The organism is Vibrio sp. 5S239 (assembly GCF_041439575.1).
Taxonomy (GTDB): Bacteria; Pseudomonadota; Gammaproteobacteria; order Enterobacterales; family Vibrionaceae; genus Vibrio; species Vibrio kanaloae.
The window spans coordinates 57672-98981 of sequence record NZ_JBGOOM010000017.1 but is presented as its reverse complement, the minus strand read 5'-3'; the positions used below and the strand labels follow the sequence as shown (position 1 = coordinate 98981).

The following is a 41310-nucleotide window of genomic DNA, read 5'->3' as shown; positions in this document are numbered from 1 at the left end:
TTAAGGGCATTGCTCAATAGATTAAACATAATCTGGTTCAGTCGAACTTGGTCAGTGTAGATCTCAATATCATCTACCAAGTGATTCACAATACTAAAAGCGACCGATTTATTTTCACAAAGCGGACGATAGATACTATCCACAGTATTGACCAACTCACCCAAGCGGAAATTTTTCTTTTGTATATTAAACTGACCTTGTTCTATTTTAGAGAAATCCAAGATATCGTTAAGTACTGCCAGTAAATGTTCGGCACTGTTACAAAGTACATCTACCCGATCTCGGTTGTCTTCATTCTGGATAGACCGTTTGAGCAGCTGAGATACACCTAAAATACCGTTTAACGGCGTACGAATCTCATGGCTCATTTTAGCTAAAAAGTCTGCACGAAGGTTTGCAAGCTGCTCAGCTTCTTCTCTAGCTCGATCTGCCTGTCTCTCCGCTTCAATGAGCTTGGTGATATCTTGCCCTTGTACGACAACACCCGTAATACCGTGCTCAACACTAATTGCAGACATGTTCCAGCGAAACACTTTAGCCCCAATTGGAACATTAATGCCCGTCAGCTTTGACCCTTGAACCACCATTTGAATATTAGGCAACATTCGTTGCTCAAACTCATCAGCCATCGCGCCATAGTTGTCATCATCATCAAATAATGCCATACGAGCTGCTGGGTTCATCTGAATCAGGTCACCTTTTTCAGACCAAACCAAAATAGGAGAATGGGCAAAATTGAAGAGATCTTGAAATTTTTGGTTCTGTTCAGATAAGCGGTCGAAGGTGTCTTCTAGTGTGCAGCCAATATGGTGGAACTCGAAAATATTAGAACCATCAAACTTACTGTATTCTTCGCCACCGCTTGCTGAACGAGTGAAGTCCATCAACTTGTCTAATTCTGCAGCCACTCTTTTTTGAATCCAAGCGCGGGCAAAGAAAGACATAAGTATAATCAACACCATCACAACAATGGTGGCTCGCTCATAGTTTTCTTCCAACGCGATAAAATTTGTGTTCTTTTGTACCGCACGAATAGTGAGGGGAGTTTCCACGGCATTTATCTTAATCGTCGCGATGGTAACGAAATGGCGAGGTAGTTGATCGTACATTTTATAATTAAGGATACTTGCTATCGTATAGCTTTCATCACCCTTGAATGTAGAAGCGACAGGCGTGCCATGCGCTTCAATAACGATATTCTCGCAATTACTGCCTCTCTGGATGGATTCCGCAAGAGAGAAGTTATTATCTAGTACAATCGCGATATACAACTGGCCAAGAACTTCTCCTGTCTTATCGTCGACAATAGGTGTTCGACGAGCCAACAAGTGACGGTTACCAATATCCGTCATAAGCTTTAAAAAGTGCCAATTACTACTGAACGCAACTTTATCAGAAATATGTTCTAAGCTGGTTGCATCCAAACCATAAAATTGACCATTACCATCCTCCCAAGCCAAACCATCATGAGTAGAGACAAAACGTAAATCAGGGGCATGGTTCGGCTCACGTTGATCAATACCAAAAAAAAAGTAACTCAGCGCTTTATCATTATGAGTATCAAAATACTCTCTTAAGTTTTCACTGTGTGAATTATTGTCTTGATGGATTTGCAGCACCGATAAACGATAATCAAACATGTTTTGGATCAGGCTTGAGGTCTGCTGAACAGTTCGGTTCGTCTCTTGTTTTACGATACTACTGCTACTTTCATAGTTGTGAATCAGCACACCAAGTGCCATCACCCCTATGACTAAAATAATAATACGGGTAATTAATTTGGCTAAGGTGTTCCTTGGTGTACAAGCGTAGCTTTTCTTCATTATTGACCTGAGTACCTAAATGCGCGCTTCTTAAGCTCAGAAATACGTTCTGGGGAATCTTCGCTGGTCACCACTTCAAACTCACCGGAGTAAACGGTAGGAACTTTCAAGCCACTGAGATCCCATTTGATTGCCTCTGCCATCGCAATCCCAGTATCGTCATTCATACGCATAACTGTCACATCTAGGTCCCCACTTTCGATTGCTTCGAGTTCTGCCGATCCGCCTCCCCAACCATTGACTAAGATATCCCTACCAGACTCACGAATCGCTTCAGCGGCTCCCAAAGCAACATCTGTTGAACATGCATAGATAAAGTCTAGGTTTTTATCGTTCTCTATGCTGATTTTAGCCGCTTGGTAACTGCTCTCTTTATCAGACTTGGTGTAAAACGAAGACTTAAGTGCAAAATTTGTATCGGAGTTCACTTCACGAATAAAGGTATCTCCACGAGCATCACTTATATAACCTTCTGAACGATAAAGAACAGAGTACTGACTGTCTGGTTGACTCACTTCTTTAAAATAGTCCGCCAATTTCAAACTCCCTGTCGCATGATCAAAACCTACATACATAAACGGCTGTCTATCAGCCCACGCACGCACAGGAGTGGTAATATTTTGCAAGATCAGTTTGGTATCCGTATAACTCAGCACATGTTCAATAAATTTACGGTGTCGCGTCGTATCTAACGTAAAAATTAAATAATCAGTTTTATTTTCAACCGCTTCTTGTAGAGAAATACTCTGTTGATTGATATCAGCATTAACACGTGTAAAAACCTGATTGATCTGGTAGTTGATTCTCAATTTATCGAGGCGCTTTTCAAACGCTTGAATATTACGCACCCAGTAGTCAGAAATCTGTTGACCAGGGTACACGACTGAAATAGTAATAGGCCTATCTTGAACTAACCTCAATGGCACGGGGTGGTTTTGAACAGCTTCGACCATTTTATCGGTCAATATTTTTTGCTTTGGAAACTTAGAGAGGTAATCTTGATATTCCCAATATCCATTGAGAGCGTGGGAAAGAGCGGACGTAGAAAATACGGTAATTCCAAACAACATAAGTAAACGTTTCATATATTTCTCGTTTTCTATGAGCTACTTTGGCTCATTTTTAACCTAGCATGACACCATATCTTTGTATGGATAGAATATATTATGTAGTACAGCGGTAAGAAATGATAGCGTCCAAGCCTAATTAGAACGATATTCTAAATGAGCAATTCATTAATCTTGAAATAACATTGATATTGACGATTTATTGCCCATAAAAGGATCATAGAACCTATAATGGTTAACCTTTATATTCAATATGTTAAGTTGGTTTCATCAACAGTTATCGATCATGAAAGCTGATTACGAGTGGACATTTAAGCTATTAATTATGAAATTTTGATATATTGAATTTTCTCTTCTTCCCACTCAATGATTAGCTCGAGTGATACCAACTTTTCTTTGTGGGATTTGGGGAGTTGTTTGATTGCGTATTCGGTTTTTAATGCCTGGCTTTTTGAGTCGACATTAAAACTCCACACTAGTGACAGTGGCCCTTTTCCTTTCAGCGCTTTTGCCCCTTTACCTTGTTGATGCAGCTCAAAGCGACGTTCCAAATTATTAGTAACACCACAATAGAGCGCATTGTGTCTGTTACGGATCAGGTAGACTACCCAACCCGCATCTTTATTAAAAACTGACATCTATAACAGTGATTCAATTAACTCTTTTAACTCTGCAACTTCTGCGCGCAGGCTTGCAACCTCTAACTCGAGTTCTTCAAGCTTTTCGTTAGTCGCCGGTGGAGTAGCCGTGCCCACTGGTGCCGTCGCAAACGCATCAACATCCACTTCACCGCTTAACAAATGTTGATAGCGTGATTCACGCTTACCAGCTTCACGAGGTAGCTTAACGACTAACGCACCCGTTTCTCGTGCAGCTAGCTTCTCTAGAGTCGCTTCCACCTCTTTCACGTCAACGAAATTCGCTAGGCGACCAGTTCGAGTGCGAAGCTCACCCGGTGTCTGCGCGCCACGAAGCAGCATGCAACAAATGATCGCACGTTCTTGCTCTGTGAATTGCAAATCACCAAATTCGGTATTGCAGAAGCGATGTTGATACTTGTTTACGCGACTATTGAAGCTGCTTTCATCACTCACCATACGACGCGAGATCAAACCATCAACCGCATCCAAAACGTCTGATTCTGACATCGAAAGAACCGGATCACGGTTACTCTTTTGATTACAAGCCGTAGTTAAGCTATTCAACGTGAGTGGATAGTGATCAGGAGTCGTGACTTCTTTCTCGATCAAACACCCAATGATTCTTGCTTCAATTGGGGAAAGTACTGTGTTCATCGTTTTTCCTTTTTATTATTTTTGATAATTCCACCTCTACGTCTAACCATTCAGTCACTGAAGATTAGTGCTCAGACAGAATAGGTACTCTTTTCTTTCTACCTTGCTCATCAATCAATATGATTTTAGAACGGTTTAACTCTATTTCCACGACTTCCAAGTAAGTACGCTCTTGTACGTACGCATCACGAAGCTTGTTTTGCTCTGCTGAAAATTCAGTGACATTGTCATCCAAATCTTCGTTTTCCAATTGTTGTTGATTCATTTCACATTTCGTATCAATGCAGTGTCTACAGGGATACTAACTTGAACGGTGAGATAAAAACAATCACACATCAGCGAGAGTGTCGAATAATTATACAACCTTACTTTTGCTTTGATCTAAAGACTGTTACAACATCAATTGATATGCTTTAATCAGAACCAGACAATGTATTTGACGATTAGGAAAAGGAATCTATGAGCAGCGTATTTGAAATTGTTAACCAAGCACGACGTAAGAACAAACTTAAGCGTGAACTTTTAGACAACGAAAAGAAAGTTCGTGACAACCGCAAGCGTGTCGACCTTCTTGATAACCTACTTGATTACATCAAGCCAGAGATGACTCATGACGAAATCCTAGGCATTATCAAAAACATGAAAGCTGACTACGAAGACCGCGTTGATGACCACATCATTAAGAGCGCAGAAATTTCTAAAGCTCGTCGTGACATCAGTCGCCGTATCCGCGAACTAACAGAAGAAGATAAGCAAACTCAAGGTAAAAAGTAATTTAACCTAGTTAATGGATTTGCAATAATGTCAGTAACCCACTTAATACTCCGTATAAGTGGGTTTTTTGTACGTAAAGCACAAAATATGACATCGCTAGACGATATCTAAGCTACTGAAAAGGTCGTACAGTTGATGAGATTTATAAGGCTTCGCCAGATAAGCATTCATGCCGGCTTCAAAGCAGTCTTTAATGTCCTCTTCTAATACGCTAGCAGTTAAGGCAATAATTGGTAAAGGTATCGCTTCTTGGTCAACTTCCCACTCTCTAATCGCCTTGGTCGCTGTTATCCCATCCATGACGGGCATCATGCAATCCATTAAAATTGCATCAAACTGGGCACCTTGAGTTATCACATCTAACGCTTCTTGCCCATTGCTGGCAATCAAGTATTCATAGCCCGCTTGCTCAAGGAAGAAGCTCGCTATTTTCTGATTCATCAGGTTGTCTTCCACAATCAAAATGCGTCTATTCAAAGAACGAACTTCTTTATCGTTTGGTTCAACTTGCCGTACTTGTTCTCCACCGATATCAATAGATCGTAAACTGTTTAAGAATCGCTGACCCAAGAATGGTAATGTGTGAGTTGAGTGAACCGACTCTGTTATTAGGTTCGTTTTAAATAGATGGTGCTGACATACAATGACGCGAGTAAGAGGGTATAACGCTTTCAACTCTGCAAGATCATTCTCCATAGAGTGATACAACGTATGACAATAAAGGATAAAGTCGCTTTCTTTGAGGCTGTCATCAAGGGCCGACATGGATGAAACTACATTTGGGCGAATATTTAATCGTTCACACTCTTTGACAAGTTGATCTAGGTAATTGAAAGAGTTCGAGATAATAGTCGCGCAGCTTAAATTATCGAAGGTTTGAACGTGAGTATCGACAATATCGACATACAGACAAAAAGTGAACGTCGCCCCTTCTCCTTTAACTGAACGCGCAGTAATGTATCCGTCCATCAAATCAACAAGCTGTCGACAAATAGCAAGGCCCAGACCTGTGCCACCGAATTGTCGAGTAATACTGCCATCTTCTTGGGTGAACGGTTCAAAAATGGACTCCAGCTTCTCCGACTCAATCCCGACCCCTGTATCAGTTACACTGCATTCAACCTTTCCTCTATCCAAAGACACCTGTGTATAAACGATGTCCGTGGTGATCGTTCCCTTTGAAGTAAACTTGATGGCGTTAGACAACAAATTGGTCAGTACTTGCTTAACACGGTATTCATCAAAAAACAGTTTTGATGGAATGTGAGAATCAATATTGATGTCGAGTTCAATATCTTTACTTATCGCTTTCGACAAAACCACACTCACGGAGTCATAAACCGATTCTCGTAGATCTGCATTATGTGGCGACAACATTAAGTTGCCCGACTCTATTTTAGAGAGATCGAGAATCTCATTAAGTAGCACCAATAGTGAATGTGAAGACGACTCGATATCTCCTAACACTTCTTGCTGATTCGCATTCAACTGACTTTGAGATAAAATCTCAGTCATACCGATAATCCCGTTGAGCGGTGTACGTATTTCATGGGACATGTTCGCTAAGAATGCGCTTTTCGCTTTATTTGCTGAAATAGCATCTTCTTTTGCTTCTATCAATTCCTTGTTGTGTTGATAATTGCGTTCCATCACTCGATTTAAGGTTTCAGTGAACTGAGCTAATTCATCATTCCCTTCAATTTGAATAACCTTGGGCTTACCATAGCTATCAGCACACTCAGCTCCCCCTTTTAGGACAAGCGATAGGTTTTTACTTAAACGTATAGACGTCGCTATACCCAACCATAACAAAACACCTGAAACGACGAGAATCAAGGATGTCATGATCAGCGTTTGCCTTTGCTGCAGAGTAATATTTTTTGTTAGTTCAGATTGAAGTTGTTCAGTAAAAGCACCAACCGCTTTTGAAATGGTCTGCTCCTTTAACTCTAAACTTTTGATATGATCATATATTTCCGGCGAGGAGAAGGTTCCTTCCAGGATCCGTGCGGTGAAATTGTCCTGAACGTTCTCTTTGTAGAAAGCGTTCAACAATTTCTCAGTTTCCGTTGCATGACTCCCTGATCGAAAAAGTGTGTCTAATAACTGCTGCTGCCTTTCCAAAGTACCAACATAACTCAGAAAATATTGGCTTTTCTGATTTGGGGATCGATATAAGCGATAACTTAACCATGTTTCTTTCTGAACCCAAAACACGTAGTTAGTAAGATTGACAAACATCGCATCAGTATCACTGATCTTTTCATCCATTAAAGCGATACGATATTTAGAGAGATCCATTAACACGCCTTGCAGCAAGCTAAAGACACGCTCTGTCAGTAGTAACCTTTCTTCGTCACTTTGCTTTGCTCCTACTCCTACTCCTACTCCTACAAGGTTACCTAACGCACTCTTAAGTTCAATCAACTGAGGTTCGGCACTCCAATTGGTATCAAATCGTTGAAGTTGCTTTTCGTACTCAGCTAGCTGATCCAGTTCAGTGTTGAGCTTGTCGAGCAACTGGCCTTTTTCAGGAGTCTCATTAGACAAAACTATCCATTGATAAGCATCACCTGAAATAGCGTTAAAAGATCGGAGCGCCTCTACTCTCATACGTGTTGCTTCAAGATGAGCCACCGTCTTGTCGCTCTTTAACAGCTCATTAACTGCAAACCCAAACATGATGAATACAGAAACCGTAGAAAGAAAAATAAGACGCCATCTAATTGACATGTTTATCATTTATATAACTACTCCCTTCCCGAAAGTAATTTACCGGACCCAAGTTAAGAGTAGGACATTACTAGGAGTTATTGATCAAATTGGATACAAACAAACGATACTCTGACTCCATAATGGCAAATTATAGTCACCTAGCCCCCATAATAGGGCTTTAAAGTAGAAGGTTTTACGTTAAATAAAGAGGTCTAAAAAACAAAACGGTTGAAATAAATAAGGCCTAGGCACGAAAGAGCTACAAAAATGAGGTTTAAACAAGGGAGGCTTATCAAGTTATTATCACCCGAATAACAAGTGAGCAAACTAGCTTCTCAGCTCAACTAGGCTGTTAGTTATGACTCTATACACCAACAAAGCCGATGATTAGGTTAAATTTGTGACATCTAATAGTTCGTATTATGTACTTTTCATATTCAACGTCAGCTTATTCAAAGGTAGAACAAGAAAACTCGTTAATGACCTTATTTATCGTTTACTATTTGCGTGTAACTTGAGTCAATGATCACATGTTTAGTGAACAAGATAACCTTTATTACATAAATAATTTTGATTTGAGTATTTTTTGTCGAAAAATAAGTGCTACAGATTGTTAAAGTCAATAGTACGTCCTCTCGTAAAAGCCATGTTTATGGCTACATTTATATGAATTTACAGCCAATCTATCTGCATTTATTTTTCCTAGCAGAATAACCCGTCGTGACTTACAATCCTGCCACATAAAAATTACAAATACAGACAAGGTATATCAAGCATATTTAAGTGGCATTAAAAGACCACAGCCTGATGCCTCAATCCCCTATGCTGATTGGCCTCCCTACAACCGCCATGAATGCAGAAACTTAACGTGAAAGGTCCCGAGTAAAGATGAGTCCCGAAAAGCACCTCCTAGATTGGCAAACTAGTCAAACCATTGCTGAATCCATCGCTCCAACTTTAGGTCAGTTATACCGTCAAAAAGGCGTAGAAGTTATCCTCTTTGGTAAGACACTAGTTAACGCGACAACTATCGACATCATCAAAGCTCACCGCATCGCAAAACGTTACACTGGTTCTCCTCTTACAGCAGAACAAACTCAACCAATCATTCAACACCTTCTCTCTATGGACCTGTCTCCATGTCGTATTGATGTTGGTCGCCTTGCACATTCATTCTGGCAAGATCGCGAAGACACACAGGGATTGAATGATTTCCTACAAACTGCCCTTTTAGAATCGCTTGAAGGCGATGCGATGACAGAACCTCGCGACGTTGTACTTTATGGTTTTGGTCGTATCGGTCGCCTACTGACTCGCCTATTGATCGAGAAAAGCGGCCCGGGCTACCCACTACGTTTACGTGCTATTGTTGTTCGTGGCGGTAAAGATGGTGACCTAGAAAAACGCGCAAGCCTGTTACGTCGTGACTCTGTTCATGGCCAGTTCAACGGCAGTATCGTAGTTGACCAAGAACGCAAAGCGATCATCGTTAACGGTAACTTCATCCAAGTTATCTATGCAAACAAGCCTGAAGAAGTGGATTACACCGCTTACGGTATCGAGAATGCACTTGTTGTTGATAACACAGGTGTATGGCGTGACGCTGAAGGCCTAAGCCAACATGTAGCATGTAACGGTGCTAAGAAGGTTCTACTGACTGCGCCAGGTAAAGGCGACATCAAGAACGTCGTATTTGGTGTGAATGAAAATGTTATTCAACCAGAAGATACGATTATCTCTGCAGCAAGCTGTACCACCAACGCAATCACTCCAGTATTGAAAGCGGTTCACGATAAGTTTGGTGTTCTATCGGGTCACATCGAAACGGTGCACTCATTTACCAATGATCAAAACCTAATCGACAATTTCCACTCAGGTGATCGTCGTGGTCGTGCTGCTTCATTGAACATGGTACTGACATCAACAGGTGCAGCAAAAGCAGTATCAAAAGCGATGCCAGAAATGGAAGGTAAGTTAACAGGTAATGCGATTCGCGTACCGACACCAAACGTTTCAATGGCAGTCGCAAACCTAAACCTTGAGAAAGGCACGAACAAAGAAGAGTTGAACGAATACTTGCGTGAAATGGCGCTATCTTCTGTTTTGTCTGCACAAATTGATTACACAGATTCGACTGAGATTGTATCTACCGACTTGGTTGGTTCTCGTCACCCAGGTGTGGTTGACGGTGTGGCAACTATCGCGCAAGACAACCGCGCAGTTCTGTACATTTGGTACGACAACGAATTTGGCTACAGCTGCCAAGTTGTTCACTGTATGGAACAAATGATGGGAGTTCGCTACAAGACTTACCCTGAAGTTTAAACAACTTCGAGCTTGTAACTAATTCTGCGCAACCAGCTCCACAACATAATAACTATATCTGCGAGGCTTATTATGGGTTTCGCAACCCCTTTTGTTTTACTCCCCCGTATAAACAAGAGGGTTGCCACTTAGATCTGGTCTCTCTAACGATCTAAGTGGCCTTTTTATATCTGTCACACGTTATATCTGCCACATGGACAAAACCTCGTTCCAATCGTGTTTCATTATTGCCAGCATGAGATAGCTACAACTCAACCTCAACATCGGATTGAATCTTGCTGGAACACGCCAATACATACCCCTGCTCTATCTGCTCTGGCGTCAATGTCTCTTGACTGCTCGATTCCACAGAACCTTTGGTTACTTTGCATTTACACGAGCCACAAATACCACTGCGACACGCAATGATGATTGGAACGCCTGCTTTTTCTAATGAATCCGCCAATGGCGTGCCCACGTCGGCTTCCACTTCTTTACCAAATGCAGGAACAAACACCTTAACAGCACCATTTGAATCCGTAGACGCTTCTGCCTGTAATTCTTCTGATGAAGTGTTGTTCTGGATCGCTGGCGTGAAGCTTTCTTGATAGAAATTATCCATATTGAATTCAAGCTCTTTCAGGTAGTTTTCTATGTCTTGCATAAAACCAACAGGGCCACAAAGGTAGACGGTTCTGTCTAGGATGTCTGGGCTCAGTTTCACCAACCAGTTCTTATCTAATCGGCCTTGAGGCGCGGTTGTTCCTTGATTATCTTTCAACAGTAGTTTTAGGTTGAAATTAGCATAGGCTTTATCGAGCTGGTGAAGCTCTTCAAAATAGATAGTCTCAAGCTTGTTGCGCGCCATATGGACGAAATCTATCTCCATCTCACTATCTTGAGACAACCAATATTTCACCATTGCCATGACAGGTGTAATACCACAACCTGCGCTGACTAGCGTTACCTTCTTAGCCGCAGTAGGCATGCAATCAATACAGTTAAAGCCACCAGCAGGTTTTAAAACGGAAACCTCATCGCCTTCATCAAGCTCGTCGACAATAAAGTTAGACACCAAGCCACCTTCAACACGCTTAACTGTCAGCTTTAAACGATTATCTTCAGGACAAGAAGCCACCGAGTAAGCGCGATAATCGGTTTTTGTCGGCATATCCAAGCCCAAAGTGATGAACTGGCCCGGCTTAAAATTGAAATGTAGGTCTTGTGGAATACTGCCAAGCTCGACGCTGACCGTATCTGGCGTCTCGTGCCATTTCCTTAAACACACTAAATTGATTGAATCGCTATCCGACCATGCATACATAGTTCACATACCTTACTGATACTAAAGAATTAAATCAAAAAAGCCCCGTAGCTGCACGTTCAAAGGAAACAGCAACAACAGGGCTTGGGGGTGGGCTTACATTAAGCCGCTAAGATTGTTTTAAGATCTTGCTCTGGCGTTGAGATTGAACGCATATCGAACTCGTCTTGAATAATCTTTAGTAGGTTCTCTGTTAAGAAAGCCGGTGCTGTTGGGCCGGTGTAGATGCCTTTCACACCAAGAGCAAACAGAGTAAGCAGGATAACGATCGCTTTTTGCTCGAACCAAGAAAGAACAAGTGTTAGCGGTAGTTCGTTGATGCCACAATCAAACTCTTGAGACAGCGCAAGAGCAAGCTGAATCGCTGAGTAAGCATCGTTACATTGACCAACATCGAGCAGACGTGGAATACCGTTAATGTCGCCGAATTGGTTTTTGTTGAAACGGAATTTACCACACGCCAATGTCAGGATTACTGAATCTTCTGGTGCTTGAGCGGTGAAATCTGTGTAGTAGCTACGCTCAGATTTATCACCATCACAACCACCCACAAGGAAGAAGTGTTTGATGTTGCCTTCTTTCACTTGCTCAACAACCGCAGGTGCTGCTTCCATCAGTGCGTTACGACCAAATCCGACAGTGATCATTTGCTCGATCTCGTCATGCTTAAAGCCTTCTTGCGCAAGAGCACAATCGATCACTGCACTGAAATCGTCACCTTCAAGATGAGCAACACCCGGCCAGCCTACGATGCTACGCGTAAATAGGCGGTCAGCGTACGAGCCCACATCTGGGTTAAGCAAACAGTTAGATGTCATTACGATCGCACCTGGGAAGTTCGCAAATTCTTTTTGCTGGTTCTGCCAAGCACTACCGTAGTTACCCGCAAGGTGTGGATATTTGTTTAGTGCAGGGTAACCGTGTGCAGGTAGCATCTCACCATTGGTGTAAACGTTAATGCCCTTGCCTTCCGTTTGTTGAAGGATCTTTTCTAGATCATGCAGGTCATGACCAGAAACAAGGATGCAGTGACCTTTCTTCGTCTTCACATTCACAGTTGTAGGTTGAGGGTGACCGAAGGTATCTGTCTCGCCTTTATCCAGCATTTCCATGACTTTGTAGTTCATCAAGCCAATCTGCATAGACGTATCTAACAGTTGTTTTAGGTCTGATGGATCCGTACCCAAGAAAGCCATGATTTCATGGTATTCAGCAAAGATAGCATTGTCAGTTTGACCAAGAACACGTGCGTGCTCCATGTAGGCTGCCGCACCTTTTAGCCCGTAAAGACAAAGAAGGCGAAGACCAATCACATCTTCGTGTTGAGAGTCGTGACCACGGTTTACCGCCGCTTGAGGGGCTAGTGCCAATAACTCTGAAGAGTCCGTTGGAAGGTCGAATTGAGCAGCAGCGGAAAGCGCTGGGATCTCAAAACCAATCAATGTCGCTGCAGCGCGAACCTGTTGTTCTAAACGCAGCTTAAACTCATGAGATTGCTGTGCAAATTCAATGATACGAGCAGGATCGAAGTTAACGTTGGTTAATGTTGCGAAAAACGCTTTTGGCGCCCACTCGTCGATTTCAGTATCAATAACATCACAAGCACGGCCTAAATTGGCCCAAAAAGAAACACCTTGAAGAGAATGCACCAACACGTCTTGAAGGTCGGATACTTCCGAAGTTTTACCACACATACCTTGTGCGAAAGAACAGCCTTTTACGGTTGGGGTTTGAATGGTTTGTTCACATTGAATACAGAACATATAAGGGCTCCAGTAATTTTTTATTAGCTGTAAGTACTTTGCTTACAGTGACTTATTCCAAACCCTATAGAGCATCAAGCGTGCCAACTTTTAAGTAGTTGATTTTAAAGAACTAAAACGAATTTCATATTTTTAATGCGTGATTATGACTACATATAAACCCTAAATCTACACACACCTGTGTCATAGTGACTCTCTGAGATTAATTAACGGTGTTCATGTTTCGTTCAGAATAGAAGCGATATAGTAACAACATAGAGAAAAGAGGAATGAATATGAAAAATATATTAGTTACGATTGCTGCACTGTTTACTGGCCTTTTGGCGCTATTCACAAGCTTGATTCTTGCTATTCCTTTGGCTATTGCAGCTTTAATTACTGGCAAGCGCATTCAGAATCAAATGAAGAAACAAGGTTTCGCAGCTCATATGAACACTCGTCAGTCATCAAATAATGATGCTGGTATTATTGAAGGTGAATACGAAGATCTTTCGAGAAAAAAGTAATTTGAGCTTTTGTATTATCATCGTAAAAATTCTAAAGACAACATCACACAATGCATAGAAAGACCATTGTTACACTACTTACTTTAACGATTTTAGGCCTTATTGGTTGCTCCAACGAGGCCATTAAACCCGCTTACGAAGCCTCACCAAACTTACCCGAATATCAGCAAGATACTTTTCACGCATACATCAGTGACACTCAAAATTGGTTGCTAGAGAACCGTGTCTTCATGACAGAAAACAAGCAGCTTGAGATTCAACTCAATTCTCCAACAGAATATAAACCGGCTTCTCCAAATGGAAAGGCGGTGTTATTAGTTCATGGACTAGGTGACTCCCCTTACTCATTTAATGACATTGCTACGCATTTATCAGAACAAGGTTACCTAGTGAGAACGGTATTACTTCCGGGCCACGGTAGTCGCGTAGGCGACTTAATGCAGCCAAGCTTAGAAGATTGGCAAGGTGTCGTAGCTCACCATACTAAGTTACTTGAACAAGAATATGATTCCGTTTGGCTTGGCGGTTATTCAACAGGCGCGAATCTAGTGACTTCACAGGCGATGAATGATCCCAAAATTTCAGGGTTACTGCTGTTCTCTCCTGCGTTTCAACCGAGCTCATCAGCCGTGCAATACGCAAGTCTAGCAAGTTATTTTATTACTTGGGCGGATCAAGATCCTGAAGACAACATACTGCGTTATAACTCATTACCCATGAACGGTGCCGCCGTTTACTACGAGACCTCAGAAGCGGTTCGCGAAGCTCTACAAAAGAAGCACTTCGACAAGCCTGTGTTTATTATGATGAGTGAAGGCGACAGTGTGATTGACACCAACTTTGTCCAGCAGGCGTTTATTCAGTCGATGCCAAATCCAAACAATGTGCTAATTTGGCTAGGGGAAACCACACTTGAAGATCCTCGCGCTATTCAATACAGCATGAAGATCCCAGAGCAGCGTATTTCCAATGGTTCCCACATGGGGTTACTGTTCTCACCCAATAACCCGTACTACGGAATCAATGGTAGTGAGAAGATTTGTTCTAACGGGCAAGCTGAGGGCTTTGAACAGCAGTGTATCGACAATAGTGAAGTCTGGTATTCAGCGTGGGGATATATTGAGGATGGAAAAAACCATGCTCGCCTAACCTACAATCCTTACTTTGCGGATTCAATGGATAAGCTTGATACAGTGTTGGATTCTGAAGGCTAAAAAGCCCCTCGACAAGGAATACGAAAGGCTCACTAGATAACATCTAGTGAGCCTTTTTAATGGGTATCGTTTTCTTTCCAACATATACCTTAGCGCTATATAGTCCACACCACACGAGCTGCCAGCAAGACTAAAACGACTCCTGACAATCGATCGATCAACTGTGCTTTTGCTCGAATGCGCTCTACGATAAGCGGGCTAGATAACACCAAAGTAATGAAAGTGTACCAAAGGCCATCAACAATCAGCGGTGTTGAGACAATGATAACTTGATTGCTGAGTTCATTACCTAACGCCACGAATTGGCTAAATAGAGCAATAAAGAACAGCGCGATCTTTGGGCTCAAGATAGAAATTAAGAAAGCCTCACGCGCAGACTGCATGTAGCTCATCTGTTCGCCTGCTTCCAATTTCGCTGCAACGCCACCTTTTGAACGTAACGCATTCACACCTAAATAAAGCAGGTACGCTGCCCCCGCCAAACTGATCCCTTTAAACAGTATTGGCGATTGTTCAAGTAACACCGCCAAGCCGACGATGGTTGCAAAGGCATAAATGCCAATACCGGCTGCGTGTGACCAAGCGGCAATCAGGCCATTGATACGGCCACCAGCCAAACTGTGCTTAGCGATCATCGCCAAGCTTGGGCCCGGAGACATTGCACCCAACAAGCAGATAGCTAATAAAGAAAACCATATTGTTACTGTCATCATTCCATTCCTAGTAAAACAAGGCGATCCAACTGAACGCTCTATACTGATACTTACCATAATTCGCAGAAGGTATTATTTGAAATCAAAGATTATCATCATACTTATGATTTTAAATCATACTGATATTATAGCTCGACTTCTGCATGGCTTGGAATGCCTTTTCTCGTGCCCATTTATGAGCAGAATCGTTGTCATACTTAGGGTGCCACATTAACCAATAAGTGTGCATTTCCGTATCAAACGGCAAAGAAAAGTAAGTCGTGTCGAGGTGCCTACCTAGGTTGTAGGCTATATGTTCCGGAACAATCATCAGATAGTCATCTTGCATCAATACCGTTCCAGCCGATGAAAAGAAAGGAACCTGAAGTGCTATTTTTCGCTTCAGTCCTTGCTTCTTCAATGCTATGTCCGCGTAGCTGTCTTTGTCTCCGCCACCGGTAACCTTTATGTGCGAATACTTAACGATATCTGCTGAGCTTATGGCCAATTGCTTAGCCAACGGATGGGAAGCTCTCATCAAGCACACCGACTTATCTTCACCAAGCTTGATACTTGATACATGATCCGGTTTTTGAGGAAACATACTTGATGCCAAGTGAATACCTGATTCGCTCAGTGTTTCTAGGTAGGTTGGTTCCCACAAACGGTAAGCCAACTTAATCTTCGGCGCTTCAGCCGATACTTCAGAAACAATGACAGGAAGAATATACTGAGCAACATAATCGCTTGAAGACAACACCAATTCACCCTGCCAGTCTTGCGGCTCGAAGGGTTTATCATCTAATAGGTGATCAAACTCACTCAGAAGATCATCGAGCTTGCCTTTAAGCAACAGAGCTCGGTTGGTAGGAACTAGCTTATTACCATCACGAACGAGCAAAGGGTCACCACACAAATCTCTCAGCTGCGCAAGTTGGCGACTCACAGCTGACTGTGTAATGTGCAGGCGCTGGGCGGCTCGGCTTACATGGCACTCTTCAAGAAGCACATGCAGCGAGCGCAACAAATTTAGATTGATATTACCTAACATGGACAACCTTAACGCACGACTTAACGTTGACTTTCGATAGATTAAAAGACAAATTTTGCTTATTAAAAAACTCAGTTAAAACCGTATAAGTCATCAAGTGACGAAGGTCTGAGTAGCCTTGCTGCTGATCGCGAATTTGATTCAAACGTTCCATGCTTGTGGTGACTTCCATTGTCGTTCTATTTATCCCGACTAATTTGACACAATTTCCCTCGATAGAACAGCAGACACTTTAACGCTTAACTGGATAAATACCGTTAAAATGGCAGTATTTAAGACGTTTTGCTAGCTGCATTATTAGTAGCGACACTGTATGCTTTCAATCACAATTAGGAATAAGCACTGAACGCACCTTTTTTGCATAACCCTCTCTTAGCAAAAGAAATGTAGCATCAGCAAGGAAAGCTAATGGCGCAACTCAAACAAGAAATCACGCTCACTTCAGGAATCGGGCAACTCTCGACGACATTACTAGGCACAGGGCTATTCATGATCCCCGCTATTGCTGCAGGTATCGCGGGTCAGTTATCACTACTAGCATGGTTAGTGCTGTTTATCGCCATTTGCCCGGTCGCCCTAACCTTCGCCGCATTGGGAAAACGCTACCCTAATGCAGGAGGCACCGCCTACTTTGTACGCCAAGCGTTCAGTGAGCGATTAGAAACAAGCGTGGCATGGTTGTTTGTCAGTGTTATTCCCGTCGGTATTCCAGCAGCGATAGCATTAGCGGGAGGCTTCGCTCAACAGCTGTTACCCGTACCTTTCGACACACCGCTTGGTGCTCAGTCCTTAACTGTAGCTCTGCTTATTGCCGTCAACTTGATGGGCAGTAAGTCTTCTGGTCGTCTGCAAACGGTTATTGCCTTGTCGATCTTTGCGTTAGTTAGCGCTTTTGTTTGGAAAGCTGATATCACAATTGCAGATGTCACGATTCCCGCTATCTCATACGATTCTATGTGGTCTATTGGGGCTGCATTAGCGGTTATGTTTTGGTGTTTTGTGGGGATAGAAGCTTTTGCTCACATGGGAGAGGAGTTTAAGAATCCACAGCGCGACTTTCCAATCGCCATCATTGCAGGGTGTTTCGTCGCAGGCTTGGTGTATTGGGCTTGTTCAGTGGTTATTCTCAAGCTTGGGGCGTATGGTTCTTCTGAATTTGATGCCGTTTCTATCCCTTGGGTAACTGAACAACTGTTTGGCAATGGCTTCAAAACGGTCATCAGCGTGCTTGGTTTCTTTGCTTGTTTTGCGAGCCTAAACCTTTATACCCAAAGCTTGTCTCGCATGATCTGGGCCCAAGCCCGCCAACATAGCCCAACCCGTAAAATGGCCCAGCTCAACAACCGTGGTGTACCACTCTACCCAACTTTAGCGATTGGCTTCATCGCGCTTGTTTCGTGTGTAATTGGTGAGCTGTCTAGCTTGGATCTCGAATTCTTTCTCAAACTCGCCAATAGTATTTTTGTTCTGGTTTATATGCTCGCGATGTTAGCGGCTTGTCGCTTATTAACCGGAACATCGAGATACACGGCCATGGTTGCTCTCGTTATTTGCACCCTGGTTTTTATCTGCTTAGGTTGGTCAATGCTCTATGCGATTATTATTTTTGTGACACTGTCACTACCATGGCGCAAATGGTCAGGCAAACCAACGGTTTCTATCGACAAGTTGTAAGATAAAGCCCGCAACAACTCTTGGTAAAGCGGAGCTACCACCCATCAAATTCACAGCACTAATGCTCAAAACCAGAGACTATTGATAAAAATGCCGAGCGATCACTTTGATCTTCGGCTTTATGTCAGCCAAACGTATATTTCCAAACCCCAGCACCGCCCCACTCCAATCACGAGCATCACTTGATCCATATTCATAAAAATCAAACGGGCGAATGATGATATTTTCAAGCTCTGCTCTGCGACTCCACTCATGTTCAGATATACCTTGATACCACTTCACGGTCACATGTAACCCCGCCGCTTGACTGATCACTTCAAGATCGCCATGAAATTCACTTTCAATCGCTTCTATCATCTCTTCATACTTAAGTTTGTATGACCGACGCATCTTTCTGATATGACGTAGTAAGTCACCCTCTTGGACAAAGTCAGCCAGTGCTTCTTGTGTATGGGACGCCGTGTCTCCAGTGAGCGCGTCTTTAATCTCAAGACACTGCGCCACCAGACTTTCTGGCACCACTAAATAACCTAATCGAAGGCCATTGAACATCACCTTACTCAGGGAACCGACATAGATGATACGATCATCGAACCCCAACTTACCCGCTAAACCTTGCATGCTGGTATAAGGGCGATGAGCAAACTGAAACTCACTGTCGTAGTCATCTTCAATAATCCATGACTGATGTTGATTGGCCCAATCGATCAGTTTAAGGCGTTGCTCAGTATTTAAAGTCGTGCCCATTGGGTATTGGTTACTCGGCGTGACATACAGAGCCTTAGCATTACTGGACAATACTTTTTCAATATCTAGCCCAACCTTTTCACGCACACTCACACCATCCAGCTCTAGTCTCAACAGATCGATAATTTTATGCACTTGTCGATAACCGGGTTCTTCCACAAGGATTTTGTCGCCCATCGCTAACGTCGCCATTAATCCGATTGAGATGGCTTGCTGCGCACCTGCGGTAATGATGATTCTGTCTGCACTACATTTAACCGAGCGACTGCTTGCAAGATACCCGCTCAACGCTTCCCTCAAGGCTAAGCTTCCCTGAACCTCTTGATTGCCCGCAATGTTCTGACGTGTAGAGTGGCGTTGCAGCAACCTCTGCCATTTCGCAAAAGGGAACGCATCTAAGTCAGGAACTCCGGGGGCAAAGCTGCGGTTAATGTCGTTAGGTGTCGCTATGTTTGTACTCAGTTGACTGACTGTTTGTTTGACCTTCGGATCCTGAACACTGTTTGACTTAGACAAACTTAGAAAGTGTTCTGGTTGTTCAACCGAGACATAAAACCCTGAGCCTTGCTTACTCTCGATATAGCCTTCAGTGACCAGTTGTTCATACGCATAGATCACAGTATTTCGACTCACCGATAACTCGAAGGCCAACTTACGTGTTGAAGGTAACTTACAACCCTTGCTCCATAAATCGTGAACGATCTTCTCTCTTATCGCGTGGAACAAGGCGGTTTGACGCGTGTCGTGTTGCTCGTCTAACTGTAGATCACCAACATCGATAGGCTGCATAACTGGATCCAAATAGTGTTTAAAAGTGGCTCTATTTAATAGACCAGTTAATCGCTACATTAATCAAAAAGCAATGATTAAGGAGCGATTATGTTATCTAACACGAAAAGAACCACGATTAAAAAAGGGGCTCACAAAGCCGTATTTGAACAAGAGAAGCTGCACCAAATTATTGATGAGAGCTTAATCGCACACATTGCATTGCAAGGCGAACAAGGCCCAATGGTTATCCCGATGCTCGCATGGCGAGTGGATGACATGGTCTACATTCATGGGGCTAAAAACAGCCGCCTACTAAAAGGGTTAAAGAAAAGAGAACCAACCTGCTTAACGTTCACTTTATTTGATGGTTGGGTGTTGGCTCGTTCGGCATTTCATCACAGTGCACATTATCGTTCTGCAGTGGTATTGGGGTCGTTTTCAGTCATCGATGACAACCAAGAAAAAGATCGCTTGTTGAACATCTTCATTGAGCAGATTGCACCAGGTAGAACCAATGAAGTTAGGCTGAGTAATGAAAAAGAACTCACAGCAACCGAGTTGTTGGCGATACCGTTAACCGAAGCATCGGTAAAAATTGGTAAGCACGGTGTGAATGATGACAGCACCGATATGAATATCCCCGTTTGGGCGGGTGTATTGCCCTACCGAACCGTTGTCGGCCCACTAGAAACAGTACCAGAACAGGAAGGACTCATTAAAAAGCCAGATTACCAACAAGCCTATGGTGAACGTTGGTATCAGGATGCTCCTCACGATAGTGAACTTAACAACATGACATATAGTTAATGTCATACAATGGGTTGTGCAGACATATAACATGACTGAAAATTAGTTGCTTTACAGGCCAATTTTTAAGCGCTCGACAGATTGCTTAGGTGTTAGGTCACGATGCTTTTTGAACATTCGACGACTCACACAATTTATCAAACGAAACAAAGCTCGTGTGTGATATCAATTCACCCGGGCTTTGTCGTATGTAGCTATTGAACTTCTTAGCTTCACGACTTCTCAGGCCTGACTCTATTATTTTAGCCTCAGGAAAAGTCAACACAAGCCAGATCACTCAAACACTTTATATAACTTCCCTTTTTCACTCTTCCTAATCATCAAACTACTATAAACTCGCAAATCGCAATTGCAAAATACAAATACAATATCCTAAAACGCGAATGAAACGCCTAAATACGCACCGAATTGCTATTAAACAACCTATATTCGAGGTTTTAAAAGTTGGCACGCTACCTGCAAAGTATTTATTGACCCTTCTTAAGCCGAGGGTCACCTAGCCAACTGACGTTGTTAGTGAACCTATTCTTGTTCACAAAATATATAAGCCAATCGCGGTTATTGCGATTGGCTATTTTTTTGCCTGTCTTTTGGCTAGCCACACACCTCTCGATACAGACACCCATTCAATCGCATAATAATCAACATTCATGACTACTTCAGTATCGAAGAAGGTAAGCTACTGATTCTTCCCGCTGATAATGGTTTTGATGCTGTGCATCGCCAAGCGCCAGCCCAAGACTCAGTGCGGCATGGCAAAGCGATCGCAGAGAATCAACTAGCTAAAACAAAAATTAACTTATCTCAAACGGAAGATATAAACTTTAAGCGCTAACATCGTCTATAATAAATTATGAAAGGAGGCTGAGATCCTTCCTTCTGTTATGTTAAGCGAATTGACAAAGACATCACTAAATTAGTGTATACTTTCGACTGCGCACGATATGACAAAAAACACGGATTTTTCAATCAATGAGTGTACATCTCGAAAGACTGTGTTAACATGCACTCGCCCTGTTATCCGGAGTTATTTAAGTTAGATGAAAGTAAAATTAACAAGTAAAATCGTCACCCGTTTTTGTAAGTAGTTTTTCCTTATTTCTTAGCAACATTAAATAATTCAATTATCAGCGCATTGCAGTAATGCAATCAACAATTTAGAAAATTTATGAATAAGGGACAAATTATGTCTAACACAAATACTGGCACTGTAAAATGGTTTAACGAAGAGAAAGGTTTCGGCTTCATTTCTCAAGACAACGGCGGCGCTGACGTATTCGTACACTTCCGTGCTATCGTTTCTGAAGGCTTCAAAACTCTGAAAGAAGGCCAAAAGGTTTCTTTCGAAGTTGAAAACGGTCAAAAAGGCCTACAAGCAGCAAACGTTGTTGCTCAATAATAAGCTTTTAGCTTAAAAGAATTCTAAAGCGCTGATTTTTATCGGCGCTTTTTACTATCTACCCAAAAGCATTTTCCTACCCCACTCTAGACCTTGCACTTAAGTCAGAGTAAACCAATCACAGATCTAATTTCAATTTCCCCTTACTAGTATGTAAATCTATTCTGTTGCTCCAGTTTCAACGCCATTCATTTTTACTTAGAAACTTCACACCAAAACCAATCTTTGTTACAAAATAAGTAACCAAAAATATGGTTAAAGAACAATCCATTAGATGACTTTTATCAATACTCAACCGATACTCATAATAAAAAGTAGTGATTTATCCAACCCTCATCTATTAATCATATAATTTTTGAAGCAAAAATCTTCGAAATCCGCTAACCTTGTCCACAAGTGGCTTTAGTTGGTTTGGTATCTGCAGTAAAAATAATGAAAAAAGATGAATTTCAGAAATCCACCGCTAATCTAAAAAAAGCGGTGCCTCTTATGATGAAGAATAGGGTGTCCACAACACCTGCAAATTACGCACTTTGGTACACCTATGTCGACAACGCGATCCCGCAGTTAACTCAAGATATGGACGGTATTTTAGAACACTACGGTATTTGTCCTCCAGCTGTTGGTGAGCAGCTTTACAACAGTTATGTTGCGAGCAAATCCGAAACTAATATCAGTGACCTTCGAGCTAACTTAGAACTGCTAGTTTCTGAAGTTTCGAACTCGATGAACGATACTTTAACTGATACCTCTGCGTTCTCCGACATGATTGATAAAAGCTTCGAAGATTTGGCTCGCGTTGATAATGAAAGCTTATCTATTGATGAAGTCATGTCTTTGGTTCGCCAGCTTGTTTCTGAGTCTCGTCATATTCGTCACTCTACCCAGTTTCTAAACTCTCAGCTGAATTCTGCAACGTCAGAGATTACCAAGCTAAAAACCCAACTGGTAGAAGTACAAAAAGACGCACTCTTTGATAGCACAACGACTCTGTATAACCGCCGGTCTTTCGACCGTGATATGGAAACCTTGTGTGAAGCCAACCAATCCCTGTGTTTGATTCTTCTCGACATCGACCACTTTAAAAACTTCAACGATACCTATGGCCACTTGTTTGGTGATATGGTTTTAAAAGGGATTGCTCGTAAACTGAAGTTAAGCTGTCGAGAGGGCATTTCTGCCTATCGTTTTGGTGGTGAAGAGTTTGCACTCATTGTGCCAAATAAATCTTTACGTATTACTCGTCAACTTGCTGATACTATCCGTCGCTCTCTAGAAAAGATGTATATTAAAGATCGTCGCAGTGGTGAGCAAGTCGGTAATATCACCGCGTCATTTGGTGTTGCTGAACTTGAACTTGGTGAATCCTCTCAGTCACTGATCGAGCGTACTGATAAGCTACTTTACGAAGCGAAATCACTTGGCCGTAACCGAGTCATGCCAGTGTAAGGTTTCATTTGCTCTACGCAAACTAGAGCAAGCGAGCATTAAGCAAAATGCATTCGAAAAAGCCTCAAAGACTATATAACACGTTAATTCTTTGAGGCTTTTTCTTCGACTATATGTATTGTTGTCTATGTTTAGAGTGTACCATTAGATTTGAAAGCAGTAATTCAGGCAGTAATCTTCACCACTCTTTGCTCTGAACTCTTTATCTTCGCTGCATGCCTTTGGCTTACCTTTTGCATCACCTTGAATCAAACTGATCCAATGGCGCATTGCTGCAATGGTCTCTTCGCACATTGTGGTCGTTGCTTCCATTGACGAGTGACCGAACGTGGTACATGATTCCAACTGAATATCATCGATTTCCACCAATTCAATACAACCTGTTCCTTTATGACATCCAAACATTACCTCTAGGTGGCTTCCACTGCCATCTCGGAACAAAATAGAGTCCGGGTCATTCTTCTCACCCATATACGCTACAAATTGTTTAGGGTGCTTTAGGCCGCTGTGCTGACCGTCTTTAAAGTAAGCCATGATATGACGGTAGTCGACTACATAGCTGGTTACGTCTTGATGTGAGCCCTTCTCTAGTGGGAATAGTCGATCAAGCAGCTGCTTTGCTCTCACTTGCTTCTCAGTTTGCTGGTTTGCACTGATTGTCTCCACGGCAAAGACAGCTTCAGCGATAAATGGCTTTGATTGTTTTTGGATTTCTGTTTTATCGAATGTAAGCATATTCATAGTCTTTCCCTCTTGACCAGTCCGGTGATAACCACCGATTCCTAACGCAAAAATGTGTCCTAGAGCAATTATTCAAAACTAACGTTTAATTTATTTGTCATTTTGTGAATTGCTTAGTTTGTAGACTAGCGCTTTTTTACATACAATTTCACAACAAAAATTTTACAATGTGAATTTTACAAATATGGCCTTGTCAAAAAGTTTAGTTCGTCAGTCACATTTCCTAGGTACAAAAATACGTAACCTAAGAAAACGTAACCATTTAACGATGGAAGACCTGTCTGCGCGTTGTATTAGAATCAACCCAGAATACGCCCCTTCCGTTTCTTATCTGTCAATGATTGAACGTGGAAAGCGGGTTCCAAGTATCGACATGCTGGAAGTGATCGCTCAGGTCTTCCAGAAGAACCCTACGTGGTTTCTCGACGACGAATCAGAACAACAAGCCATAGCACCAGATAAGGGGAATCGTGGTGGGATAAGTGGTATGGCGCTTGAGCCTAGTTTCCTTTTTTCCAACGACATTCTACAAATTGCAATACCTGAGATGCTGTCACAAACAGGGATCTCAGGACGCCAGTTTGCACACCTATTGATTCGAGCACACCAAGAAAGCAACCAGAATCATTTCCCAGACCTTGAGCGTGCGGCAGAGGAAGTTGGCTTAAAGCGCCTTAACCTGAGCGTAGAAGACTTGATAGACATCGCAAGAAGCCTTGGAATCAACATCCGCTGGGTTACACGCACACCGCAAGACGTAGTCGATGAGCTCGGCATAAATGCCAAACAGCTGGTCACCTCTTTTTTTGAACCTCCAGGTACTATCTTCTTAAACGAGATTCTTAAAGAGTATCCAACTCGACTGAAATACGACCTCTCGGTATATATCGGCCATTGCATTCTGCATAGCAAGGAAGGTCTTAAGAGTGTGTTGTCGGTTGGTAACAACAACACATGGGACGACAATCAGGTATCAGGATCTTCACAGCTCAACTCCCAAGATATTCTTCAAGCATGGCGAGACTTTGAATCCAGCTTCTTTGCTGGCGCGCTGCTGTGTCCGAAAGTCCCGTTTAGACAGTTACTCGACCGCACGGGTTACGAAATCGACGTTCACAAAAGAGCAGGGGTTTCCCCCTCTGTGGCGATGCGCCGAATGACGGTAGTATCGCCCTACCCTCACTGGCACTACTTTGATGCTTATGGGCCGGGGAAACTCAAAGCGGTATACCGCGGGAACGGGATTCCACTGCCTTGGGGAAATATGAGAACGGTCGCAGATCCATGTCAACATTGGGCCGTGTTCCGTAGATTATCAGAGCCTCGAGCAGGGAGTTCGGCTCAAATCTCTATTTTAAACGTAGGCGATGAACCAAGAATCTACTGCTGTGAATCCATCAATATGACGGATCCTGCGGGTAACAATCGTGTGTTGTGTGCAGGCATTGACCTCAACCCTGCGATTGATGCTCAAGGCGGTAATTCAAGAGAGATAGCAGAGCAACTTAAAACTTCATGCGTCAACAATGGCGGCTCTGTGACTATCCCACGTAACATCAAAAAAGATCTCACGACAATAGCCAAGATTCTAAATATAAATTGGATTGAACGCGGGATCGAGGCGGAGGCTAGGCTTATTTGTTCCCGAGGTGGAGAGTGCCCTCGCCAACCAAGTTGTTATTCGAAATGTGGTGAGTGATAGCAGTACGAGAACTATAGGTAATTTGTCTTGCTCTGCTTAAAGTAGATTAACTTAGCTTAGTAGCGACGATGAATAAAACTAAGGCCCCAAGCCGAACCTAAAATTCAGGCAAAAAAAACCAATCACAAAAGGGTGATTGGTCATATATTTTGTGTGAACAATAAAGGTTCACTAACAACGTCAGTTGGCTAGGTGACCCTCGGCTTAAGAAGGGTCACTAATATTAATGCAGTATGTGTGCCAACTTTAAAACCATGCATTTTCTACGCATCTGAACACGTATTAACCGTAATTCACTGTTCGTTTTGCAAGCTGGGATTGCAAATTGCAAATAACAACAAAACGCTAGTGACTTCGTTATTAATAGACAAAAATTAACATGATATTAATACTTTCGATTTCAGATTAAATATGTTTTTAACCTAGTAATCCTTGAGTATAGCCATATGACGCCCACAAAAAACGCGAATATTGAAATTCAATATTCGCGCTTCATTAGGTTGGTTACAAGCTTGCTATATCAAAAAAGTGGCGTTCTTAAAACACCCTTCCTGTATTCAGCTCAACTCGAATTTATTTTTGAGCCGGAATCTATTTTTGAGCCGATGGCTTAGAGCGATTTATAGATGGCTTGCTACCAGACGGTTTATTCACTGACGACTTAGAAGTTGGTTTATTTGATGAACGTCCAGAACCATAGCTCGCACCATCACCTGATTTCTTAGGTTTAACAGCACCGTTTTGAGTGCTTGAGTTAGTATTTTTCTCAGAGCTTCTGCCAGCATTACCACGCTTAAAGTTATTGCCATTGTTTCTTACTGATTTATCATCAGCTGCAGTCGCTGAGTTACTATCTAGCGCTTTCTTAGCTGTGTTTGGCTTACGCTTTGGCGCAGATCCAGAACCCGGCACGTGGCGCTTGTTTTTGCTCGCTGGCTTATGTCCACGAGCATTCTCACCAGAACGTTGACCATCAGAGTGTTCACGAGGCTTCTTCGGTTTCTTAGGCTTGATAGGGCGCGCATCTAATCGAGATTCAGGTAACTTGTTTACAGGCGAGAAGCCTTCAAGTTCACGACGCTCTAGCACTTGCTGAATAAGACGCTCAATACCGAACAGTTCGCCCACTTCATCTGCACAAACGAGTGAAATAGCTTTACCTACTTCACCAGCACGGCCAGTACGACCGATACGGTGTACATAGTCTTCAGATACATGTGGAAGATCGAAGTTAACGACTTGAGGAAGTTGCGGGATATCAATACCTCGCGCCGCGATATCAGTCGCGACTAATACCCGTACCTTGCCAGTTTTAAAGTTTTCTAAGGCTTTAGTACGAGCACCCTGGCTCTTATTACCATGGATAGGAGCCGCTGTAATGTCCTGTTCTTCTAAAAAGCGAGCCAGTTTGTTGGCACCGTGCTTAGTTTTGCTAAATACCAACACTTGGCGCCAATCATTATCCTTGATTAGCTTCGCTAGCATTGGGCCTTTCTTCTTTTTATCTACTGGGTAAATACTTTGCTCAACGGTTTTCGCGGTTGAGTTCGCAGGGCTTACCGAAATTTCAACTGGGTTATTTACTAAGCCTTTAGCCAAGCCACGAATATCGTCAGAGAACGTTGCTGAGAACAGTAGGTTCTGACGTTTCTTAGGCAAGAAAGCTAAGATCTTACGGATATCTCGAATGAAACCCATGTCTAGCATGCGGTCAGCTTCATCTAACACAAGAATCTCTAACTGATCAAAGCGCACTGCATTTTGGTTATATAAATCAAGCAGACGCCCCGGTGTTGCCACCAGCACATCACTGCCTTTACGCAGTTTTTGCATCTGAGGGTTGATTTTTACGCCACCAAATACAACGGTAGAAGTAAGAGGTAAGTTAATACCATACTTAACTACGCTGCCATTCACTTGTGCAGCAAGTTCACGAGTTGGCGTTAGCACGAGCGCACGAACTTGGTTCTGACGAACGCGTTGACCTTTTGATAGAATTTCAAGAATAGGTAGCGTGAAGCCAGCAGTTTTACCTGTACCTGTTTGAGCAGCGGCCATTACATCTTTGCCCTTTAGGACAGCTGGTATCGCTTTCTCTTGGATTGGTGATGGCTTATCGTAACCTTGTGCTTCAATTGCTTTAAGAATCGGTTCAGAAAGGCCAAGGGAGGTAAAACTCATAGATTATTTTCTCAGTTGAATAACATTTAATATGAGCAACGTAATAGAAAGAAATCGTTGCTACAGCTTTTGCTTATCAATTAGATTGATAGAAGCAAAACGCGGTATTCTGAGGCTTTTCCCCACATTCAGCAACTAAATTCTAATAACAGCTCAGATTCAACCTAGATAACTTGTCGCTTCTGCTCATACATTTTTTCATCAGCCGCTTTCAAAAGAGCATCGACATCATTGTAGTTACTATTATGAATAACCCAACCTACGCTGATCCGAAGATAAATAGAGTGCGTCTCATAGATGACAGGAGGCGTACAAATTGCCCTTCGAAGCTTTGTAACAATCGACGAAACGTGTTCATCATCGATAATACGCGGTAGCAAAACTAAGAACTCATCCCCGCCGATCCTTGCAACAATGTCTGAGACACGTAATTCACTTTTGATACGCTTAGCACACTCGACTAATACTTGGTCACCTACCAGATGACCATAAGTGTCGTTGATCGCTTTAAATCCATCTAGATCAATATTGACAACGGCAAAGGTCCTTGTCCCCTGTTTTTGAGTACCCTTAAAGACCTGTTTTAGGCTGTACATGAAGTATCTACGATTCGGCAGCATCGTCAACTCGTCATGCATTGAGCGGCTATCTGCAATACGATACAAGCGATAGATGGTAAAAAAGGCGATCACTAACACGAGCGTTATAGTGTAACTCACCAACCTTACGGCTTGAGTTCGATACCAAGGTACGTCCATCAATACATTTTCATTTCCAGAGAGAGCAAGGTACCAACCACCATAAGGGAAGTTCACTTGCTCTGTAGCAAACGCATTATCAAATACGTCTTGTTCGCCATAAAAGACATCGCCATTCTTACCTGAACTGTTTTCGCCACGAATTGCGAGCTCATATTTGTTCTCGATCTTATCAATACCGACGTCTTCAAATAATTCATCTAAGTCAATAATGGCACTGGAAACACCCCAGTAATTTTGATAGAAGGGAGGATCTCTAAAGATAGGTGTTCGTGTAATGAGTGCTTGCCCACCTTGAAACAGCTCAAACGGGCCTGCGATAAATGTATGACCTATATTACGAGCGATCTCAATCGATTCCCATTGAACTGGGTGGTCGCGATAATCAATACCAAGGACCTGCGCATTACCTTCCATGGGATAAACAAAATTAAGCACATCATCTTTAGCTAGGGCAATCAATCGAATATGGGAAGCGTCTCGAATAATATTTTGCGCAATCCGCTCCCAATCTTTTTGGCCGCCATCGGGGTTGAGGGTCACAATAGTCGAGAAACTGTTGAGAATATACATATCCGAGACGATCCTAGCTTCTATGCTCGATCGAATGATAGCCAGCTGTCTCTTTGCCTCAGAATAAGATTCATTTTTCAAAAAGGTTAACTGCTTGGTATGAAACGCCTCGATAGCACTCACTATCACTACAAAAAATAACAAAGATAATAATTTGGCAGGCCATTGCTTGCTAGAACGATTGGGCATTCACGAACCTCTAACACTTTTGTTCTGTTTACTGCCTTAAATCGGCTCATTTCTGGCTAATCCATCATTATGCCGCCAAGTCATTAAAAATCCACACTTAATGCATAGACTCCATTAATTATTGAGTCATTCATCACTGACATTCCCGTCAACAACGCTAATTATCCAATGAAACAATCTTAATAAAGCTTACATTGTACTGACCAAAATTTCACATGAAAAAATTCATCACTGTTATTTTATATACACCATTAATTACTTGGTACCTTACGTATGAAGCTAAAAATTATACTACTATGCACATTGCTATCAGTTGCTTTTACTATTTATGCAGAGGACAATTCTCAAAAAGAAAACGTACCGAGTATTCAATCACAAGCCAATGAGCTTCGCTCTCATGAACCACTTTTCAAACAATCCGCAGACCTCATTCGTACCACCTACGAAAGCCAACTTTATACTCTGCCCGCCTTCAAGGAAGGCCACTATGGGTTACGGATGTATCGACAAACATTAGACGATAGATATGCTGCCGCCGTTTGGAGTGATATGGCGCGTGTTGCGAGTAAACTAAACCGCTTGTCTAATGACGTTCACACCATGGAACAGATTGTACTTTACTCAAAGCAGCGTGTTGCCTCTTATATTGACGACAACGATGAGCGCAGTGCCCGGCGCTACAACGTCACCCAACACATGCCCGAGTACCTATATCTTGGTGTGGACCTTCTCGGCTCTATGGCACGTGCAAATGAGTACGGTTTAGAACACAAGAACGATGCCAAGCTGCGTGAAATCATTCGTCGCTATGACTTCTCACGATACGTGACCAATGAAGACATGGTGAAAGCGTGGGCTGCTCAACTGGCTAATCAGGTTTATTGGCTGCGCCAACTGGGAGAGCAGGATGTCGTTGATAAATTCGTCGACACGTTCAAAAAAGCGTACCCAGACGACAAAGACAAGAAGCTTTCAAGCCAGCAATACGGTAATAAGATCTATGGTATGACACATGTGATCTTCGGTGATTCGGAATACTACCAACACAAAGTTAGCGAGCAAGAGCATCAATGGATCTACGATTACTTCAGAGAGAACATCGATACGATTCTGCTGCGTGCAAAAGAAGATGTAATTGCAGAGGTTGGATTGACCTTTTTGCTTGCGGACTTAGAAGGTGACCCAGTTGTAGAAAAAACTCGACTCGCGATCCAAGCCTCTATTAACAAGAAGCATGGGATGATCCCTTCTATCACTGGTGACTTTGACCTTGAGTACGGTGAGCACCGCAACGTGCTGGCGATCATGCTGCTCGATTGGCAACAAGTGAATGAAGCACCGACGCTAAAAGGCAACCCTAAGGTGTTTACTAAGATTCCGTATGGGTTAGTAGAAAGCAGCCATTAAGTAAATAGAAACTCCAAGGTTTATCTACAGAATCTAAAAAGCCGCATACCTTTCGAGGCCTGCGGCTTATTTGTGTCTGTTGCATCAACATAGAATAAAAACCAAGAATAGCCGTTCATCGGGCTTCAGAGGCGACTTTGTTCATCACTATCGTGAAATCCCCTTCGGCATAGCCTTCTATCAAGGAAACATCATCACACAGCGTTTTACAGAAGCGATAGACACCTTGAGGGTGATAACTCATCAGGGTATTGCGCGAAGGATATTGGCTTGAATTGAGCAGATTAAAAATCACGGTCTGATTCGCTAGCCCAAACATACGAGTAATCATATTCGTCAGATAGTCGGAATCGCGAGAGATATAATTCAATGAGCCACTGGCGATAACCACATCGTGCGCTTCTAGGTTCATCTTACTCATGTCACCCGCGATGAACTGGCAGCAAGCTTCGGTGTAATTTTGCTTGGCCTTTTTAAGAAAATCGGCGTGTTGGTCAACGCCTGTGTACGATTGGATACGATAGATATTGTTGAGCAGTTCAAACAACTCCCCATAACCACAACCCATATCCAAAACACTCTTCTTATCAAAGTCGGCCGAGCGTACGATGACTTCGAAGCGACATAATTGGCTCTCTTCGCTCGTCCAGCCTAAGGACTTTGCCTTATCCCCTTGCCAACGATTGGTTTGCTTTCGGTGATACCAGTACACCTTAAAACGGTCGCGCCAGTGCATTCAAATCAGTCCCACGTCAGTGAACATCCGCATACCTTAATGATATTAAGCTTTAGAACTTGAAAAGAAGAGTCCACCGATTTTATAACCAATTGCATAGCAAACCACGGCAATAGTCACAAACACCAATGCCGAGAAAAAATACGCCACCGACGCCGCAACGCCAGTGCCCCACACGACGCTAAACACCAAACCGAGATAAGCCTCTTGCGGCCACTGAGAAATAGGAAACTGAGTACCACCGGCAATGAGATAAACCATCGCAAACAAGCCGATAAAGGCGGTGATAAGACCAATGAGAACGCGCATGTTCATGGGAAGACCTTTGATTTATTGAACCTGGTTGCCATTATTCTTCGTCGAAAGCGGATCTGCTTAGTCGAAACCGAATGATATTCAAGTATATAGGATAAGAGAGACTTGCTCTATTACTCTTCCGAGTGAACCTTATACACTGCAGAGCAATGAAAGTGGTAGTTTGAATCTGAATCAACTTAACGAGCAGGCACAAAAAAGCGGACACCCTTCTTACGTTAACTCCGTTAGCAAGGTATCCGCTTTTACTGAATCTAGCTTAAAGCAGGATGAAAATACCCGCTAAACATGCACTCATCAGGTTTGCTAGCGTACCAGCAACTACCGCTTTCAAACCTAGATTAGCTACTTCAGCACGACGCTCTGGCGCCATCACACCGATAGAACCCAGCTGAATCGCGATAGAGCCAATGTTAGCGAAGCCACACAGAGCAAATGTCACAATCACTTGGCTGTGTTCAGATAACAGCGCTTTGTTCTCAATGAAGTCGATGAAAGCAACAAACTCGTTCATTACGATCTTCTGACCGATGTAAGAACCCGCCATCAACACTTCATCACTCGGGATACCAATCAGCCATGCTAATGGAGAGAACAGGTAGCCGAAGATAGCTTGTAGAGTAATGCCCGCAAAACCGAACGTTTCACCTAGACTCTCTAGGCCAGTGTTTACCATGGCAATCACACTAACGAATGCAATCAACATAGTACCAACAGCCACTGCGACTTTCATACCATTCATCGCGCCGCTTGCCAATGCATCAATCACGTTGCTTTGGTCAGCTTTATCTAGCTCAATATGCTCGTAGTCACTGGGAATGTCGCGTTCAGGTACAATGATCTTCGCCATTAACAAACTGCCTGGAGCCGCCATAAAGCTTGCTGCGATAAGGTACTTAAGTTCAACGCCAAGGCCAGCGTAACCACCGAGAACACTACCCGCTACCGACGCCATACCGCCCGCCATAACAGCAAACAGCTCGGAACGAGTCATAGATTTTAAAAAAGGACGAATAAGAAGAGGAGACTCACCCTGAGAAAGGAAGATATTACCGGTTGCAACCAAAGATTCGGCTTTACTTGTGCCCAGCAGTTTTTGCACCGCTCCGCCCAAGATTTGAATCACTTTTTGCATGACGCCTAAGTAATAAAGTGCAGAGATTAAAGCACTAAAGAAAATGATGATTGGAAGTACGCGAACTGCGAAAATGAAGCCATCAGTAGCAAGGTCACCGAAAAGGAAAGCAATACCAGCGTCTGCAAAACCAAGTAGGCTTGAAACGCCATTACTTAGGCTTGTTAGCGCCAACTGTCCCCACGGAAAATACAATACTAAGGCAGCGAAACCGATTTGAAGTAACAATGCACGAGACACTGTTTTCCAGTTAATCGAAGAGCGACTTTCAGATAGCAGGTACGCGCAAGCAATCAGTGCAATAACACCGACAAAACCAAATAGAATATTCATAATGTGTCCTAGTAATCCTTATAGAGAGAGCATGAGCCAAGCAAATGACATCAAAGGAGCAGGACAAAGAACCGCAAGCAACACGCTACGCGATGAAGGAGCTAACAGAGTTAGCGAATGTAACAACGAGTTGTTCATGTAAGAATCACCTTATACAAGCAGTGGAACGCAGCTGGTCCGGTCCGTGGGGTCATTCACATATCCATGTGACGGCTTGTATTGGCTAAGCACCGGCTTAAAACCGGAAGAGAAGTATAAACAGTTAAGTGAGACTTTCATCACATTTTTTAACGCAAACGTTCGCGCGGTTAAGAATCGTGCAAAACGGAGTGCTTATCGGAGAGATCTACCGTGACAGTTAAAAATAAGTTAACTAGATCTATGATTTAGCTAAAAAGCCACAGCACGTGGCTTTTCTAGAATAGGAGCACCAGTAACTAGTTTAGCAAAGCACTTTTTACTTCAACATCTTGGAAGATTTCTTCAAAACGCTGTTTGTAGATAAGCTGCATCTCATTGATAATCGCGCCGCCATCCGGAACATCATTCTCACCTTGAAAGTTTTTACTCAGTAACTTCTTACCGGCTTCATCATAAATAATCACATTGACGTTGTACCAAGAATTGTCTGTGAACGCGTGGAAATCATACTTCCATTCATTCAAAACGAACATCATAGATTTATTGTCGAACGCTTTCATCTGCTCAACGACTTTAGTTATGTCTTCGTTTGGTGTCGTCTCGACTGAGTCCACCGTCACTTGCTGCTTCTTTAAGCCTGCAACGAGCCTATCCGTCAAAAACTGAGACATTGGTTGCTGAGTCGCCGTATTGTATGAATAAGGTATCCCCAATGAACTGCGAATGATTCCCTCAAACTTTGGTTCTTTATCTTGTTCTAAAACGTATGGACGCTTATCAATAACAGCAATAGTCAGCGCTTTTTCTTGTGGAACCACACTCAATTGCGGCGCACTTTGTTCCGCAGTTAATACGGTTGCACAGCCGGAAAGCCCAAGCGATACTGCAACGAGCAGCAAACTGACTAGTTTTTTCATTATATTTACCTATTTTATTTTTTGAAGGTGGTGTTCTAACAAAAACCAACGTAACCAGTAAACATTCATTAAATCAATAATTTATAAAACTCCTATCAATGTCGATTTCATCACATATTTACCTACACTTATTGATAAATCACACAACAAAAGCCACCTAAGAGTCACTTGTAAATAAGGTTTATGAAATGAGCGCGATATGTTTAACCCTTGTAGCGAGCAGATTAATTGTGCAGTTAATTTTGTGTAATTATTCCCCCCTTTTCTGTGTTGTGCATCATTTACCGCCACTTCAAGATTCATCTTAAGTTTAGATGCGTATATACTTTGTATTATCTTACCCATTCATTATCTATAAAAATTAGAGCTGATTAGATATAACGGCCATCAAAACAAAGAGAGGAAACACGTGAAGAAAATGGAAGCTCCGCACGACATGAACAATGGAGCTAGGTTCAAAACAAATAGACACGGCTATGTGACAGTCGTTGAATATTATAATACCTACACTGTTATTGTCGCGTTTGAAAACACCGGAAATATCCGCGCTATTAGTGCGGCGAAGTTACGTACAGGCCAACTTACCGATCGCTCTGTTGCACCTGAGTCAATTATGATTGGTGAACAAGTTGAATCTGTAAAACACGGTATTCTTACTATCACCCAAGTCGAATCTGAAAATATTGTTGTACTGACGAATGCTAATAATGAAGAAATTCGCATGCTCTTACCCGCAGTGCAAAAAATGAAAGACAAACTTGAAGATATAGATAGTGAAAAAACTGAAACTCCAAAACCAACCTCACTTAGCCAATTAACAAAAAGAAGTAAAAAGACCAAAGACGTTAATAGCATGCTTAAGAAAATGCTTACCGATTACGGTCGATACGACTAATTACCCATTTTCTAAAAAAGAACCTAAAAATATTTATATCCTAGCGAAAAATTAATTAATACCCCCCTTTCCCTATAAATATACGTTGCATATTCGAGTGAGAAGTAAGTTTGATCAAGATCCCACTCTGAATTTTCGATGTAATATTAATAGATCTCCATCACAATCTCATTTTAGCTTTGTGATGGAGATCTTATTGAAATCCCAATATTTCCATTACTATGCTCTCACACAATAAGAGAACGAAGTTCTCAACCCCTAAAATCCAATTGAGACAAATATTATGAAAAAGATTCTTGTAGTTTGCGGTAACGGCCTTGGTACTTCTCTAATGATGGAAATGGCAGTGAAAGAAGTCGCTAAGAAAATTGGTTTTGAAGCAGAAGTTGATCACGAAGATCTATCCTCTGCTGCATCAAGCCATGCCGACATTTGGGTAGCAGCAACAGACGTTGCAAACCAACTAAAAGACGCTGGTAAAGAAAACATCATCAGCCTTAAAAATATTTTTGACAAAGCATCAATCGAAGAACAACTAAAAACTTTCATGTAAGGTCAAAATTATGCAAAACTTTTTCGAATTCATGCTCGGCTTATTAAAAGAGCCAGCGATCATGGTAGGGTTAATTGCTTTCATTGGCCTTGTTGCACAAAAATCGGATATTTCTACTATTCTTAAAGGCACCATTAAAACCATAATGGGTTTCCTAATTTTAGGTTTTGGTGCTGGCGCTCTTGTTGGCGCACTAAATAACTTTTCGGTTGTATTTACTGAAGCATTCGGCGTAAGTGGTGTTATTCCAAATAACGAAGCAATTGTTGCATTAGCACAAGAAGCATTCGGTTATGAAATGGCTCTAATTATGTTCTTCGCATTCGTTGTGAATATTTTATTGGCTCGTATTACTCCTTTAAAATATATTTTCTTAACGGGTCACCACACAATGTTCATGTCTATGCTAGTAGCCGTAATTTTGTCTACAGCAAACATTGAAGGCACTGCTCTAGTAGCTATCGGCTCGATCATTGTGGGCACACTGATGGTTTTGATGCCAGCTTTAGGACAAAAGTACACTGAAAAAGTTATGGGGACCGATCAACTAGCTATTGGTCACTTCTCTACCCTTTCTTACATCGTATCGGGTTTCATTGGCAGTAAGTTCGGCGACACATCGAAAACAACGGAAGACATCCAAGTTCCAAAAAGTCTGATGTTCTTACGTGATACGCCAGTTGCAGTAGCAACAACAATGGCTGTCTTCTTCTTGCTTGCATCAATTATTGCTGGCGGTGAGTTTGTAGAAACAATATCAAATGGTCAAAACTGGGTTGTATTTACCTTCATGCAGTCTCTTGTGTTTGCCGGTGGTGTTTACATCGTACTGCAAGGTGTGAAGATGCTGATTGCTGAAATAGTACCTGCATTCAAAGGTATCTCTGACAAACTCGTACCGGGCGCAAAACCTGCTCTTGATTGCCCTATGGTATTCCCTGTAGCGCCAAACGCGGTACTTATCGGCTTCTTATGTTCTTTCGCTGCTGGCCTACTAGCAATGGCAGTTCAAGGCGCGCTTGGTTGGACAATCATTGTAGCGGGCGTTGTTCCTCACTTCTTCGTCGGTGGCGCTGCTGGTGTTTACGGTAACGCAACAGGTGGTCTACGTGGTGCAATTCTAGGTTCATTCACGCAAGGTCTGTGTATCTCTTTCCTACCTATGCTACTGCTTCCAGTTCTAGGTGGCCTAGGTCTTGAGGCAACAACATTTGCTGACTTCGACTTCGGTGTGGTTGGTCTTATCCTTGGATGGATTGTTTCATGAGCTTATTCGATTTAATTGGTAACCAAGGCGTTATAATCAACTCTGAAGAGAATCTAACCGTTGATGCAGCAATTGATGTAACATGTTCAACATTGCTAGCAAGCAACAAAATCGAAGCTAGCTATGTTGAAGCTATCAAGCAAAAGCACAAAGATATTGGCGCGTATTATGTTCTAGCGCCAAAGATTGCGATGCCTCATGCTCGCCCTGAAGATGGCGTGAACGAAGCATCACTGCAAGTGACGGTATTTAAACACGGTGTTGATTTAGAGTCAGAAGACAACGGAGACGTTTACCTTTCCATTACTCTGGCGGCAATGGATTCAGACAGCCATATCCAGACTATTATGGCACTATCAGAGTTGTTCCAAAATGATGATGACATAGATGCCATTATCGCCGCGGAAACAGCGCAAGCGATCATCGAGATCTTAAAACGATACTAACCTTGCTCTAACGATCCTGATATTGATCTGATAAGACCCCCATTAAAAAAGCGATAGCCTCGGCTATCGCTTTCTGTTTCTTATGAGTCATTTACATCTAAATTGGTTTAAGACATCACACCCTAAAAGTACTCGCTAACGCTAAAACGCGTACATTCTTTTATCTGTTGATAATTCAAAGCAGTATTCCGAGTGTTTTTTTAGGCACTCAAACACTTCTCGATCCAACTTATGATTTTCAACAAGGTCAGCCAACATGTTTAAAGACTCTTCTAATGTCATGCCCTGTCGGTAAGGACGAGACTGAGTTAGCGCTTGGAACACATCCACTACCGCAATAATCCGACTGGGTTGATCCAATTGTTCAGCTGTTTTTCCCATCGGATAACCAGAACCATCCAATCTTTCATGATGGTTTGATGCCCACTGACAGATCTGGGGCGAGCTAAATAATTCCTGTAACGCAAATCGAGTGTCCGTTGCATGTCGCTTAATACAGCAATACTCTTCGTCTGTCAGCAAATCATATTTATGAAGAATCTCATTTGGTGTTTGCAGCTTACCTATATCGTGAACCAAACCTGCCAGATAAAGTTTTCGCTGAGTTGTGTGTGAGTAACCCAGTTGTTTTGCTAAATACTCAGAAAGCTGTCCGACTTTCAAAGAGTGCCTAAAGGTAAATGAACTCTTTGTATCAACGACATTGGCAATAAACTCAGCAAAGGCAACCGTCTCATTCAATGACATTTTCTGGGAGAAGAATGGCAAGGGCTCAAAGTTATCCCGCATGTTTTCAATGTAAGGGATCTCCATCGAAAACCAGAAATCATCCAGATCGACCAACTCACACATGTGTTGTACAAGGTTGGTCTCGAACATCTCACCCGCTTGCTCAGTCAAACGCTCAATGATGATTGACTTACCATCTGGGGTTAGGTTCCCATAACGATCAGAAGAGGTGATGCCGTAAAGGTAGTCCACCCTATCGGCCAGCATCACAATAGCGGCCAATTCCTTTTCTAACTCACTGATAGGCATCGCCTTAAGCTCAACCCAAGGAGTATGATGATAAAGCACCGGCTTAGCGAATATAGAAAGAACTGGGCACTCTTTTAGAATTTGATAACCCTTTTGGCAATGGTGGTAACTTGAGTCTGGCACGAAACCAGAGGTCAAACTGAGGTGTTCATCAATTTGCGATACGCCGCAGTCGTGAATTAACCCCAACGAGAATGCAAGTTGCGCCTGCTCCTCTTCCCACCCGACACTCAGAGCGCATCGATACGCTATGTAACCAACTCTTTGTCCATGATTTTTGCTTTCAAAACCGACGTTATCAAGCGCCTTAGCAATACCAAATAGAGCCTTCCTTAAGTCTACGGTTACGTCCTGGCAATGTTGATTCATTAATTAAGCCTAGAATTTTTATAGTTTTTATATATTTAATCTGCCAATACTAATGCATAGTTAATGATTATATACACAACTATTGTAAGGTTTAATGAGTTTCGTGATAGATTTAACGTATGACAAAAAATTCGTGCCACAATGTATTGCATATTAAAAATCATGCAGCACTATATCCTACCGACCAAGGTTGACAAAAATCAGCAATCATAAGAAAAGGAAAGACATGTTTAAAGCAGTTATCGATAACGAACTATCCATCGCATTGGTTGAAGAGAGCTTCGCTTCTCATTACGCGGACATCTCACAAAGCCAGAATGAGTACCTAAGCCAATGGCTTGCGTGGCCGCCACATTGTAAAACCGAGCAAGATTTTAGGATCTTCATCCAACGTTCGCTGCACGATTACGCAGAAGGCCAGAGCATGACCTGTGCGATTGTGTATAAAGATAATATCGTCGGTAACTGTAGCTTCAACACCATTGACCACAACAAGCAGAAAGTCACGATAGGCTATTGGCTATCTGAACCTTATCAAGGAAAAGGGATTGTTACTCGTGTGGTCGAGAAGCTGATTGATATTGCTTTCAATAAGTTAGATATGGAAAAGGTCGAGATATCAGCGGCAACAGGTAATCACAGTAGTCGCAAGGTTTGTGAGCGCTTACATTTCACATTAGAAGGCATCATAACTCGTGACGAAAACTTGAATGGTCGCATCGTTGACCACGCTATTTATGGCCTTCATCGTTCCAAGCGGTCATAACACTTAAGTTTAATTTATCCTTAATACTCCAGAATAACAGGATACACATACTAACGTTTTTAAATTTACCAATAATTAATATCAAAATTATTAATTGATTAGATAAACTGACAAGATTCATATACCTAAAACGATATCGCTCGTTTAGCAATCAACTCAATTGTTAACTTTCCTATTTAATTAATAATTAGAAAAAAGTCTAAAGTAACTAAAAATCACTTTAGACGATAATAAGTATACAACGTCAACAATCATCCAATAGATTTAATTACCAAAAAACCATGACCTAAATACAATAACGACCACACAATAAAAAATTAATATTTATCACCGATTCGACACTGTATTTAAATAAACAGATGAGTTGTATTAACTATATATAAAAATCAACTATCCTATTTTATTTATAAAAATATTACCGTTATTACATATCAATAGAAAAAACAAAGACAAAAAATTAATTAGAACACTCTGAATTTCGATATGGAAGCCATAAGATACAGCCTTGGAAATGGATAAATACCAAAATAGACGGATAAATCCTCTTTACCTCTTGTAAATCATGGACTTTCATTTATAAATTCAAGCTTTGAGTGGGCATCTTCACAGATTTTCATTAAGGTAAAAATTCTGAGATTAGTATCAACATTTTAAGAAAAATAGTGACATTTTAGTTGTGTTATTTAAAAAGTCTTGGTGTGAATAAAAGTCCTAGTTATTAAATATCAATCATATAAATAGTAAGTATTACTTAGGAGTTGAGTTATGCACTGTTCTTTCAACATAAATAAAAACGATGAGAGCTTGCAACTAATTTATAACGAAGAGAAAATCTATATAAAAATAAACAGCAAGAAAATATCAGAGGAAAGACTCAATAGTAAAGAGAGTTTTGTTTTTAAGTACCTTATCGAAAATTCATCAATATCAAACCCTCAGTCTGCACGAGATGTTGAAGAATCCTTTAAATTACACTTTGATGAAGAGTTCAGCTTATACGCCTTAAAAAATATTATTGCTTCGATTAGAAAGAAGTATCGAAACCTGTGTAATAAAGCAAAAATAAATAGTAATAGCGAACTTATCTCAAATCTATACAAGGTAGGCTACTTTATAGATTTAGATAAAAGATCAGAAAACTGCATAGCACCAAAGCACAACATCACCCCATTCAAACCCAACCATATCGAACTATTAAAGCTGATGATCAACACCTATCAGAAGGATTTGATCAAAGCGTTGATAACCGTCGTCACTATTTCTTCATTTTTTCTATTTGCTATCTACTTTTTCCAGATCCTTTATACGACGAAGATTGCAAGCGAATATAGCGAGAACACAAAGCTGATAGCGGAAGAAGTCATGAACTACGGCTGTGGTAGCCAAGTGTCGGTGCACGCGTTAAGGCACTCTCTCAACATTGATTCGGTGCTCCTGACAACACCTTATCGTTCCTGTTATATCTCTAAAACA

Annotated in this window: 35 protein-coding genes and 1 pseudogene (1 of these 36 cut by a window edge); 17 read left to right on the top strand and 19 right to left on the bottom strand. The window is 42.0% G+C overall.

Annotation, left to right across the window (positions count from 1 at the left end):
* The 5 genes from ACED48_RS14055 to ACED48_RS14035 all read right to left on the bottom strand — a co-directional run.
* The coding region (locus tag ACED48_RS14055) for a LuxQ periplasmic sensor domain-containing protein (protein ID WP_371726453.1) at positions 1-1823 on the bottom strand (1823 nt) is incomplete at its 3' end.
* Entirely contained in the window at positions 1823-2908 is a 1086-nt protein-coding gene (locus tag ACED48_RS14050) for an autoinducer 2-binding periplasmic protein LuxP (protein WP_017058675.1), read from the bottom strand. The genes ACED48_RS14050 and ACED48_RS14055, both read right to left, overlap by 1 nt.
* 305 nt (positions 2909-3213) lie before the next feature.
* Complete coding sequence (locus ACED48_RS14045; protein WP_017058676.1) at positions 3214-3528, bottom strand: GIY-YIG nuclease family protein; 315 nt, start codon at positions 3526-3528, stop codon at positions 3214-3216.
* Positions 3529-4185, bottom strand: coding sequence for a YceH family protein (locus ACED48_RS14040; protein WP_017058677.1), 657 nt, complete (start codon positions 4183-4185; stop codon positions 3529-3531).
* 64 nt (positions 4186-4249) lie between these two features.
* Positions 4250-4450, bottom strand: a complete 201-nt coding sequence (locus ACED48_RS14035; protein WP_017058678.1) for a hypothetical protein — start codon at positions 4448-4450, stop codon at positions 4250-4252.
* A gap of 194 nt (positions 4451-4644) precedes the next feature.
* Here ACED48_RS14035 and ACED48_RS14030 point away from each other — a divergent pair, with 194 nt between their 5' ends.
* On the top strand, positions 4645-4959 hold the full coding sequence (locus ACED48_RS14030; RefSeq protein ID WP_004730049.1) for a DUF496 family protein: 315 nt from the start codon (positions 4645-4647) through the stop codon (positions 4957-4959).
* A 96-nt stretch (positions 4960-5055) separates the two neighbouring features.
* Here ACED48_RS14030 and ACED48_RS14025 read toward each other — a convergent pair whose 3' ends face one another.
* On the bottom strand, positions 5056-7641 hold the full coding sequence (locus tag ACED48_RS14025; RefSeq protein ID WP_029627320.1) for an ATP-binding protein: 2586 nt from the start codon (positions 7639-7641) through the stop codon (positions 5056-5058).
* A 921-nt stretch (positions 7642-8562) separates the two neighbouring features.
* Between ACED48_RS14025 and ACED48_RS14020 the strand changes: the two genes are divergently transcribed.
* Positions 8563-9999, top strand: coding sequence for a glyceraldehyde-3-phosphate dehydrogenase (locus tag ACED48_RS14020; RefSeq protein WP_017058680.1), 1437 nt, complete (start codon positions 8563-8565; stop codon positions 9997-9999).
* 244 nt (positions 10000-10243) lie between these two features.
* On the opposite strand, the gene ACED48_RS14015 is transcribed toward ACED48_RS14020, so the two are convergent.
* Together ACED48_RS14015 and hcp are read right to left on the bottom strand one after the other, a co-directional pair.
* The gene (locus ACED48_RS14015) at positions 10244-11302 is read right to left on the bottom strand and encodes a hybrid-cluster NAD(P)-dependent oxidoreductase (protein ID WP_017058681.1); all 1059 of its coding nucleotides are present in this window, start codon (positions 11300-11302) and stop codon (positions 10244-10246) included.
* Between the two features lie 101 nt (positions 11303-11403).
* Positions 11404-13065 (bottom strand): hydroxylamine reductase, encoded by a 1662-nt coding sequence (hcp, locus tag ACED48_RS14010; RefSeq protein WP_017058682.1) that lies wholly within the window; start codon positions 13063-13065, stop codon positions 11404-11406.
* A 275-nt stretch (positions 13066-13340) separates the two neighbouring features.
* Between hcp and ACED48_RS14005 the strand changes: the two genes are divergently transcribed.
* The gene (locus ACED48_RS14005; protein WP_017058683.1) at positions 13341-13571 is read left to right on the top strand and encodes a hypothetical protein; all 231 of its coding nucleotides are present in this window, start codon (positions 13341-13343) and stop codon (positions 13569-13571) included.
* A gap of 50 nt (positions 13572-13621) precedes the next feature.
* Positions 13622-14785: a carboxylesterase gene (locus tag ACED48_RS14000; protein WP_017058684.1), complete on the top strand. Its 1164-nt coding sequence runs from the start codon at positions 13622-13624 to the stop codon at positions 14783-14785.
* Positions 14786-14880: 95 nt separating this feature from the next.
* On the opposite strand, the gene ACED48_RS13995 is transcribed toward ACED48_RS14000, so the two are convergent.
* Positions 14881-15495, bottom strand: coding sequence for a LysE family translocator (locus ACED48_RS13995; RefSeq protein ID WP_017058685.1), 615 nt, complete (start codon positions 15493-15495; stop codon positions 14881-14883).
* 112 nt (positions 15496-15607) lie between these two features.
* Positions 15608-16528, bottom strand: coding sequence for a LysR family transcriptional regulator (locus tag ACED48_RS13990; RefSeq protein WP_017058686.1), 921 nt, complete (start codon positions 16526-16528; stop codon positions 15608-15610).
* Positions 16529-16936: 408 nt separating this feature from the next.
* Between ACED48_RS13990 and yjeH the strand changes: the two genes are divergently transcribed.
* The gene (yjeH, locus tag ACED48_RS13985; protein ID WP_017058688.1) at positions 16937-18202 is read left to right on the top strand and encodes an L-methionine/branched-chain amino acid transporter; all 1266 of its coding nucleotides are present in this window, start codon (positions 16937-16939) and stop codon (positions 18200-18202) included.
* Positions 18203-18280: 78 nt separating this feature from the next.
* On the opposite strand, the gene ACED48_RS13980 is transcribed toward yjeH, so the two are convergent.
* Positions 18281-19738, bottom strand: coding sequence for a PLP-dependent aminotransferase family protein (locus ACED48_RS13980; protein WP_017058689.1), 1458 nt, complete (start codon positions 19736-19738; stop codon positions 18281-18283).
* 90 nt (positions 19739-19828) lie between these two features.
* Between ACED48_RS13980 and ACED48_RS13975 the strand changes: the two genes are divergently transcribed.
* From ACED48_RS13975 to ACED48_RS13960, 4 genes and pseudogenes are all read left to right on the top strand, one after another.
* Entirely contained in the window at positions 19829-20527 is a 699-nt protein-coding gene (locus tag ACED48_RS13975) for a pyridoxamine 5'-phosphate oxidase family protein (protein ID WP_017058690.1), read from the top strand.
* A 640-nt stretch (positions 20528-21167) separates the two neighbouring features.
* Positions 21168-21362 (top strand): annotated as a pseudogene (locus ACED48_RS13970) (cytosine deaminase); the annotation flags it as partial.
* Positions 21363-21713: 351 nt separating this feature from the next.
* Positions 21714-21926 (top strand): cold-shock protein, encoded by a 213-nt coding sequence (locus ACED48_RS13965; protein ID WP_004740083.1) that lies wholly within the window; start codon positions 21714-21716, stop codon positions 21924-21926.
* A gap of 432 nt (positions 21927-22358) precedes the next feature.
* On the top strand, positions 22359-23375 hold the full coding sequence (locus ACED48_RS13960; RefSeq protein ID WP_017058691.1) for a GGDEF domain-containing protein: 1017 nt from the start codon (positions 22359-22361) through the stop codon (positions 23373-23375).
* A gap of 144 nt (positions 23376-23519) precedes the next feature.
* Here ACED48_RS13960 and ACED48_RS13955 read toward each other — a convergent pair whose 3' ends face one another.
* Entirely contained in the window at positions 23520-24116 is a 597-nt protein-coding gene (locus ACED48_RS13955; protein WP_017058692.1) for a malate synthase, read from the bottom strand.
* Between the two features lie 169 nt (positions 24117-24285).
* On the opposite strand from ACED48_RS13955, the gene ACED48_RS13950 reads away from it, so the two are divergent.
* Positions 24286-25815, top strand: coding sequence for a DUF3612 domain-containing protein (locus ACED48_RS13950; protein ID WP_082082761.1), 1530 nt, complete (start codon positions 24286-24288; stop codon positions 25813-25815).
* 594 nt (positions 25816-26409) lie between these two features.
* On the opposite strand, the gene ACED48_RS13945 is transcribed toward ACED48_RS13950, so the two are convergent.
* Together ACED48_RS13945 and ACED48_RS13940 are read right to left on the bottom strand one after the other, a co-directional pair.
* Positions 26410-27999: a DEAD/DEAH box helicase gene (locus ACED48_RS13945; RefSeq protein ID WP_017058694.1), complete on the bottom strand. Its 1590-nt coding sequence runs from the start codon at positions 27997-27999 to the stop codon at positions 26410-26412.
* Between the two features lie 164 nt (positions 28000-28163).
* Positions 28164-29519 carry a diguanylate cyclase gene (locus ACED48_RS13940; RefSeq protein ID WP_017058695.1) on the bottom strand — a complete coding sequence of 452 codons (1356 nt, stop codon included), beginning with the start codon at positions 29517-29519 and terminating at the stop codon, positions 28164-28166.
* A gap of 273 nt (positions 29520-29792) precedes the next feature.
* Between ACED48_RS13940 and ACED48_RS13935 the strand changes: the two genes are divergently transcribed.
* Positions 29793-30926, top strand: coding sequence for a DUF3541 domain-containing protein (locus ACED48_RS13935; RefSeq protein WP_017058696.1), 1134 nt, complete (start codon positions 29793-29795; stop codon positions 30924-30926).
* A 115-nt stretch (positions 30927-31041) separates the two neighbouring features.
* Here the strand turns inward: ACED48_RS13935 and ACED48_RS13930 are convergent, their stop codons facing one another.
* The 4 genes from ACED48_RS13930 to ACED48_RS13915 all read right to left on the bottom strand — a co-directional run bounded on the left by ACED48_RS13930 (position 31042) and on the right by ACED48_RS13915 (position 34503).
* A complete protein-coding gene (locus tag ACED48_RS13930; protein ID WP_017058697.1) occupies positions 31042-31662 on the bottom strand; it encodes a bifunctional 2-polyprenyl-6-hydroxyphenol methylase/3-demethylubiquinol 3-O-methyltransferase UbiG in 621 nt (206 codons plus the stop codon).
* A gap of 45 nt (positions 31663-31707) precedes the next feature.
* Positions 31708-31977 carry a hypothetical protein gene (locus ACED48_RS13925; protein ID WP_017058698.1) on the bottom strand — a complete coding sequence of 90 codons (270 nt, stop codon included), beginning with the start codon at positions 31975-31977 and terminating at the stop codon, positions 31708-31710.
* Positions 31978-32236: 259 nt separating this feature from the next.
* Positions 32237-33445: a NupC/NupG family nucleoside CNT transporter gene (locus ACED48_RS13920; RefSeq protein ID WP_017058699.1), complete on the bottom strand. Its 1209-nt coding sequence runs from the start codon at positions 33443-33445 to the stop codon at positions 32237-32239.
* A gap of 437 nt (positions 33446-33882) precedes the next feature.
* A complete protein-coding gene (locus ACED48_RS13915; protein ID WP_017058701.1) occupies positions 33883-34503 on the bottom strand; it encodes a hypothetical protein in 621 nt (206 codons plus the stop codon).
* Between the two features lie 418 nt (positions 34504-34921).
* On the opposite strand from ACED48_RS13915, the gene ACED48_RS13910 reads away from it, so the two are divergent.
* From ACED48_RS13910 to ACED48_RS13895, 4 genes are all read left to right on the top strand, one after another.
* Complete coding sequence (locus ACED48_RS13910; RefSeq protein ID WP_017058703.1) at positions 34922-35398, top strand: hypothetical protein; 477 nt, start codon at positions 34922-34924, stop codon at positions 35396-35398.
* A 283-nt stretch (positions 35399-35681) separates the two neighbouring features.
* The gene (locus ACED48_RS13905; RefSeq protein WP_017058704.1) at positions 35682-35951 is read left to right on the top strand and encodes a PTS sugar transporter subunit IIB; all 270 of its coding nucleotides are present in this window, start codon (positions 35682-35684) and stop codon (positions 35949-35951) included.
* A 10-nt stretch (positions 35952-35961) separates the two neighbouring features.
* On the top strand, positions 35962-37218 hold the full coding sequence (locus ACED48_RS13900; protein WP_017058705.1) for a PTS ascorbate transporter subunit IIC: 1257 nt from the start codon (positions 35962-35964) through the stop codon (positions 37216-37218).
* Positions 37215-37664 (top strand): PTS sugar transporter subunit IIA, encoded by a 450-nt coding sequence (locus ACED48_RS13895; RefSeq protein WP_017058706.1) that lies wholly within the window; start codon positions 37215-37217, stop codon positions 37662-37664. Before ACED48_RS13900 ends, ACED48_RS13895 begins: the two co-directional genes overlap by 4 nt.
* A gap of 141 nt (positions 37665-37805) precedes the next feature.
* Here ACED48_RS13895 and ACED48_RS13890 read toward each other — a convergent pair whose 3' ends face one another.
* Complete coding sequence (locus ACED48_RS13890; protein ID WP_017058707.1) at positions 37806-39071, bottom strand: HD-GYP domain-containing protein; 1266 nt, start codon at positions 39069-39071, stop codon at positions 37806-37808.
* A gap of 226 nt (positions 39072-39297) precedes the next feature.
* On the opposite strand from ACED48_RS13890, the gene ACED48_RS13885 reads away from it, so the two are divergent.
* Positions 39298-39837 (top strand): GNAT family N-acetyltransferase, encoded by a 540-nt coding sequence (locus tag ACED48_RS13885; protein WP_017058708.1) that lies wholly within the window; start codon positions 39298-39300, stop codon positions 39835-39837.
* Between the two features lie 765 nt (positions 39838-40602).
* Positions 40603-41310 carry the 5' end (the start) of an EAL domain-containing protein gene (locus ACED48_RS13880; protein ID WP_017058709.1) on the top strand. 1053 nt of this gene lie beyond the right edge of the window, so 708 of the gene's 1761 nt are visible here — the first part of the coding sequence; it begins with the start codon at positions 40603-40605; its stop codon lies off the right edge, out of view.

Excerpts from the sequence above, each read along its gene's own strand:
- ACED48_RS14050 (WP_017058675.1), bottom strand. The coding sequence starts at position 2,908 with ATGAAACGTTTACTTATGTTGTTTGGAATTACCGTATTTTCTACGTCC.
- ACED48_RS14045 (WP_017058676.1), bottom strand. The coding sequence starts at position 3,528 with ATGTCAGTTTTTAATAAAGATGCGGGTTGGGTAGTCTACCTGATCCGT.
- ACED48_RS14040 (WP_017058677.1), bottom strand. The coding sequence starts at position 4,185 with ATGAACACAGTACTTTCCCCAATTGAAGCAAGAATCATTGGGTGTTTG.
- ACED48_RS14035 (WP_017058678.1), bottom strand. The coding sequence starts at position 4,450 with ATGAATCAACAACAATTGGAAAACGAAGATTTGGATGACAATGTCACT.
- ACED48_RS14030 (WP_004730049.1), top strand. The coding sequence starts at position 4,645 with ATGAGCAGCGTATTTGAAATTGTTAACCAAGCACGACGTAAGAACAAA.
- ACED48_RS14025 (WP_029627320.1), bottom strand. The coding sequence starts at position 7,641 with ATGTTTGGGTTTGCAGTTAATGAGCTGTTAAAGAGCGACAAGACGGTG.
- ACED48_RS14020 (WP_017058680.1), top strand. The coding sequence starts at position 8,563 with ATGAGTCCCGAAAAGCACCTCCTAGATTGGCAAACTAGTCAAACCATT.
- ACED48_RS14015 (WP_017058681.1), bottom strand. The coding sequence starts at position 11,302 with ATGTATGCATGGTCGGATAGCGATTCAATCAATTTAGTGTGTTTAAGG.
- hcp (WP_017058682.1), bottom strand. The coding sequence starts at position 13,065 with ATGTTCTGTATTCAATGTGAACAAACCATTCAAACCCCAACCGTAAAA.
- ACED48_RS14005 (WP_017058683.1), top strand. The coding sequence starts at position 13,341 with ATGAAAAATATATTAGTTACGATTGCTGCACTGTTTACTGGCCTTTTG.
- ACED48_RS14000 (WP_017058684.1), top strand. The coding sequence starts at position 13,622 with ATGCATAGAAAGACCATTGTTACACTACTTACTTTAACGATTTTAGGC.
- ACED48_RS13995 (WP_017058685.1), bottom strand. The coding sequence starts at position 15,495 with ATGACAGTAACAATATGGTTTTCTTTATTAGCTATCTGCTTGTTGGGT.
- ACED48_RS13990 (WP_017058686.1), bottom strand. The coding sequence starts at position 16,528 with ATGTTAGGTAATATCAATCTAAATTTGTTGCGCTCGCTGCATGTGCTT.
- yjeH (WP_017058688.1), top strand. The coding sequence starts at position 16,937 with ATGGCGCAACTCAAACAAGAAATCACGCTCACTTCAGGAATCGGGCAA.
- ACED48_RS13980 (WP_017058689.1), bottom strand. The coding sequence starts at position 19,738 with ATGCAGCCTATCGATGTTGGTGATCTACAGTTAGACGAGCAACACGAC.
- ACED48_RS13975 (WP_017058690.1), top strand. The coding sequence starts at position 19,829 with ATGTTATCTAACACGAAAAGAACCACGATTAAAAAAGGGGCTCACAAA.
- ACED48_RS13965 (WP_004740083.1), top strand. The coding sequence starts at position 21,714 with ATGTCTAACACAAATACTGGCACTGTAAAATGGTTTAACGAAGAGAAA.
- ACED48_RS13960 (WP_017058691.1), top strand. The coding sequence starts at position 22,359 with ATGAAAAAAGATGAATTTCAGAAATCCACCGCTAATCTAAAAAAAGCG.
- ACED48_RS13955 (WP_017058692.1), bottom strand. The coding sequence starts at position 24,116 with ATGAATATGCTTACATTCGATAAAACAGAAATCCAAAAACAATCAAAG.
- ACED48_RS13945 (WP_017058694.1), bottom strand. The coding sequence starts at position 27,999 with ATGAGTTTTACCTCCCTTGGCCTTTCTGAACCGATTCTTAAAGCAATT.
- ACED48_RS13940 (WP_017058695.1), bottom strand. The coding sequence starts at position 29,519 with ATGCCCAATCGTTCTAGCAAGCAATGGCCTGCCAAATTATTATCTTTG.
- ACED48_RS13935 (WP_017058696.1), top strand. The coding sequence starts at position 29,793 with ATGAAGCTAAAAATTATACTACTATGCACATTGCTATCAGTTGCTTTT.
- ACED48_RS13930 (WP_017058697.1), bottom strand. The coding sequence starts at position 31,662 with ATGCACTGGCGCGACCGTTTTAAGGTGTACTGGTATCACCGAAAGCAA.
- ACED48_RS13925 (WP_017058698.1), bottom strand. The coding sequence starts at position 31,977 with ATGAACATGCGCGTTCTCATTGGTCTTATCACCGCCTTTATCGGCTTG.
- ACED48_RS13920 (WP_017058699.1), bottom strand. The coding sequence starts at position 33,445 with ATGAATATTCTATTTGGTTTTGTCGGTGTTATTGCACTGATTGCTTGC.
- ACED48_RS13915 (WP_017058701.1), bottom strand. The coding sequence starts at position 34,503 with ATGAAAAAACTAGTCAGTTTGCTGCTCGTTGCAGTATCGCTTGGGCTT.
- ACED48_RS13910 (WP_017058703.1), top strand. The coding sequence starts at position 34,922 with ATGGAAGCTCCGCACGACATGAACAATGGAGCTAGGTTCAAAACAAAT.
- ACED48_RS13905 (WP_017058704.1), top strand. The coding sequence starts at position 35,682 with ATGAAAAAGATTCTTGTAGTTTGCGGTAACGGCCTTGGTACTTCTCTA.
- ACED48_RS13900 (WP_017058705.1), top strand. The coding sequence starts at position 35,962 with ATGCAAAACTTTTTCGAATTCATGCTCGGCTTATTAAAAGAGCCAGCG.
- ACED48_RS13895 (WP_017058706.1), top strand. The coding sequence starts at position 37,215 with ATGAGCTTATTCGATTTAATTGGTAACCAAGGCGTTATAATCAACTCT.
- ACED48_RS13890 (WP_017058707.1), bottom strand. The coding sequence starts at position 39,071 with ATGAATCAACATTGCCAGGACGTAACCGTAGACTTAAGGAAGGCTCTA.
- ACED48_RS13885 (WP_017058708.1), top strand. The coding sequence starts at position 39,298 with ATGTTTAAAGCAGTTATCGATAACGAACTATCCATCGCATTGGTTGAA.